Source organism: Bacillus sp. SA1-12, from assembly GCF_000981385.1.
In the GTDB taxonomy this organism is placed as follows: domain Bacteria; phylum Bacillota; class Bacilli; order Bacillales; family Bacillaceae; genus Metabacillus.
Window position 1 is genome coordinate 54,659 of record NZ_LATZ01000134.1, and the last position, 56,675, is coordinate 111,333.

Consider the following 56,675-nt stretch of genomic DNA (forward strand, 5'->3'; position numbering starts at 1 on the left):
TTGTAAGCCAATGTACCCTATTTTATCATCGTTTTTCTTTTTATTAAAGCTATGTGATAACTCATTGTTGTGATTTTGCCACTATGGTATACGGCACAAAAGACACAAAACTGCTCGATTCAGCAGGAAAATTTACAGGAGGTTTCAAATTATGATTGAAGTGTATGTAGATGGCGCAAGTGCAGGCGACCCTGGCATTTCAGGTGCAGGAATCTTTATTAAAGGCCACGGGAAAGCAGAGCACTATTCCTTTCCTCTTGGAACAATGACAAATCATGAAGCGGAATACCACGCTTTGATTAAAGGCTTGGAAATTTGCCTTGAAAAAGGCTATCAGGTGGTATCTTTTCGTACAGATTCACAGCTTGTTGACCGTGCTATTGAAAAACAATTTGTTAAAAACTCCTCCTTTTCGCCACTATTGGAACGTGTTTTGGAATTAACGAAGCAATTTGATCTGTTCTTCATTAAATGGATTCCAAGCAAAGAAAATAAAGTTGCAGATCAGCTGGCAAAAAACGCAATTTTAAACAGTAAATGATATAGAAAGAGAAGAAAAAATATGCAGAAAAACACTTTAGCGGATATTAGTTTATTATTTGTAGCATTTATTTGGGGTTCAACTTTTGTTATTGTCCAGAATGCGATCCAATTCCTTCCCCCCCATCTATTTAATGGTATTCGATTTCTAATTGCGGCATGCGTTTTAACCCTTTTTATTAATAAGCGTGGAACAAAAAAATGGTCGAAAGATTTGTTAAAATCCGGAATTTTTTTAGGATTCTTTTTATTTTTAGGCTATGCTTTTCAAACAATTGGCCTGATGTATACAACATCTTCAAAGACCGGTTTTATTACAGGTTTGAGTGTTATGATTGTACCTCTGTTGTCCATTTGGATTTTAAAAGAAAAACCGAGAACCATCGTTTTCTTTAGTGCTTTGATTGGGACAATTGGACTTTCCCTTCTGACTTTAGGAGACATGGGAGGGATCAATATTGGTGATCTCCTTGTTTTATTTTGTGCAATTGCTTTTGCGCTTCATATAGTATTAACAGGTAAATTTTCTAACCAATATGAGGCATTGAATTTAACGATTGTTCAATTAATAACTGTTTCCCTATTAAGTTTTGTTAGTTCTATTCTTTTTGAAAGACCTTCATTATCGTTTACTGATTTTATCAATAAAGAGGTAATTACCGCCTTATTTATTACCTCTATTTTTGCAACAGCCATTGCCTTTTTGATCCAGACTAAATTTCAACAGTTTACAACTGCTGCCAGGGTTGCCCTTATTTTTGCAATGGAGCCTGTATTCGCAGCACTTACCGCCTTTATTGTCCTTAACGAACGGTTAAGCGGGGCTGCATTAATAGGTTGTATGCTTATCTTCGTTGCTATGATTTTAACAGAAATGCCAAGTTTTAACGAGTTCAAAAGGGCAAACACAGCGCAAAAGCGTGACTTATAATGCTCGGTATTTTCCGAGCTTTTTTAGATTAAGTTTAATGCTTCAACATGACTGATTGCTTGTTTCCGATTTATTATAGCTTCTTTCTTAAAACTTTCTAATAAGGAAATGTAAAAAGCACCATCAAACTCCTTTTGAATTTTCAGTGTTAGCTCAATTGCAATAATTGCAATTTCATCTGCTGTATCTGTATAATGCTGGCCAAATTGAATAAACCCTGTTGCATCCTCTCCAAATACAAAGCCTTTGTGTGTTAGGTACTCAAGATAATCTGTGACTGTTTTCACCGTTTTTGCCAAGTTGATACCCATCCTTACTTATCAATATATAAAATATGATAGCGAAAAATGTCGATAAATTCCATTGTTTTTTTAACAGAGATTCAAAATTCTAATGATACATAATGTTCAAGCGAAAATGGTCATAATACAAGTGGAGGTGATCATGATCATGAGCAGTAAAAAAAGAGGGAATAATCGCGGTCAAATCGCACCAAGTGTCAATCCTCAAGGACATGGTGAAGATGTAGAATTTTCAACTGAACCTAAAAGCAAGCTGGAAAATGCAGCTAAAAAGAAAAATACAAAATAAAATCAGAGGGGCTGTCTAAAAACAAAGGGTCAGCCCCCAACTAATACAATATATGAAAACCTTGATTTAGCAGGAAAATTCATACTTGAACGTTATTTGGAGCAGACCCTTATTAGACATTCCTTTTCAGTTTTTATTTAGTTAATGGTAACGGATCAATGCTTTGATCATTTGCTGTTAAATCAATTCCATAATCCTTAGCAAAAACCATATGGGTTTCAGCTAATACCCCTTCTTTATTTTCATCCAGATTGAATACTCTGGCCCCACGCAGCCTATTTCGATCAGCACCAGGAAGGCCGTATGTTCCGAAGCCAGTGTTTCCTGCATATCCTAGCAAAATGCCATAATAATTACCACAATAAGTATTTATATGATCGTGCCCACAGAATACACCTTTAACGTCACCACGATCTAACATTGCAGAAAACATTCCGCCGTTTACAGGTCCTGGACATTCATCTTCATTTCTTTCTCCAACAATATTATGTTTTACCGCAGCAAGTTCATGGTTTTCCTGTGTTCTGCTGTCTACGCTGCCATACCACATAAAACGATGCTCCCACAATGGGATATGAATGAATACGAGTGAAGGTACTTTATACCCAAACTGCTTTTCGATTTTTTTAGACTTTTCATAATACCAATTAACTTGATTAAAACGCAGCCAATCCCATGTTGGATACCCTTTAAAATCCTGCCCGGCAATTTGTTGAGGGGCATATCTGCCACTATCAAGCAGCCAGAGATTGAATGCTGCTTGATTGCCCTTAGATTTCTTTATTAAAAGGTTCATGTTCCCAGTACCAGTAAGGTCCTTTTCTCCAGGCGCATTCAAATTATATTTATACTTCATATAAAAGGAAAGCATATCATTTTCATCCAGCCCGCTTTTAGGGGTAGAATCCTCATCATGATTTCCGAATGTTACCGCCCATTTAATCCCTCTCTTTTCCATTGGTTGGACAACATTGTTCATCGCCTGTTTCATTTCAAGCTCTGTATCACAGCCGCCAGCAATATTGTCACCATTTAGAACAACAAAATCAGGCTTCTCAGAGTCGAGCACCTTCTCCATCAATTCGATTGTTCTGCGGTCGATTCTTTCATCATCCTGAGTATCATTAAATTGAACAATTTTAAATTTACCGTTTTTGTTAAATTGAAGCTTTGCCTCTTCACGATTCTCAGCATGTACCTTATTCGTAAGCAAATCTCCTGGAAGCCCAGTTGACGCAAGTGTTAATGCAAGCGTGCTCATTCCTCCTATTTTGATAAAGCTTCTTCTGTCTAATCCTTTGTTATGACCCTCGTTATTCATAACTTTGACCTCCATCTTTTCGATTAATAGGGGGAAAACTACCAATAATTATAAAATGATTATTTCTGCCAATGTCCCCTTATCTACTTCTACATCTTAGAATAAAAACATTGATAGATTATTAATCATACGCGAAATATTCGTTAAGAAAACAAATAAAAATCAAAATGCAAAATTATCAGAGGAGGCATATCGATGCAATACCAAAGGTGAATATACCTATCCTTTTGTATGTCTAAAGTTAGATATAATAATTGTTTTTTAGTTTTGTTTTATCTATCTAATTTTGTTAAATTTACAAAACTTAATATATTCGTAGTCTTTTTTTTATATTCGTTATTTATAATAAGTTATTGCAAAACAACTCAGGAAACAGGTTTTCGTTGGAGGGGCATAATGGATAAGTCTTTACATTCAGAAAGATATAGAGCCATCATGAGAGAACTTGAAATGAAAAATAAGGTTCGAGTCGTTGACCTAGCAGAAAAATTAAATGTAACACCAGAAACAATAAGAAAAGATTTAACTGCACTTGAGGAAAAAAAGAAATTACGACGAATACATGGTGGGGCAGTTCAATATTTTGGATTAATAAAGGAACCACATTTTAACAAAAAAATCGGAATCTTCCATTATCAAAAGAAATTAATTGGAGAAGCTGCTGCAAGATACATATTGGATGGGGAAACGATTGCTCTTGATGTAGGATCAACAACTTTTCATATTGCAAGCTCGATTAAGAATGTGGAAAATATCACGATTGTAACGAATTCATTAGCAGCAGCAGAATTATTAAATAACCGGTTAGAAAACCAGCTGTTCGATGGAAAAGTGATCGTTCTTGGAGGGACATCAAATCCCCTGCAGCGTTCATTAAGCGGATCAATTACTAATCAATTACTAGAACACTTTTATTTTGATAAGGCATTTATTTCATGCGGCGGAATGACCAAAGACGGAATTTTTGATTTCAATATTGATGAAGCCACAGCATCTTCCATAATGATAAGAAGATCAAAGCAAAATTTTGTTGTAGCAGATTCTTCAAAAATAAATCAGCGTGCCCTTTTTCATATCGGGTCAATTTCAGCAATAGATAATCTTATTTCTGATGAGGAAATGCCTTATGATTGGAAATTGGATCAAATCTTTAAAACCGTTAATTGGATTAATGCGGATGGTATAAGTGTCAAGTAATTAGTCTTTCTTTAGTTTGTATAATATCTGTGGGGGATTTGTTCCCCCACTAAACCAAGTTAAATAGCTTCTTTGACAACTGTGATGTTCTTTAGCAGAGTATGAACACCTCTTAACTCCAATTCCTTTACCATTGAAAATGCTCGTTCTTCATTCACGTTAAAAAGCGCATCCTCAATGATACATTCCAACGGTGCTTGACAGTTAATTGCAGCCAGCTTTCTTGACAGGTGAAGCATTTCTAAATCATTCTCTATTTTTGTTTTTTGTCCTTTCGTTAATTCATTTAAATGATCTAAGAGCACATCAATCGTTTTGTATTGAACAATAAGTTTATAAGCCGTTTTTTCTCCGATCCCCTTAACACCTGGGTAATTATCGCTTGAATCTCCCATTAATGCTTTTACATCGATAAGCATTTGCGGATCTATTGCATATTCTTCGATAAATAATTCCTTTGTATAATGCTTGTAATTACCAATTCCCTTTTGAAAGATCAACACATTAACATGATCATTAAGTAATTGAAGGATATCCCTATCACCAGTTAAAATGGTAATCTCCATTTCATGTTCATATGTTTTTGTTAATGTTCCAATACAATCATCTGCTTCAAACCCTTCAATACCCAGGTTTGGAATATCTAATGCGGCCACGACCTCTTTTGCCAGCTCGAATTGTGGAATTAATTCAACCGGTGCTTCAGGCCGATTGGCCTTATAATCAGTAAATAGCTCATTTCGATACGTTTTTGCCCCCATATCCCAACAACATACAACATGGGAAGGCTTTACATAGTCAATAGCTGAAATAAGATGTTTTAAAAGTCCTGTTACTGCATTAGTAGGAATTCCTTTACTATTGATCATAAATTGACCATATACCGATGTAGCATAAAAAGCACGGAATAACAGCGCCATACCATCTACAATTAATAAATGATTATCCCTTTTCATCTCATTCTCCTTTTTGAAAAAATACTACTTGTATCATACCATACAATGTGTTTATATGGTTTGGTACTTCAAACCATTGCCTTTTTTGTTTTGATTAGTCATATGTTCTTTATCTTACCATAACAAAAAAGGCTGAATCAAAAGGTTATACCTCTTTGATTCAGCCAAAAGTTTAATCTTTCTTTTTATCGCTCAGTTTCAATGCTTCATGTTGTGCGTATGAAGCAAATTCATTGTTAAAATCATTCTTTTTCTTTTTGTTATTGTTTCGCTGTGCATTTGCGTTTCCAAGCTTTGTACGCCCCATTTTATTCACACCTTTCAAAAATATAATTCAAGCTTAGCTTTCCACGATCTACTTAAATTAAATCTTCGCAAAGGGAAAAGATGATAGGAAAAAAACGTCAAAATTCTTATACAAAAAAAATGCACAGGAAACCCCACTCATGGAAGTCATACTTTATCCATCATAACGAGCTGTCTACCTCTTCTTTTATGGAAAGTCAAGGTTATTGCCCGTATAGACCCAGTAAGTCTCACTAACCATCTCAGTGGGAATTGCAGTAACGCTTTATTTGTGATATTTTCTCTTTACGAATTCTAGTACCATATCCGTCGTAACTAATTTACGAGTTGGTACAATTCCTTCAGTTGCCAGGTGATTCATTTGTTTTGTAACTTGATTAATTTTATCAACATCAAACGGAAGAGAGTTCACACATAATTGGATGGCTTCTTCAATAAATGATTCGCGCTTTGCTTCGAGCCTTAAAAATGATTGAATGTGATTATGCTGCTTTTTGCTATGCTGTGAAATTGCTTCATGTACATTACTCATCTATATTTCCTCTTTTCTTCATTAACCTTATAACATGTTCCTTAGGATCCCAACATTGAAACGAATAATTTGGTTTCGTTTCATATTTTAGGCGTCTGCACAGATACTTCATTTTTCCTCCGATTTTTATCGCTTCAAAATGAATACAGGTAGCACATACCTGATACGATTTCGAATCCATGCAAGTCCTCCTTTGCCCATGCTACTTCTCATTTCATTTGATTTTACCATATGGTCATTTGATTCATTATATCTTTAACAAATTTATTGTTGCTTGCAGTTTATCCTGCTCCTGTTTTAACTTTTCAGAATCGATAGCATCTATATCCAACAGAACTTCAAAGCCTTCTGATGTCTGTCCTGAGATCTCTTCAACCAGGCTTGAATGGGTCCTATTTATTACTTCATTATAATAAAGGATGAATTCTTTTATAAATTTCTCCAATATAGAGGTAATAGGATCTTCAAACCGTTTTAATAAGTCCTCACTCATTGCTTTCTTTTCATTTTTTTCAAAGAAGGACTTTGCATTTTTAAACAGCTTCAAAGAAGGTTTTAAATTAGAAACCATTTCATTTGAAAATTCAATCGCAATGTCAGGGGTCGAAATTTCTTTCATATCTGGCTTCGATAACGTTATTGATTGTGATTTCTTCTTAATTAGCTGAGAGATCCTGCTGAATTCATCATCATAGCCCTTTTGAATAAACTTTTCCACTCTTAAAGTAGTTGCCTGCAGCTCCTGAACTAATTCAAATTCGACTGTTCTTATTAGCTCATTTAAGCATGCTTGTAACGCTTGCTGAGTATTCGATTGCGTAAATACCCCAGGATGAAACGCTTCTTTAAAGAAATCATTGAAACGGAATAACAATCTTTGCTTCACATAAAAGATTAACTCCTCTATTTCCTGATTAGTATGAGCTGTTAAATGAGTATTGGTCAGCTTGGAGAGTTCCTGCTCTACTTTCTGTTTTTCATCTAAAAGATTCTGCTTGATTTTTTCTTTCTCTATTGCATCATTTTCAGCAGCAACAATAAGGGCGGTCATACGTTCATTTGAACGCCTTAAGTCCTCTTTTATAGAAATAATAGTTGTATTTGTTAACTCCTGTTTGATAAAATATTCAAATTGTTTTTTAAACGTAAAGTAATCCTGTTCATGTTCCAAGTTGTTTGAGAGGATATTTAAACTTGAAACGCCAAATAATCGAACATTCCTAATTTCCTGCTGGAGCAGCTGATCTTTTATATACTGTTTGACAAGCTCTACTTCCTGGTCATCCTTTGCTAAATCAATCGCATTGATCAAGAAAAACATTTTATCCAACGTAAACGAATCCTTTACACGTCCTAATTGACGAAGGAATTCTCTATCACCTTTGGAAAAAGGATGATTGTAATACGTTACATAAAGAATAGCATCTGCCTTTTTTATATATTGAAAGGCGAAAGCTGTATGTCTTTTATGAAGAGAATCAGCACCAGGTGTATCAACTAAAGTGATCCCAGCTCTTGTAATTGGACAATCATAATAAAGAGTGACCTCTTCAACCAAACAAGCTTTTTCTTCTTTAGCAACAAAATCCTTAAACGTTTCTTTTGTGGAGGTGATAAGCAAACCGTTGCTTGTTAAGTGTTGGTAATCGCTTAATGCTTTTTTGTATTTTTTTATCGCATCAATTTCAGACTGTTCTTTTACTTCAAGCTCATGAAGTTGAGAAATCAGCCCCTCTATGCTGTATTGCTTATTATTTAATGATGGAACACTTTCTTTTACTTCATTTTCAATCATTTCTGCTGATTTTAATTTAACTTCAACTAATCCATGCTGTTTTTCTGAAGAAGTTGGAGCAATTTTATTAATCGTTGCAGTTGTAGGTGTTGGTGAAGAAGGCAATAATCGGTCACCAATTAAAGCATTAACAAAAGAGGATTTTCCTGCACTAAATGCACCAAACAATGCAACTGTAAATGAGCGGTTATTGTAGCTGTTTACCTTGCTTTCAAGTGAATCCGTAAACTGCCTAAAGCCGCGAAATTTCTTTAAGCGCTCTATCATCACTTGTGTTTCTTTTATAAATTGTTCTTTGTTTGATAATTGAACAATTGGTTTTTTTGCATCAGACCTGTTTTCTTCATTTGCAATACTTATTTGATTTAATTCTTTTATGTTCAATGATTTCTGAACACGATGGCGATATAATGGGTTTTCCAAAAGCCATTGCTTACTATTTTCGTACTTCTTCACTTCTTCAGCAAGAATGGCTTGTAATGAAGCCTCATAGGTGTTTAATTGATCATATTTTAATAAGATCGCTTCATGATTTGTAATTTCATGAGAGAATTTATTGATTTCCTGTGACAGTCTTTCAAATTCTTCTTGATGAGCTAATTTTAAATGATCGATCATTTTATCAAAAATCTTTATCGCTTTATGTTTACTATGCTTTTTTATTAATTCACTTACATCTGAAGAATAGGTTAAAATATATTGATTATTCATGGATGCACCAGGTTTTAAGGCATCAGCTATGTCCTGTTCCGTGACTTCGATTGAAAATGACTGAACCTCTTGAAGCAATGACTCATCATGGATATCAAATTTTTTAAGATAATCCTTAAATAAAGGGGTAAAATGCCAGGTGATTTGTGTCTCAACATTCTTCTTCAGCTCGTTAACTAACTCTTTTTTTCTTTTATCTCTTTCCTGTTCGGTTTTAGCCTTTGAAAAGAGGAACCCAACTTTAAATGCCGGATCTACCCCTTCAATAAATGATGCCGCCTTTTCCCTTGTTTCATATGGAATAATATTAGCGCTTTTTAATAATGTTGAAACCCTGTCATTTATTTCGGAGGTAAGCTCCTTAATCTTATTTTCCTCTTTTTCAAGTTGATTACTCTTTTGCTCTTTCTTAGTTTGGCACTCCATTAATTCAGCAATAACCTGTGATTGATCAACATCTGACAATTCTAAAAAGTCTTTATATTTTTCCAAATGTTCTTTAAGTAAAGAAGCTACAGCAAATTCCACATTTTTTTCCATGTACTCTTCTTTTTGGTCCACAATCGCTTGAATAATTTCTTTTATTTCATGTAATTGATTATGCTGATGATCATCATTCATTAATGTTGTAAAAAAAATGTCCTGATGATGAAGTCCGATATCAGAGAAAGATGTTTCAATTTGATATTTAAACTCCGAAAATGGGACTTCTTTTTCCACATGTTTGTCAATTTGGTTGACAATGAGAAAGATCATTTTTTCTTTCTGTTTCATCTCTTTTACGAAAGAAAGATTTTCTTCAGATTGAACATGATTATAATCCGTAACATAAAAAATGACATCGGCAATATGAAGCATTGATTCTGTAGATAGCTTATGAGCAGCATCTGTAGAATCAATACCCGGAGTATCCATAATCACAATATTTTCATAAAGATTGTGATATGGCTTTTTAATAGATACCCGTTCGATCTCATCTCCTTGTTTGCAATATTCCTTAATTTGTTCTATTGAATAGTCTCCTTCAAGTTCGATACTTTCTTTTGCCTTAGAATATAAGGTTACTTGGTGATCACCCTTCTCTAGTAATACCAGGTTTGCACTAGTCGGAATTGGACTTGTCGGCAGAATTTGTTCATCTAATAACTTATTGATCATGGATGATTTACCGGCAGAAAAGTGTCCGGCAAAAGCAACATAAAGCTTGTCATTGGACAGTTTATTTACCAATTCAACCAGCTTATTTGCATTTTCTACATCATATGCCTTTATCTTTTGATGCAGTTTTATTAATTTTTGCAACAAATGATCTGTTTTAACAGCAGCTGTCATTGTAATCCCCTTTAATTCTTTATCATTTATTTAGTATCATTTTACAGAATCTTTTTGATTTTTGCTATCTAAAGATATGAATATAGGTTTGATTTTAACTAAGATCCTTTTTAAAATAATGATACTTGCTCATTAGACTCCCACTCCAGTCTTCACGTTTAAGAGGGCTGCTGATAAGGTTCAGCACCGTGCACCTGATGAAGATCCTCTTACACCGCTTTATAAAGCCAAAATAAAAAGCCCACCTAAAGTGAGCTAAACTAAATTATGCCTTTGGGGCATCTATATTCTTTAATATGTAGCCAACCAATAAACTATATGCAACAACGGTACAACCGACAAATAGCATTGTCATATTCTCAGAATACCTCCATGTTTGAAAATGAGAATCCTTTTCAACTTAAACTTATTTTATCATTAATGATAATCATTTTCAACACAGTTTTTTCATTAAAAAGAGTTGATCATTTTTTGGGAATAAATCTTGTTTTTAATTGGAAAGCTTTTTCATAATTTGTATACTTCTCTAATGCTTTTTCCTCTGTTGGGATTCGGATCGACATCATTGCCAGATTTAATAAGGTAAATAAGGTAGCTGTCATGTATGCTTGAAATAGTAAAGGAATAATAAGAATCTCAACAGCAACCACAACATAATTCGGATGCTTCATATACTTATAAGGTCCTTTTGAAACAACATGTACCTTTGGAAGGATGATAATTTTAGTATTCCAAAAGCTCCCTAATGAATAGATGGCCCAATAGCGAATTAGTTGTGACAAAGCTATAATTGGCAAAAGAATGTACCAGATATTTGATACTACCTTCTTAAGAATGATTACTTCAAGCAATAATGAAATGAAAAAGAGGATATGGAGGGTAACGATATATGGATAATGTTCGCTTCCATGTTCAATCCCTCCCTGTTTTAACATCCATTTTTCATTTCGCTTTGCAATAACCATTTCAGTAATTCTTTGCAATATCAGCAGTGAAAATAAAAAAGTAAACATCTTATTATACACTCTCCCATTGAACAAGAAGCAATTCGGAGCTAAAGCCTGGCCCTAGTGCACCTATTAATCCATATTCACTTTCCCGTCCAAGCTCTTTCTCTAAATAGTCTTGAATAACATACATAACTGTTACAGATGACATATTACCGTGATGAATCAGCACATCTTTGGATATTTGCAAGTGCCTGTCCGTCAAGCCCAACCCATCTTGATACGCTTCAAGAACCTTTTTCCCTCCCGGATGTGCGGCAAAGTGGCTGATCGCATCCAAAGTTAAGTCATGCTCTTTTAAGAATTTGATGACTTGAGGCCTCAGCCAGTTACGAACAATCGTTGGGATATCTCGTGAAAACACGACATAAAAACCATTATTCTTAATCTCCCATCCCATTACATCCTCTGAATCTTTCATAAAGCTTGACCTTGTATCTTGGATATGAGGGAGTGCTTTTAATTTAGAAATTGACTTCCTGTTAAACGCGTTACCTGCAAGACATACGCACGCAACTCCATCTGCAAACAAGGATGTCCCAATTAAATTACTTTTTGTCAGATCATCATGCTGAAACGTTAAACTGCATAGTTCTACTGCAACGACTAATACAAGTGAATCAGGATATGCCAGACAGTATTCGAAAGCACGAGAAAGGCCGGCAGCACCGCCTGCACAGCCTAATCCCCAAATTGGGATGCGTTTGGTCGATTCTTTAAAAGTAATATGATTCATGATTTTTGCATCAATACTTGGAGTAGCTATCCCCGTACTGCTTATAAAAATAATCGCATCAATTTCCTTACAATCAATACCTTTATCTAATAGATTTTTGTTTTGTAAGCAGTTGTTAATTGCTTTTACACTTAGCTGAACTGCTTTCTCAATATATGTATTGTTTTTTTCTTCAAATGTATGGGCCTCTTTATACCAATCAAGCTTCTCCGCAAATTGTCTCGTCTCAATCTCTCCATTTTTAAAAACAGTTAATAACCGTTCAATATCTTTGAAGGAATCTTGAAACATTTCCTTAGCAAATTCGTTTGTAGTCTCTTGACTTAATTCATTTTCCGGAATTGCTCTCCCAACTGATAAAATATAAGCCAATTTCCCATTCACCTCAACTTTATTAAGGATACTATTTCCAATTGAAGGTGAGTTTATCCATAAAGTGCCCAAACCGAGTGAAGGAGATAAAAATATCCATAAAAAAAGCCTTTCCCGTATGGGGAAAAGCTAGACGTTTTAAAGGAGTTGTTGTTGTGCAATTTCATTATAACGTAATTAGACCCTTTCTTCATTAATAAATTTTGGTAATCCATTATTCCTTAAAAAAATAAGCCATATAAATTTCATCATCAAACTGCCCATTTATTTTAATTTGCTCCTTTTGAATGCCTTCCTGAATAAAACCGTATCTCTCATAAAGCTTTTGTGCTAAACCGTTAGAAGCAAAGACAGTTAAACATAATTTATGTAAATGATGAAGTCTGCACCATTCAAGGGTATAGCTCATAATTTGACTCCCAATTCCATTCCCTTGGGCTGTATCTATAAGCCAGGTTCTAAATAACCCTGTGTGCCTTTTCATCTCTAGTTCACCTCTTATGACCCGTGCAATCCCGACAACTTTATTTTCTAGTTCAACTGCAACATACATATTATCAAGCTGGTTCATTTCTATTATAAATTCTTTTTCTTCCTCAATTGTATGTGGACTCTCTTTTTGAATATACGTTCCAGCTTCTAAGATGTTTTCAACTGCGTTCACAATATTTGCTGCATCTGTGATTTTGACAGGTCGCAGAAGAACCTCTTTTCCATTTTTAGCTTTAAAGATTTTTACAAGCTCAGTACCTTTCATCTTGGCCCTCTCCTTGAAAATCCGGTTGTTCATATAAATACAGGCTGACATTTAAGGTCAGCCCATTTTATGATTCATTTATGCAACACGTATCGCTTTTCCAAATGGTACCTTTGGAATAAACTCATCTGGAACTAACCAAAAAACCTCTTTTTTAAAAATAATATCTTCATAAAAATAACCAGTTACATCCGTTATATAAAAAAGTGTGTCAATTTCTTCTTTTTCTGCCCATTCTAGTACCTCGGTATAGGATGATTTTCCATGTGTATAATACTTAATTTGCTCTTCTTTTATCGAGGTAATACTTCTTATTTTAAAGTCTGCCTGCACCAAGAGGCTATCAGGACACACTTCACCAAACAGTTTTACAATATTTTGAATTAGAATGGTTCTCGTTTGGTTTGTCGAAGTGTCGATAGCAAGGGCAATTTTCTTATCTTTACGCTCTTGCAGCTTTGCAAGTAAGATTCTTTGCCATTTCATTTTCACAACTCCCCTCACATTTACCCATCTTAACAGGCTGTAATCCCTTATCCTTGTTTGTATTGCTTTTTTCTTTCCATAGCTTGGTGGATACAGCCCCTAAAGATCCGATAAGTCTCGCTATATTCCATCTTAACGGGCTGTAATCCATTATACTGTTTGTATTGCTTTTACTTTCCATAGCTTGGTGGATACAGCCCCTAAAGATCCGATAAGTCTCGCTATATAAAACAACATAACTATTTTGTGCAAATTAAAAATCAATTATGAGGACTTCAGTGAAGTTGTTGTTCAGAGGAGTTCCAATCTGAAAACTGACCGGTGCCATTGCAGCCGGGGCAATCAAAAATACTGTCATACGTTGGTGTGTGTAAACTGGTTAATGTCGTGATAAATCCTTTCCCTCTACAATCAGGACACTTACCTAGAGCCTCCATTTCTGCACGTATTTTTTGATTTCTTCCTACATTCCAATCCGAAAATGCTTTTATAAGATTCACAAATCTCACCTCTTTTTCCTTAATATGTATCCTGAGGAGAAATTTTAAACCATATATTCCTAAAGAATTGTCAAAGCTAATTATAGGTGATTTCTGCATTTATTTAAGTAACTTAAATGAAAATTGATTTATATATTTTTTTCATTTCTTACCTTAACTTTTTACGTGTTATTATGTAAAATAATAAATAGTTTCATATACTCGGAATACAAGAAAAGGAGCTTATTAATGGCTGAGTTAGCATTTAAAGAATATAGTTTCAAAAAAGGCAGTAAAACAACCGTATATTTATATCAAAGCAGCATTGAAATCATTCATCATGGATTTTTAGGAAAATTTAATAGAGTCAAGCTTATGCAATTTAAGAATATCACTGAGGTGATTATAAAGAATCCTGGTTTTGCATCCAATGGAAGCATAATATTGGATTGCGGAAATAATAAAAATAAAAATGAAAGACATGAAAATACAATTGAATTTGCAAAAATTGAAAAAGAGCTTGCAATTGACTTAAAGGAAATGATTGAAACCAAAATTGAAGAAATAAAAGGGCAGCGAGCGGATTCTGCAATCGACAATTTTGATAAACTGAAAAAATTAAAAGAGCTTGCAGATCTTGACATTTTATCTGAGGAAGAATATCAAGAACAAAAGGAAAGAATTTTAGAAAGTTAATTTAGAAAATTAGCAAAGTATAAGATGCTAAGCATTCGCCGACAAACTTGTTCCTAACTTTTAATTCCTATTTGATTAGACTCTAGATATAATAATAATGCGACGTAATTCGCTATAATTGCACTTAGAGATTTTTGTGCTTCGGGAAAATAAGTATGAGATGCTCATCCACTTGCAAAAGTATTGTAATTCAAAGCAAAAGGTCAAACCCACATCATGTTGTGTTGGGGTTCGTCCTTTTGCTTTTTTATGGTTCAGGAATTTATAAAATTACTTGTACTGTGGATTAGCAATTCGACATTTAGCTAAAGCGTCAAGCCCATTTAGAATTGCAGGCAAAAGATCGCGCCTTTATATTCAAAATGAGCTTATTTGCACTAGGCTGAGAAAGGCCGCTTGCGCTTTTGTTCTTATACCCATGAGAATTGCTAAGCAGTTATTCTCCGCATATAGATTTTAAAGCAGCAATTTAATAAATTCTTTGATCGCTTCTTCTTCATCTTCTCCTTTTGTCATGATTGTAACATCTGTTTCCTGCCTAAGTGTTGCCAAAAGTCCCATTAAACTTTTTGCATCTACTCTAAAACTATTACCGACTATATAAATATCAGATTCAAATTTATTTGCAGTTTCTGCAATTTTAATCAATTTTTCTACTGTTAAATGCCGTGTGATTTTCATATCCTTGACTCTCATTTTGATTTACTCCTATTGTAAGAATTGTAAAGTGAGACTTCCATCTGTGGGGGTTTACTTCATCCTTTTGATGGTTGTGCTAACACTTATCAGATTTTTACGGGCAGTTATCCATTAATTGAATCTAAAAAAACGGTTATATTGCAGTTACGATTGAGAAAAAATCCTATTTTATATATACATATGCCGTGATACACTTTTTGTTTCTTTTTAGAGTTCTTTAAACACCTATATAATGAACGCTTACAAAGTATATAAAAAAAGTAAACGAAAAAACGAAGAAAAACAAGATTAAGATTGATCAAATTTCAAATACCATCGTGGAAATATATAGGGAAAATTCCAATATATTTAATAAAGAAGAAAAAAGCATTGGATATGCCCTAATGCTATTCAACCTAACTATGGAAATTTTGTTCATTTTTTTGATTTCGCTTTTAATAAAAATATGGTTCGTGACTCCTTTACTAACATTTATTGTAATGATTGTTTGATGTACAGTTATCAAACCAGCACTTTTTATATTGGGAGTTTTCCCCACTATTCTTGGATCTGTTGTACGAAAAAAGGTAGTAAATCTTATGTACCATATGTGCCTTTAACGTTCTTAATTTTTATTAATCTAGTTTTAATTACCTCTGTTTCGATAACGGATTCTTTATTAGTATACCTGCCTTTCGTATCTCTAGGTTGAGATTCATTGTTTGTTCGTTTTATATCCCTCATTATGTTACCTCTATTAATTTAATTTCCTCCAAGTTGTCTCCATAAGTTCGACACTTTATACCAGTTTCCCTAATAAATTAATAAATAAATATTTTACAAGTAAATTTAATATAAATTGATATTTTTATAAGAAAATTTAATATGCAAATCACGAAGTTTGTTATCCATTTGCTTTTCCAAAAATTATCTGCTATCCTTAAGAAGAATTATTTTTGTTCGGTATGTAAGGAAAGAATAAGTATTTAAACTTTTCGCCTTTGATATCTAATTGAGCAAGGATAGTATTAAACAGTGGATATCCACACAGGAGGCAACAAATATGCAACAAGGTACAGTAAAATGGTTTAACGCAGATAAAGGTTTCGGGTTCATCGAAGTTGAAGGCGGCAGCGATGTATTCGTTCATTTCTCAGCTATCCAAGGCGATGGGTTTAAATCTTTAGACGAAGGTCAAAAAGTGACTTTTGAAGTTGAACAAGGTCAACGCGGACCACAAGCAGTTAACGTAAACAAAGCTTAATTAATGAAGGAAGGACTCTAATTAATTTTAGAGTCCTTTTTTATTTTCAGACAATAAAAATCCCCACTCAATAATGAATGGGGGAGGTAAACATGTAAAAAGGTATTAAAATGGTTAGGTAAAGCATAACATACTATTTGTAGAATACCTAATTTAAAAAAAATAAAGTGTAAAATAGCTTTCTTAACTAAGAAACCTTCTAATCCTAACCTCATCTTCCATGAACTCAGCAAAACTTAATTGCTTCAATATAAATTCCTCATCATTAGATTTCTAAATACTAAAATATATGTCGGCCATCACCAACCAAAGTTGATTCAAGTTTAATAAAGGTCATTTACTCATGTTGTAATTCATGTTGAACACTCCTTTATAAATCCTTCTTAGTAAATACGTGATAATGCAATCAAGCTATCACACCATTCATCAATCTTCTTTTTACGATTTTCTGATGATGTATAGAAGATAATTGTAGGAGTATGTTTGAATTTCTGTTTTATCGATAAAGATAAATCTTTATATTGATCAATCTAGTAAGTAAAGAAAATGATTAAATTATAGGCCTCAGATTTAGAGTCTTTTTTATTCTAATTAAAATTGATATTTTATTTGTTTAATTTCAATTCACTTAACTGTATGCTATAATTTTATTTAGAAGCGAGGTGTCGATTTTGACTGAATATAAAGCCAAAAAAAGTAATCTTAAAGAACTTTTAACCAAAAACAACACTAAGCTTGATGTTCTTGCGGCTAATACAAACATTCCAATAGAACAACTTAATGAATATTTAGATAAGAAGGTTATGAATCTAAATAATGCAATGACCATATCAAAGGAATTAAACTGTACTATAGAAGATCTTTATAAATGGAAAGTTTCTGGAGAGTGATTAAGTTCACTCTTTTTTAATTTTAACCTTGAAAGAAATTGTAAATTAATTACTATTTAACCCCTTCGTATTTGGACATATTAAAATATGGAGGGATGATCTGTGGGACAAAAATTTGAAAAAACTGTATTAAGGGTATTAACTGTGATAGGCACTATTGGTTGTATTATACTAATGAAAAAACCCCCAGTTAAAGATTGGTTATTGATATTTTTATTCAAAGGTTATTTATCATCTATTCTAGACAAGCTGCTTGTAAGAACAGGATATATTAAGTATCCAGTTAATTTGTTCGGAAAATACTTTGATATTAGTTTTATCTACGATTACCTGCTCTTCCCTATATCATGTGTTTACTATAATCAAATCCAAGAAAATCTAAACTTATTGGAATAATATTAAAGGTCTTTTTATTTAGTGTTCCAATGACACTTATAGAGCATTGGTTTGAGAAAAATACTCGATTAATTAGCTTCAGGAAGGGTTGGAATACAACTAAAAGTTTTATCACAATGACATCAACCTTTTTGATTGTCCGTGGTTTCATTGCAATAGTTAGAAAAGCTAATAACACGCCTGTTGAGGAGAATAACAAATAAATTCCAAACAATTGTACATAATAACCTCAAGACACTTGGGAGAGATTTCACACTCACTTTGACCATTTGATCAACTTACTATGTGTCTTATTGATTTTTCCTGTTAATGACTAGCACAAGGATTTGCTTAACTACCCACATGCAATCCTTGTGCCCTCCTTATTAAAGATCAACCGCTGCTCACTCCGAGACTACATTCCCAACTCGTTCGATGAGGCTGAAACTCCTATAAACAATAAAACCCAGAAAAAGTGTTTCTGAGTTTCTCATTTATAATATTGTCTGAAATACGTAATTACTTCTAAACGTCCATCTTTATTAATTCTAATCATAAGTTTTTTCTCATTTGAAAAAATCATTGTTATCACATTATCTTTAGAGCTCCATGAAATTATTTCATTTCCCCACATTTCCATTATGTTGTTTTCATTGATTAGATCTAATTCATCTTTCCCCTTATTAGTTTCATCTTCTAAGTTATTCCAAAATTTATCTGTATCGACTTTTTTCGTTTTCCACACTCTCATATCAACTGGTTCATGTTTGTTTTTCATTCCCATCCACTCCCTTTTTATCTATTTACCATTATTAAACAAAAAGGAAACCTCAACTAACTTTTTTATTTTTGTCTTGCTTCTTGGTTTGATTTTTGGCTGAATGGCAGGCTAAGATTGAAACGGGTTGAAATTCCTCAAGCCATAAAATAAAGAAGTTATAATGCTCTTCGTAGCTGATTATGGTTTCTTCCTTCATACCTTATGACTTTTTAGCAATAAAGAATGCTTTTTCAAAACTAATATTGTCTTCTTCGAATTGATTTTCTTTTCTTTCTCGTTTAGTGATTCTTTTTCTCTTCAAAAAAATGCCTCCAATCACTCTAACTAGAGTAAATGAAGGCATTATATTTCCAACATATCACGATTATTTATCCAACCTTTTATTGAAAATTAATACACAATAGGTTGGATAATTTCAATAAAAAACCCGTAAACAAAATCCCCTTTAAGAAACTTTCCTTTCAACTCCAATACGATTGTTTCCTTCTTTTTTAGCAGTTTGAATGACATTAAAGATAATGTTTAAAATAATAGCTGTTAAACTTCCTGCCACAATTCCGCTATTTGTTATAATTTTTACTGATTCAGGTAAACCTGCAAAAATATCAGGTACAACTGTTACTCCAAGTCCAAGACCAACTGAACATGCAATAATTAATAGATTTTCCTGTGAAGAAAAGTCTACTTGACTAAGCATTTTCACACCGTAAGCAACAACCATTCCAAACATGGCAATCATTGCTCCTCCTAATACAGATGATGGAATAACTGTTGCAAGAGCAGCAATTTTCGGTACCAAGCCTAAGCCGATTAGCATAAGGGCTGTTGTGTAAATAACACGGTTTGTTTTAATGCCTGACATTTGAACAAGACCAACATTTTGTGAAAAGGTTGTATAAGGAAAAGCATTAAATATTGCGCCAAGCACATATGCTAAACCTTCAGCCCGATACCCTCTAGCTAAATCTTTATCATTTATTTTTTTATTACATATATCGCCTAGTGCAAAATAGACACCTGTTGATTCAACCATACTTACAACTGCCACTATCGTCATCGTTAGAATTGGTGCAAGTTCAAAACTTGGTGTGCCAAAATAGAACGGCTTGCCGATATTAAACCATGATGCTTCATATACAGGCTGGAGATTTACCTTCCCCATGAATCCTGCGATAACGGTCCCCGCAATGATTCCTATTAAAATTGAAATAGCACGGACAAAACCTGTAAAAAAACGATTAATCAATATGATTAAGAAAAGGACACTAAATGCTAATATAAGATTTTCTTTTGATCCGAAATCTGGACTGCCTTGACCGCCAGCCATATTATTCATCGCAACAGGAATCAACGTGATTCCAATTATTGTGACAACAGAACCTGTGACAACTGGCGGGAAGAATTTTACTAATTTACCGAAAACAGAAGAAATAAGAATGACGATCAACCCTGATGTTAGGACTGCACCATAAATCGATGACACACCGTACTCATTGCCGATTGCAATCATTGGTCCAACAGCAGTAAATGTACATCCTAATACGACAGGTAACCCTATCCCAAAAAAACGATTTTTCCAAACTTGTAAAAACGTTGCAACACCGCACATAAAAATATCAATTGCAACTAAATACGTTAATTGTGCACCAGTTAAACCAATTGCACTCCCTACAATTAAAGGAACTACAACTGCCCCTGCATACATAGCTAAAACATGCTGGATTCCTAAAGAAAGATTTTTCAATGATTGATTCACGATTTAACCACCTCAAGTTCTTCAACAAAGGTTACCTTACCATCTTTTAATGAATGAATTCTTGCTAAAGATTCGACCTGATAGCCTAATTCCTTTAAATCCTTTGCACCCTTTTGGAACGATTTTTCAATAACGATCCCAATACCTGCTACAGTTGCACCAGATTTTTCAACAATTTCAATAAGTCCTTTCGCAGCTTCACCATTAGCTAAAAAATCATCTATAATTAAAACCCGATCTGTTTCATTTAGAAATTGCGAGGATACAGCAACCGTGTTTTCTTCTTGTTTAGTGAATGAATAAACAGATGATACAAGCAGTTGATCTGTTAAGGTTAAAGATTTTCTTTTTCTTGCAAAAATCACCTTCACATCAAGCTCGAGACCGGTCATAACAGCAGGAGCAATACCAGATGATTCAATCGTCACAATTTTAGTAATCCCTGCGTTCTTAAAACGATTGGCAAACTCCAAGCCTATTTCTTTCATAAGTGGTGGATCAATTTGATGATTTAAGAATGAATCAACCTTTAATACACCATCTGAAAGAACGATGCCTTCATCTTGTATTTTTTTTCTAAGCAACTTCATTTATTTCTTCCCCCTCATGAATGAATATATCGTAACAAATAAAAAAGCGGCATTGCTTCCTAATATAAGTGAAGCAATGCCGCATAAAAATCAAAATGGAGAAAACCATTTTCATTTGCTACATATAAACTCCACCCATAGTCGAGTAATTTACGGTTACTCGGTAGAAACTTGTGAGCCATATCCCCACGATTATATGAGTGCTTATCCAATTAAGAAAAATTATATCAATAAATGGTTTATTTGCAAATGTTTTTTATCAAAAACACGAACTTTTTTAATGTAAACCATTGAGAATTTTCGTAAAATTAAAAAAGAAGCAGCTTTCACTGCTTCTCATTGTATACGTTCTTTAGAGATGATAAATGCTCCGATACTTTTCCTCGAGATAGTCAACCAAATATTGGGCATTCAATCCTTCACCAGTTACATCCTTTATAATTTCTAGAGGTTGTTTGGTTTTTCCATATTGGTGAATATGCTCTGTTAACCATGCTTTTATTTTCGTAAATTGACCTGCTTCAACTAGTTGATCAAAATCTGGCATGTCTTTAAGCAAGGCATGTTTGATTTGAGCAGCATACATATACCCTAATGCATAGGATGGAAAATAACCAAAGCTTCCTCCCGCCCAATGTACATCCTGGAGTACACCCACAGCATCATTTGCAGGGGTAATTCCTAAATATTCCTGATACTTTTCATTCCACACTTCCGGAAGCTGCTCTACTGTAATTTCATCATTAAAGAGGGCTTTTTCAATCTCATAACGAACCATAACATGCAGAGAATAAGTTAATTCATCTGCTTCAATTCGGATAAGGGAAGGCTTTGATTCATTAATCGCCTCATAAAATTCCTCTAGGCTGACACCTTCAAATTGTCCTGAAGAAAATTCCTTCAGATGCTGGTAATACCGCTGCCAAAAGCCTTTATTTCTACCAATAAAATTTTCATAAAACAAAGATTGAGACTCGTGGATTCCCATGGATGTTCCACTGCATAAAAACGTCCCTTCCAGCTTTTCTGAGATATTTTGCTCATAAATGGCATGACCGCATTCATGTATAGTGCCAAATACGGCCGTTCTGAAATCACTTTCATCATATTTCGTTGTGACCCTGACATCATTGCGGTTGAGAGTAATTTCAAATGGATGAACGGTTTCGTCAAGTCGTCCAGCTTCAAAATCATAGCCAATTTCTTTTAAAAGAAATTCACTAAGCTCTTTTTGTTTAGCTTTTGGAAAATTTTTATATAAAAAATCAGTATTTGGCTTAAAACTTGAATGAGATATTTCTTTCACAAGAGGAACAATTTTTTCACGGACTTGTGCAAAAACTTTATCTAAAAGATCCACTGTGATCCCTGGTTCATATTCATTTAATAATGTATTATATTTATTTCCTTTATAGCCCCAATATGTAATCAGTTTTTTATTATAGTCGACAAGCTTTTGTAAATAAGGCGCAAATAGGCTAAAATCTGATTTTTCTTTCGCTTCCTCCCATTTAGCTTCCGCTTTAGAACATAGAATCACATATTCTTGATATTCTTTTGGAGGGATAACCTTATTTTTCTTATATTCCTTTTTCATGAGCTCAACTGCCTTTTGCGTGATTGGATTGAGCGATGCAAAAACGGCTTCCTCTGACAAAGCTGTCAAGTAATCATTCATTTGCTCTGACACAAGCATTTGAAACGCTTCTGTAGAGAGCATGCCAATAACCTCTGAGCGCTGTTCTATCCCTTTTTTAGGTGCACCAGTTCGCATATCCCAATACATCACATTAATAGCCTCTTCATAAGCTTGCATCTTCTTTAGATATTCAATAAAATCATGTTCAATTTGACTCATTTTCCACACTCCCCTTCTCCCTATACCCAATGGCTAATAAAACACTTATTAAGACACTTTCTATTAAAGCGTAATTATCAAAAGAGAGATTGTCAATCAATGATTACCATTTTTATCATTGATTGACAATAAAGGTAACTGCCCCTGCTTATTGCATAATTGGTTCTACAGGTAAGACCGCTGCAATTTTATCTTCAATGAAACGATCACTTTCATGAAGGAAAATGGTGATCGATCCTTTATCTTCATTTGTCCTGATTAATCTCCCAATTCCTTGTCGTAGCCTTAGTAACATATAAGGGAGCTCCACTTCATTAAACGGATCCTGCTTGTCTGATTTTTTCGCTTCAAATACTGGGTCATCTGGTGGATATGGGAGCGACCACATAATAACATTTGAAAGCGAGGGACCTGGTATATCGAGCCCCTCCCATAAGTGAACGGCGCAAAGAACAGATTCCTCGTTTTGCTGAAAATCCTTTACAAGTGAGCTGATTTCTTGATCACCTTCAAATAATATAGGGAAACTCAGGGACTCCGTCTCCAACATGTCTTTAAAAGATTTTAACTCTTGCTGGGATGAAAATAATACAAGACCTCTTCCGCCGGTTCGTTCTAATTCGATAAGCGTTTTTTGGAATTTTCCTCTTTGATTATTTTCAACCATAAGCTTCACTTCCATTTGCTCCTCATAGTCAAAAGGTGATTCGACTGAAAGTGATAAATAATTATTGACTCCTAAGCTATTCGCAATAAAATCAAAAGACTTATCATCTGATAGTGTGGCAGATGAGAAAATAAAAGGTATTTTTTTAGAGAAAACTTTTTCGCGTAAAACTTCTTCTACTTTTCGCGGCATAATAACAAGGCTGTAATCATTTTCCTTTTCTTCTACCCAACTTACAGCATTATTTTTTTGATTAAATAATGATAAGGAGTATTCCATTTGATCGATGTACTCTTCAACAATTTTTAATTCATACTCATCAATTGTAAAGAGCTCTCCCTCAAATACAAGCGCCTCACTTATTTCAGCTAACTTTTGCTGCAATTTTTTAGCTGTTGATTGAAGTTGGTCCTTTTGATTAATTTTCAAACGATTAGATCCTTCAATAACAGTTGTACAAGCTTGTAAATCATCAAAAAATTCATCATTGATCGCAAGTCCGTCCTCAACCAAATAAGCAAGCTCTTCGCGAATCTCATTTTGAAGCAGCCTTTCTAAAAAGATCTGCAATGAACTTTGTTTCACACGGTAAGTTAGTGCCTTTTGTGCTGCAAACTCTAATAAATGTCCTTCATCAAAAACCACGCTGCTATATTCCGGAAGAAGCGGCATTTGCCCTTCTCGCTTTCTAGATTCATATGTCCAAACATGTTCCATAAAGTAATCATGTGAACAAACAATAAGATCAGATGCTTTTCGATAATGATTACGTGACAGCGTTAAACCGCAGCGATGGCGCTGTTCACAGGTAAAACAATCTTGAAACGAATCCCAACCAATCTTGTCCCATTCATCATCAGATAAATGGCTGAATTCCTTTCGGTCACCATATGGTGAAAATTGCTGCATACCAGCTTTTTCATGGACAAAATCCGGGAGAGATTGATAAACATCTAAATATTTTTCATTTCCGTTTTTTTGAATCACATCATCCAGCTTATTTAAACATAAATATTGACTGTGGGTTTTACTTAACCGTACATCCATTTGTAAATGTAAAGATGCTGATAGCTTAGCAATATCTCCCTCTTGTTTAACAAGCTGTTCTATTAATGTTTCGTCAGCACAAGCGATAATTGCTGGTTTTCCTGTGTATCTTGCATAGGCTAAGGCATAGAGTAAGTAAACAATTGTTTTTCCGGTGCCTACTCCTGCTTCAGCAAACATAACCTTTTTTTCTTGAAAGGCTCTTTCAAGTTGAAAAGCCATGAATATTTGTTCATCTCTTAACTCAAAGCCCTTTTCAGGAAGGATATCGTAAAAAACATCTCCAATCCAATTATTTAAGGCTTGATAAAAACTCTCATCCTTTGAAATGGAAAAAGGCAAACGCGACGTTACCATGTACGTTCCTCCAATATACTCGAATTCCTATTTATTCACAAAATATAATTATCTTATTTCAAAATGGAGTTGTCAACTTTTATGCGGAAGCGGTTCACTATAGTAAAGGGGATTTGATAACAATTAAAAGGAGTCAGCGAGGAATGCTACTCCTTTTTTGCAGAAGTTATTTATCAAATAACGTCTCGATGATTAACTGATGATCAATCGATGTTGCATGTGCCAAGGCTTTCATCATATCTTCTCTCGCAGTGCCGAGCTGAAGAACAGCAGGAGAATCTATACCGATTTGTTCCTCTAATGATTTTTGAGTCGAATGAAGCGCCTTTGAAATTAGCTGGAATTGCTGATCTTCGTACATAACTTATACCACCCTTTTTTTATGAAAATCAACTGAATAAAAAACAGACAATTAATGAATCTGATAATTCATCATATGTTCATCTGCTTTCAATTTATTCCTTCTATAATGTTGATTTTTTAGTAATCAGAATGGTTTTATAATGAACAGAAAACAATTATTTTATTCCTATAGGATTTATTTAGAAAGGAAGCTTGTTATTTCCTCTCGTTGTTTTGCTTTCCAATAACGTTCAGGGAACCTCATGAGCCTCTCTTAGACTCTTTTTGATAAAAATAATATACTCAAGTCATAAAACAAAGTTAAAATGAAAAAACGAAGAGAAATTTACTCTTCGCCTTCCACCTTTTTATATCCTAGTTGTAATAGTTCTTCCGTTACCACATCAGGTGTAACAATATAGTATGTATTTCCCTCATCATTTGTAATTATGACTTCAGTTGGGCTTGCATCGACACGAGCAGCATCTAAAGAAAAATACTTTGGGCCAAGCTGGTCAAGTATTGTAGACATACGTTCCACCTCCTTACCGTTTATTATAGCAAGCTTTATCTTGATTTACATAGCTTATTTCCAAGCAAGTGAAAGTTTCCTTTATTCAGAATCAGCCTTTTTTCTAGGCGGACGGACAGATGACCAATATTGATAAAAATCAGTTTTAATAAATCCATTAAATAGCTTACGCTTTTTCGTTGCTGGTTTTCCGTAGAAATCCTCAAAGCCTTCATGTGAAGTCAGCATATAAATGCTCCATGTGTCTAAAGGTGCAAATGCTTGCCCCATTTCCCGATACATTTGTTCAACAGCCTTTTTCTCTCCAAGGCGCTCACCATATGGAGGATTCCCTACAATAACACCGAATTCCTTTGTAGTTGTAAAATCCTTGACCTGCATTTGCTTAAAATTTATTAGTTCGCGCAGACCTGCTTCATCAGCATTTGCTTCTGCAATCCGAACCATTCGATGGTCAATATCAGATGCTTGAATATCAAGGGGTTGATCATAGTTAGCCTTATCTTCAACCTCTTGTCGGGCAAGATCCCACTTGTCCTCTCCGATCCAATGCCAATCCTCTGAAACAAATTCACGATTAAAGCCAGGTGCAATATTTTGTCCGATAAGGGCCGCCTCAATTGGAATCGTACCAGAGCCGCAAAATGGATCGACAAGAGGCTTGTCAGGTGTCCAATTTGTTAATAATACTAACGCAGCAGCAAGTGTTTCTTTTATAGGTGCCCCTCCTTGATCTACACGGAAACCGCGCTTATGGAGGCCTGCTCCGCTTGCATCAATTGTTATTGTTGCCACGTCTTTTAAAAGCGCAACTTCTATACGGTATAACGGTCCGTCTTCAGTCAACCAGCCTGTTGTTTTATAATGAGATTTTAATTTTTCAACCACAGCTTTTTTAACAATCGCTTGACAATCAGGGACACTAGCTAAGGTGGATTTTACTGATTTTCCTATCACTGGAAATTCTGCATTCAAAGGTAAAAATTGCCCCCAGTTTAATGCCTTTGTTCCTTCAAAAAGCTCATCAAACGTTTTTGCCTTAAATTCTCCTACCTTAATTTTGATTCGGTCTGCTGTTCGCAACCAAAGGTTCGTCCGGCAAACAGCTAATTCATCTGCTTCAAAGCTCACCTTACCGTTTTCGACTTTACATTCATAACCCAAATCCCTTACTTCTTTACCGACAATCGCCTCTAGCCCCATCGCAGATGTTGCAATTAGTGATAATTTCTTCATTTTTCACCCTACCTTGGCATCTATTTCTTCATTGATTAATTTATCATAAAAAACATCATCATATGTAAATGAAAAGGGGCTGAATAAGTCAGCCCCCTAATAGTTTATGTTTTCATAATACTGATTAATAACGTTCGATAAGCCATGTTTTGTTCCATTGTACTCCAAACGGCATTGCCTCGTACTCAGGTGGTAATCATCTATCTACAGGAACATGATGCCCCTGTCCTTCTCTTCGTTCATTTCCTTCAAGAAGGTGCCCCTACCATTATTTGGGTTTCTCGCTCGTGGGGTTTACCCCGTTCCACTCTTACAATTTCTTGTAAGACTTCGTCACTGTGGCACTTTCAAGGTAGTCAAGCCATATCCATAGGACTTAGGCTTTTTCCCTGCCGTCAACTCAGGGTTAAACCTAAGCTGCCCTAGCTTATGAATTCGCTAGGCACGATCACTACGGGCATCTCAGCACCGTGCGAGCATGGACTTTCCTCTACAGTCCTATACGACTGCAGCGATTACCTGAACGTTATTAATGAAACAGCAAGAATTATTATACATAATTCTGCTATATAAAACAAGTGTTAAAATCAGGATAATAAAGAGAGGCACCCATCAGGCTGGGTTTTATTGCCCGCTTAAATGGGATCAATCATAAAGCTTGCTGCCAAAAACATGCTTTTCTAAATTTGATAACCGTTTCAAAATATCAAAATTCGTTGTGTTTGTTTGAACAGGCGGCTGTTTTTTATATGTATCATCTAATTGTTTTTTTAACCGAAGATTTTCCTGTTGTAGGTCCTCAATTTCTTGATGAAAGGTTTCATAATCTTTTATGACCATATCAAGAAACTTGTCAACTTCCTCTTGTTTATATCCTCTAACACCAGTTTTAAATTCTCTTTCCAGGATTTCTTTAGCCGTTAATTTTATTTTATCTGAAAGCATATCTTTCACCTCTTATAGCGAAGTCATCAACCTATATTTTTTCAGAAATCTTGGCAATTGTCAATTTCAATTAAACTGCATTTTTCTTTCTCATTTTACACCAATTACCAATAATCAACATTTTTCATCATTTCTTCCTCTACAATCATTTGCAGGTCAGAAAAAGTGATGAGTCCGATAAAATAACTGCTCGATTCTTCCTTTTTCCTAGCGGTCTCTAATAAATATTTTGGTGAACCTTGCTTTTCTTCATCATATACGAGTAAAAGCCCTTCACTTTTCCTAATAAGAAACTCATTTTTTAGTTTAAGCTGTTCAGGATTATCATACTCTCTTTTTGTAATGCTATCTACTAGATCAGCCTGCGACAAGATAAATTCATAGTATTCGCGATTCGCTTCATTCCAGCCGCTTTCTTGATTAAGATAAGGAGTAAGAACAGCTAGCTTTGCGTCCGGGTATTCTAACTGTAAATCCAATACCACTTCTGCAGCCCATAACTCAACACCTAATTGTCCGCTAATAATTACCCATTCAAGACCTTCTTCAAAAAATCCAATTAGCAATTTTTCTATCGCTTTTTTTATATATAGTACCGCTGGATCATCATTTTTAAAGACCCCTAACTCAAACGATTTATATCCAGAGATTGTTAATACTTTCATCGTTTATCACCTAATTATGTCTTATCACTTATAAATTTTCCTTATATAAAAGATAGAAGGAGCTGATTCATCAGCTCCTAACCAATCTGTTATTTATCGACCAAATGGACCAGGACCGAAACCAGGACCAAAGCCAGGACCAAAGCCAGGACCAAAGCCAGGACCAAAGCCAGGGCGTGGACCTCCAAAACCTGGAGTTGGACCATATACGTTAAAGTGTTGGTGTGATGCTACGTTTTCAACAGATTGAGTTTGAGGGAAATAATGTTGATGCTTATAAAAGTCATGATTTACAATTGTTGTGTGTTGTGGATGGATATGTGGTACGATTGTTTCTGAATAATTGTTTTGCACACAGCATTTAGTCGGGTGTACAATTGGTGCTAATACTTTCGGTTTGCAATACATATTTTATTCTCCTTTCAATCATTTGTCTTACACTTCTAGCCTATGATGAAAGGAGTATACATGTACTAATGCAAGTACCTAATTTTATAGAAACGCGTAGAAGCTTTCTTTAAAGTTTGAAAAAATAAAAATAGTCAAAACGACAACGATAAAAAACAAGTATAAAATGCTTTTGTACACGTTATTCTTCTCCCTTTTATAGTCTGTACAGTCCCTTATTTTACATCGTTCAACAGAAATCTACAATTGTTTATTTATGAATATATATAAATTCATCAATTCGTCATTCTTTTTGGCGAAATCACTCATTTTTTGCGCTTGCCCGGGCAATATTTTCGGAATATTTCCTCTTCAGTCTCATCTTTCTCTTTTGAAGTTCATCCAATTCTGATGTAAGTGATGGTTGCTCTTGAATAAGTTTTTTTATTGTCTTTTCTGCATGCTCACTATAGTAGAGAGCTTTCTCCACATTTTTTTCCTTGTGCTCATAATACTTTGCCAATTCTATAGATGCTTTTTTTACAATTCCCTGATTAGTTGATGTTGAAACAATATCTATCCACTTTTCCTTTGCCTTTTCCCAATCTTGTTGTCTTTTATGATGTAAGGCAAGATTAAAGGTCGCTTCATCTCTATGGTCTTCCCCTTTATCAGCCAGTGATTGAAAAGCAGAAAACGCAGAGGCTTTATCACCTACATAATCTAACCACCTTGCAATTTCATAGTGTTCAATCGTACTAGCCGTTTGCTCTGTGTTTAGAAGCTTAATAGATAAATGGGTATATAGTGTTATGAGGGATAAAACATCTATCTCATTATGCTTAAGTACACCCATAATAATCTCTGGGTGCTGCTCTTTTACAAATTGAAAATACAGCATGGGAGCTAGAAAGCCTGGAATATCATTTTCTCTAACAATTTGCAGAATCTTTTCTTCTACATTAGCTAGTCTTACAGAATCAAGTTCATTTTTCCAAAGTCTTCTTGCAGCATGAAACAGATCAAAATGACCAAATGCAGGAAGACTTGGGACGGACTCCCGAATTAATGTATGTCTTGTTTTAACCTGCGGCCAGTCAAACGCCTTGCCATTATAGGTGACAAGTGTCTTGCTATTTATACCTGTTAAAAAGCTTTGGTATAAAGCAACTTCATTACCCGGTTTAGGTAATAAATGCTGCTTAATCACAACACGATCTGACAAAACCTGTGCCTGCCCTAACAAAAAGATCGTATTTCCCGTTCCACCGCCGAGACCAGTAGTTTCTGTATCAAAGAAAAACAATTCACTCGCCTTGTGACCTTTGCATGATAACGGATGTGAAGAGTCACTTTCATTCCACATGGATACGATGTTGTGGAACTTCCCGAGCTGATAAAGTCCATGCTGATAATCTAAAGGGTAAGTCACTTCCCTTATTAAACAAGATTGGCCGTCATAGGAATATATCTGAGCTTGGTGCTCTTTCCATCGTTCAGCAACAGGATTAGATTCTTCCTTTTTTGTTTCAGGGGAATCTTCGTTTCTAATAACATGCTTTTTCATGCGATTTAACTTATTTTTTAACGACATTTTCCTCATCCTTTAATATCGTAAGAAGCTTATGTGAACTTTCTTAATTGAATGTGAAAATCTAAAATTGATCTAACAGCTGTACACTTTTTCGCTTAGCGTTTATACCTTCTATTTCTGTACCTATGCACGAAGGGCAGCCGTCATTACAAGGGCATTTCTGAATAAGGTTTTTTGCAGCTGATCTCACTTGTTCGAAACGCTTATAAACATCTTCAGCTAGACCAATTCCGCCTGGATAGTGGTCGTATAAGAATATAGTAGGTAGTCCTGTATGCGCTGCTTTTATTTGTGTAACCACGTGAATATCATTTCTATCGCACATAACATGTACAGGTACTACATGCTTTAATACGTTAGATATTCCTAATAAAAGCTGTTCTAAAGTCTTTTCCCCTATTTTTGGGTCTGTTTCTTTTAGTTCTAACCATGCTGCGCTAGTGTGTAGTTCTTCTTCGGGTAAGTGGATAGGTCCAGAGCCTATGTTTTCGAAAGTAGACAACTTAATTTTTTTAAAGATCGTCGGTAAAGCATTTACTGTTACGTCACCGTAATTTAAAGATGTAGTCGATCTTTTTACTGTTTTGTCTATTTCTAATACTTTTAAGTTTACAGCTAGGTTAGCATCTGTAAAGTATTCTACGTCAACTTCCCTTACGTATGCTTTTTTATGGTCCCAGTCCAGCTTTTCTACTTGATACTGTACACCTTCATGTAAATAGATTGCTTCGTCATGTAAAAGTGTCATAGCGCTAAAACGGTCCATTTCCCCGATAATTTTTACGTTAGCTGTTTCTGATTGATCGACAATAACAACGTTTTCCTGGGATGCCGACCGTAAGCTTATATTTCCAGCTGGAAAAGATTGATTAGCCCAGTAAAACTTATCGCCATTTTTATGTAAGACACTTTCTTCCACCAGGTATTCTAAAATGTCTGTAATGTCTAATGGTCCGAATTCGTCCCCTTCTTTAAACGGAAGTTCATAAGCAGCACATTTTAAATGATCGACTAAAATAATTAGGTTTTCTGGGTTTATTCTTGCTGACTCTGGTGAACGATCGAAAAAGTATTCTGGGTTTTGTACAATATACTGATCTATCGGGGTAGAGCTTGCGACCATTAGTATTAACGCTTCTCCATGTCTTCTACCTGCTCGTCCTGCCTGTTGCCATGTACTAGCCACACTTCCAGGGTAACCTGTCATTACGCAGACCTGCAGCTGTCCAATATCTACCCCTAATTCTAAAGCATTTGTACTTACTACCCCCAGGATTTCTCCTTCCCTTAAGCCTTTTTCTATTTCTCGGCGTTGCTTTGGGAGATAACCACCCCTATAACCTCTAATTGATCTAGGGCCGATCTTCCCCTTAACTAATTCCTGTATATGACTTAAAATTATTTCTACTCTGACCCTGCTTCTAGCGAATACGATCGTTTGAATTTTATTCTTTAAGAATTCTTTTGCTAAATTATTAACTTCTACAGTAGCGCTTTTTCTTATGTTTAACGGCTTATTAACGATTGGGGGATTATAAAAAACAAAATGTTTTCTACCTCTTGGCGCCCCGTTATCATCAATTAATCGAATAGAATTACCTGTTAACTGCTCAGCTAATTCCTTCGGGTTTGCGATAGTTGCAGAAGTACAAATAAAAATAGGGTTACTTCCGTAAAATTTACATATTCTTTTTAGTCTTCTTATTACATTTGCTACATGGCTGCCAAATACCCCACGGTATGTATGAAGTTCATCTATAACCACGTATTTTAGATTTTCGAAAAGACTAACCCATTTTGTATGGTGCGGAAGAATAGCAGAATGTAGCATATCGGGATTAGTAATAACGATATGTCCAGCCTTTCTTACTACCTGCCGAATAGCTGGGGAAGTATCCCCGTCATAAGTATAGCTTTTAATATCTACACCCATTTCGCTTATTATCTCGTTTAATTCGCTTTTCTGATCTTGGGCAAGGGCTTTTGTTGGGAATATGTATAATGCTCGATTAGTTTCATCTTCTGCGATTGATTGAAGTACAGGAAGGTTATAACATAAAGTTTTTCCAGAAGCTGTAGGGGTAACTGCAACTATATTTTCACCTTTTTGTACCGTTTGAAATGCGGTATATTGATGTGTATATAACTGATCTATACCTCTTTTACTAAGCGCAGCTTTTATTCTATCGTCAACGCCTTCTGGTATATTTCGAGTTCTAGCTTCCTGTGGCTCTATTTCCTGCCAATTAACAATATTTTCATTATTTCGAAGTTCGTCAATTAAGTCTGAAAGTGATTTTTTCCTCATGTGCTTTTTTCACCTCTTTATGATGATTAGTTTAGCGAATATTTGTTTGTATTTCTAGTCAAAAAAATTAACAAAAAATACGTCCTTTATAAAAATGTAAAGTCCTTGGGCTTATTAATTAAAAAGCTTTCGCAATTTTAAACGCCTGTAGACATTACAAAATAAAAAAGAATTAATTCAAAAGAACATGTTTTATACGATATGGTTATACAGTACTTAGCTGTAGCAGAACGTTTCGAAGATCTTTTAGAAAAGGACGAACAAATGGACCTTTTAGCTAACCTATTCCCTAGATCTCTAGTTTACGCTGATGTTATTATTATGACTGGAAGCTTACCAGGGAATATTCCATTAGAAATATGGGTACCTGTAGAAAAAGAACTGATCCAGGTTAAAGTAAAGACTACTGGTATTAATTCTAGCTGAAAACTTACCGAAAAAAGATGTTTTTGCGATTCGAAATAACAAAGTAGGAAAGTCATATAGCCAGCTGGCAGAAAAATCTGACGTTTCGGGGTCTACAATTGCAGCTATCGTTAACCGCCAGACCTGGACGCATATTTAAAGGGGGCTCATTAGTTTTGGAGATAATAAGCCATTCCTATAGGCGTCATGGTAGCATAGAATTTATTTTTGACAGGTTCCCGCTTTCGAGGGTCCTTTTTTACCCAATTAAAAACTATTACTTTATTAAACATGTAAAATGGAACCCGCTGGACCCAGAAGTAAAAACTGACGACCTAGAAGAAATGCAGCTGCTCGTCAATGAGTTCTTAGGCTGCATTGAATTTTACAAACAGCGAAAAGCATATAAAGAAAAGCGAACAAAAAATACGTACAACCCTATGTAATTATCAAAGGTTAGTACGTATTTTTATTCTCTTAAAAATTGTTGCCATTGCCTGAACAGTAACATTTCCAGCCTCAGCCTTATCATTTGACTGAAGCAAAACTTCTTTCCTCCACAACAGTGTTGTATAACATCATTTTACCGAATAAACGTTCGTAAATAAATAAAAAGCAGAAAAATTATTCTGCTTTTTAATGAAATCGATGCATTTCTAAGAAACGTGAATTTATTTTACTTTAACTTCAAGAATATTTGATGTACCTCTTGTAACACTTCCAGTTGAAGCTTTTGTTAAATTTTCAATGATATCAGAATTTGTAATAATGATAGGAGTGATCGTGCTCGCTGCTTTTTCTTTAATTAATTCTAAATTTGCTGTAATTAATGGATCTCCAACTTTTACTTTCTGACCTTCTTTTACATGGACTTCAAAGCCTTCTCCATTCATGCTAACTGTTTCAAGTCCAATATGTATAAGTAACTCCATCCCAGTTTGTGAACGCAGACCGATTGCATGCTTTGTGTGGAAAACTTGGATAACTTGTCCTTCAATTGGTGCAACAACAATACCTTCTGTCGGTTCAATCGCCATTCCTTCACCCATTAACTTCTGAGAAAAGACAGGATCTGGTACCTCTTCAATATTGATTAATTTTCCGGTTAATGGTGCGAATATTGTTTCTTTAGTTACTTTTTCTTTTTTTCCAAATAATGATTTTAACATAATCATGCTCCTTTTCTTTAAAAAGTTCTTTCATGAGAAAAGCTTAGGTTCACTTACTTTAACAACTTGTACCCCATTATTACATAAACCATTTTTTCAGGGTCTTCATATAATAATTTTGAAATAAACCGTGTAAGGAGGGGCACAATGAGCAAAAAAGATGATTTGGTTCCTAAAAACAAAGAACAACCAAACAATGAGCTTGATTTCTTCCAAATTGTAGAGCAATTTTTTCGTTCTGAACCAATTAAGCAATTTATGAATGAATTCAACACATTACTAACTGATTCTTTTCCCTTTCACCATATCAATATAAACACCTATGAAACAGACGAATCCTATGTAGTTGATTTACAAATTCCGCCTGTAAAAAAAGAACAGGTGAACCTTGAACTATTTGATCAGTATTTAACAATTACGATCTCAAATCGTGAAGAAATCAACGAATTTAACGAAAATTCATCAACATTTAGATCCTATACCTCACAAGGAAGCATATCAAGGACAATTTTGCTGCCATACCCAGTTAAAGAAAATGAAATTAAAACATCCTTTAAAGAGGGTTCCTTAAAAGTTTCCATTCCAAAGAAGTCCAAACAGATTTTACTTGACGATGAATTCTAAAAAAATAATATATCATAATAATAGAAATATGAAAAGGTAGCTGTCTCAGAAGGATCAGCCCCTCCAAAAAGACCAATATATGGATCTTTCATTACTATAGACCTATATATTATTCGAGGGGGCTGACCCTTTTTGTTTGAGACCTTTCTTAACTATTTTTATGTGATTTGCTTCCATACTTTGGGTTTTCTTCCGGTGTCGGATCTTTGGCTAAATCCTTCGCTGATAATGTTTCTTTATTGTTCCCATTTTGCTGTCTTTCCACTTTGCCCATTTAACATCACCCCTTTTTGTTATCATTTCTCCGCATAAGAAATCTATAACCGTAAAAAAAACCAAATTTTGTCGCGAGAAAAATAATCTATCCTTCAAACAATAAACATGGAGGTGAAATTTATGGACATTCAAAAAAATAACTTGCCTGATTTTAAAGAATTAAATGACCGAGTAATTGCTGAACCATCTCCTTCCCCATCTATTGCCATCAAAACGAATCTAGACAGTGATGATATTACGAAGGAAAACCCTTATTCAACAAGCCACGCTTCATCTGAATTTAAAAACTTTTTTAAGGAATGATTATGTATGGATTTTACATTAGGTTATCTCAGAGAATCGATCTCTAATTATGAGCAAAGCTCTGTAGCCAAAAGAATTAGCGATAAGTTAGAAAAGGGGGATTTCAAATCAGAAAGAGATTTTGTTTTAACACTTGATGAAGATGAAATCCAATTTTTAAATGATGTGTTACCAGATGAAATTAAATATGCATTTAATGAGCAGGATTTTATAAGAGGCAATCAATTAAATGAGGTTTATGAGCTATTACTTTAAAGACATACTAGGAGTTGGAGTCATGAATCGAAACAGTAATCACTATATAAATATTAAGTTCCAGACAGGAGCCATTGACAGAGAAGGGGTTAATGGATGTCAAGTTGAAGATGTTATAAGTGTTTTGATCGAAAAATTAAAATCTCATCAAAACGGAGAATTTGCTTGTCCTGAGAATTCAATAGCCATTTCGAATTTGCAATCTGCAAACTATGCTCTTCGAGTACGAAAGGAACGTTTGGAGGAAGAACCTATTAGCCATGAATACAATGAAACCTTTTAGTACAAAAAAATATTCAAATACAGATGTTGAAGAAGTCAAGCGTTTAAATGCTCAATCAGGGTTATCCTACAATGAAGTCAAACAACTATTAGCAGAACAATATAGAAAAGAGCGAAAATGAGGCCTTCTCGTTTTGCTCTTTTCTTTGTAATCGTTCTTATGATTTAAAAATTGAAGTAACCCCTTTGAAAAGACCGCCCATTTGGTTTACGGCACTCATCATTTGCCCTGCAGTGTCCATCATCTTATTTATATCCAATTGGCCATCGGATTTTTTAAATTGTGATAGGACGGTTTGAAATCCTGAAGGCTGCTTAATATAAGGTGCTGGCTTAGGATATGGAGTTGGATATGGCACATTCATAAACTGACCATTCATTGTACTTGTTTGACTCCCCCCATAAATAGGTGGGAAAGGATTTTGAAATGATTGCTGGTAATGTTGAAGATAGGGCTGTTGATAAGGATTTTGAAATTGTTGGTGAAGCATTGCTGAATTCATTTGTTGACTACTTTGAAAATCAGACGGTTGTTGCTCATAAAAAGACGGATATGATTGAAAATAATGAGTTTGTCTTTTCCATAATCTTCTTCCTTGATAAGGGTGATACTGATACATTTAACTTCCTCCTCCCGCAAATCGTATCCTAGTTGTTATTACTATATGAATAAAATGCCCAGAGGGTGAAGCAAAAAATGCATACATGATTAGCCGGATATTTGCTCATATTAGAAGGGAAACACAATAAGGGGGTTTTTTTATATGGCAAGAGGTAAACATTTTAACCATAAGGAAAGAGGACATGAACCAACCTTTCCAAAGCATGGAAGCGAGGTTCCGGGAAAAAACACCGAACATATGGCATATGAAATTGAACCAGTCGCAAGTGATGAAACAGGTCCGGTAAGTATTAAGGTTGAAAAATAATACGAATAGGGGCTGTTTTAAATAGCATGGAGCCTAAACAAACACATAGATTTAAAATTGTTTACATTTCTATACAATGTGTTTTTTGGGTGATTGACCCTTGGTTTAACACAGCCCCTCTAGTTTTCAACTGATCGTTTGTTCCTCAGAAAGGATACTTTTTAGAATATACTCGATCGAGTTATAAAGATTATGGAATCTTTGATTATTTATATCATTATAAAACGACTGTAATATAATTTGTTCGATATGTTCAATGGCTGATTCAATCTGTGTCAGATGTATATATTTTGGTTTTTGTTCCTTTACCCAAGCCTCGGCTAAAGACTCCCATAGCTTTGCCTTGTTCATTCCAAATTCAAAAGCAGGCTTAACCTTCGTAAAAAAATACTCTTCCGTTTTTTCCGGCTTCTTCTCAAGGCCTTCAAACCTCTCTTTACAGTCATTTATAAGCTGCAGAAGCTCATTTGAAAGCATAAATAAATTCAACACAACTTCACCTCTGCATTTATCATACCAAATCAATCACATATACGAAAATTTTATATATTGGGGGCGGCAATAGAAAAGCAGGAAGCATGAGTTCGATACGTATCATTCTTTCGTTGTGTTTCCTTTTGTATGTCTAAACAGGAAATTATTTCAGTTAAATGCTGATCAATCTGAGAAGCGTCCTCCATTAATTTTCGTTCCATGTTCTCAATGGCTGCCTTCTCCTTAAAAGCTTTCTCAAGTGCAAATAGCTCTTGTTCCAACTCAGCCAATTTCCCTTCAATGACACTCTTTTCAATGATATTTTCCATCGTTCTCCCTCCTCTTACGCTACTAATTCGCTGTAAAAAAACAACTCCCTTCACGCTTGACAAAACTAGTTTTTATTCGTCAAAGAAAGTGAAAAAAGGCATTCTTCGACATCCATGTTCGACCTGCATGGAAACAATTACATTTGTAAAGACTACATAACGGGAGGTGCATAAACAATGGCAAAAAAACCAAAAGGTAAACAACAAGCTGCTGAAGAAAAAACACGCAGTACTGGCGATAAGAAGCTGGATGGACCTAATCGTCCTTCAACTTAAATAATGTTTCAAAACCTATACTTAATCTAAAAAATTAGAGGCTCAAAAAAGGGACAGTCCTTTAGTTATTTGGGACAGTCCCTCTTCGAAATGAAAGCCTCTTTACCCATTTCTCCAATATTCTTGCAGCAATGATAATAAATGCAGTTGATCTTGCTTATGTTTAAACCACTCCGTTAATTCATAGTTTTTTGGTATCTTTGTTGCTTTAAACCACTTTTTTGTTGATTGCCCATGAAACCAATCCTGTCTTAAAACGTCTATATTATGTGAAACCTCTGGATACGCTGTACGTAATAAAGGTGTTTCCCTTTTTCGTTTTTCGGGAAAGAATTGTTCATAATCAAATCTTGTGCCTGTGTGTGGAACAGCTTGTGAAAATGCTACAAAGGAAGAATTTAAACCAGAATCAAAAAGAAGCCATGCCAAGCGTTTTCCAAGTTCAATCCGATTTATCAGCTGGTTAAAATTTTTAACGGTAAAACCAAACAGCTTCCCATTCAGGGTTGGAAAAACGACTGTACTAAAATGGAAAAAATTTTGGATCTGATAAATGGTTGTCTTAAACACCAGACGCTTGTATAGATTATTGTTTATAACTGGTGATTGGATCACATTTTGCTCATTAATAATTAGTGCTGTCATTAATCGCTCGGTATTGTGGTTCACCCAAAACTCTTTCCATTCCTGTATCATAAATTGCGACACATGGAAATGATCAAGCAAATCAAATAGCGGCTCATTTATCTTTTTTGACCATTCATAAAGAAGAAGCTGTGGAAATGCATCGTCAAAAATAGTCCAATTTGCACATTCATATGTCATAAAAAGCAAGGATCTCTGTTCCATGCTTAAAGCTTTTCTAAACCATTTACCATGCAGGTCTGTCATACTCCAGCCCGCATTTCTTGATACCATACTTGCAAGGAACGCCCATTTTATTTCAGGGTGATGATCATAAAAATCTTCATAGGCTTTTGTTCGGGAGATATTGTCGTAATTTTTGATTCTTGTCGTATTATCTATAGATGTGATGATTTCTTGTTTACATAATGTCTTTTGTTTATTCGCTTTGCTTTTAAACATTGGTTCCACCTCATACCAATTATCGTCTCCTAAATGATTGGAATGTACACTTAACAAAATTGAAACTTTTTTATCATTCCTTTCTTAAGATTTTTGGTATGATAAGTAGTAGTTTATTTTAGGAGGTTACCTATGATTTTTCGTTATCCAAACGGAAAGCCTTATGAACCAAAGGAACAAACGAAACAAAAAAAGCATCCAGACATCACCTATAGCAATCGAGGAATGACGCTTGAAGAGGATTTAAATGAGACGAACACTTTTTATCTTGAAAATAAATTAGCTGTTATACATAAAAAGCCGACACCTGTTCAGATTGTTCATGTAGATTACCCTAGAAGAAGTGCAGCTGTTATTAAAGAGGCTTATTTTAAACAGAGTTCTACTACTGATTACAATGGAGTTTACCGGGGGAAATATATTGATTTTGAAGCAAAGGAATCAAAAAACAAGACTTCATTTCCTTTGCAAAATTTTCATGCTCATCAAATTGAACATATGAAAAATGTCGTAGATCAGGGTGGAATATGCTTTGTTATTTTATCAGCATTTCAAGCATGTTATTATTTGGAAGCACAATACCTTTTTACCTTTTGGAATCGTCAAGAATCTGGTGGAAGAAAGTCTATTTCAATTAATGAGCTTAATGAATATGGCCATAAAATAACGTTAGGATACCAACCTAGGATTGACTATCTGAAGATTATAGATAAACTATACTTTTAAGATAGTATCAAAAAAGTGCAAGTGCCTTAGGATAAGACGTTCATGAATATAAGGTATAATTACTTTTTATTCATGAGCGCCTTAACCCTTAAGGTGCTTGGCGCTTGCAGTCAAGAGTCATCGCATTGACTGTATCTCTGCATGTCATATGCCCTTTGCCAGGCTATGCCGCTTAGCTTACACATGCAGACATATAATAACGCTTTTTCATGGAAGCCTATTATGAAAGGTTGGTAGTAAAATGTCAGAACAGTATAAGAGTCGTGAAGAACGCAGGAAACAACAGGCTCAAAAAACGACAAAGAAAAAAAAGAATAAAAATCATAAATCTGCACCACTATGGAAAAAAATATTTTTAAGCTTGCTTGCCATTGGAATTGTAGGAATGGTTGCTGGCGGGATCACATTTGCCGCTATCGTCGCTGGTTCCCCTAAATTAGATGACAAAAAGCTAAAGGATTCATTCTCCTCCACAATTTACGATATGAATGGCAAGGAAATTTCCGAGTTCGGTCAAGTAAAACGGACGTATGTTCCATATGATGATATCCCAAAAGTTCTTGAGGAGGCAGTGCTTGCAACAGAGGATGCCCGTTTTTATGAGCATAACGGAATCGATATCATTCGCTTAGGCGGGGCTCTAGTTGCTAATGTTCAAGAAGGTTTTGGTGCTGAAGGTGCTAGTACAATTACCCAGCAGGTCATTAAAAACTCACTATTAACAACTGATAAAACCGTTACACGAAAGGTACAGGAAATATGGTTAGCCTTTCAACTGGAACAAAAATATTCGAAACAAGAAATATTAGAAATGTATTTAAACAAAATTTACTTTCCCGGAAACGTTTATGGAGTGGCACAAGCTGCAGAATCTTTCTATGGAAAAGAGTTAAAAGAGCTGGAACTTCATGAGGCTGCGATGATTGCAGGGATGCCTCAAAGTCCGAATAATTATAACCCAAGAACAAATCCAGAAAGCGCGGAAAAAAGACGCAATATCGTTTTAACTTTAATGGCAAAACATGGATTCATTACAAAGGCTGAGGCTGAAGAAGCTAAGAAAGTACCGGTTCAATCAACTGTTGTTGAACCAACAGAAAAAGCAAACACATACCATGCATTTGTTGAAGAAGTTATTGAAGAAGTAAAAGAAAAAACAGACATTGATGCCGGTTCAGCAGGTTTGAAAATTTATACAACCTTAGATCCTGAAGCACAAGATACAGTCGAGGAAGTCATAAACGGTGACAGCATGGATTTTCCGGATGATAAGATGCAGGCAGGCATTACCTTACTTGATACAAAAACAGGTGAAATCCGTGCGATTGGCGGCGGACGCAATCAGCCTGCAGGCGGATACAATTATGCAACAGATACTAGACGCCAGCCAGGTTCGACAATTAAACCTGTCCTAGATTACGGTCCGGCAATTGAACATTTGCAATGGTCAACAGCTGAATCAATTGATGACATACCATATACGTATAGTGATGGAACGCCGATTAATAACTGGGATAGAAGCTATAAAGGGCAAATGACGATCCGTGATGCATTAGCTGATTCAAGAAACATCCCTGCTTTAAAAGCATTGCAAGCTGTTGGATTAGAAAAAGCTCAAGAGTTTGCTCAAGGACTAGGAATTCCGCTTCCGGAAATTTACGAGCCTTATGCAATTGGCGGATTTTCAAATGGGGTCTCCCCTCTCCAAATGGCTGGTGCCTTTAGCGCCTTTGGAAATAATGGGGTTTTCAATGAACCGCATGCCGTTAAGAAAATTGTCTTAAGTGATGGAACTGAAATTGATCTTGCTCCAGAACCTAAAGAGGCAATGAGTGATTATACTGCCTTTATGGTCACAGATATGATGAAATCAGTGGTTGAGTATGGTACTGGTAAATCCGTGAAGATACCAGGTGTAAATATTGCTGGAAAAACGGGAACAACAAACTTTTCTGCAGAAGATAAAGAAAAATATGATGTCCCTTCAGGTGCATCCAAAGATGCGTGGTTTGTCGGGTATAATCCGAATTATACGGCAGCTGTCTGGACAGGATATAATATTTCAAAGGATAGTGAAAAGGTCTATTTAACATCTGAAGATCAAAAACTGGCAAGAGCGATGTTTAAAGAAATATTCTCTGAAATCGCTGGTGATGACGATTCTGACTTTGAACAGCCAGACAGTGTTGAGAAAAAATACATTGAAAAAGGGTCAAAGGAACCCGTTTTGGCTAGTGAATATACGCCATCAAGTATGGTATCAGAAGAATACTTTGTAAAAGGTACTGCACCTAAAAAAGAGTCAAAGAAATATGTAAAGGTAAAACCAAATAAACCATCAGGCTTATCAGTCAATTATGATCAAGTAACCAATTCAATCAGTATTAACTGGGGCTATGATGAAGCTGCATTAGAGAATGTTTCATTTGAGGTAAGCCAATCAGTCGATGGCGGACAATACCAAGTTGTCAATACTTCGAAAAATATGGGATACGAAATAGCGGATGTCACTCCTGGATCGACTTATTCCTTCAGGGTTGTCGCTGTAAATGATGAAGACAGTAGCAATCGCAGCGGTACTGCTTCAACAAAAATTCAAGTCCCTAAAGCAGAAAATGACGTTCCAGTGCTTCCTGATGATGAAGAAGAAAATCAAAATGACGAAGGCAACGGAAATGACAACGGGAACGGCAATGAGAATGGAACTGAAAATGGTAATGATAATGAGAATGGTAATAACGGAAATGGCAACGGAAATGGCAATGGAAACGAAAATGGTAATGGCAATACCGATAATAATGACGGCACTCAAACTGATGATGGCCAAAACTCAGGCGATACTGAAACTCAACAGCCTGGAGATGAAGAGATTCCTTTAGACATTAACGGGATAACAAACGAGGAAGAGGAACAACAAAATTAAATAAGAAGATACAAAAAGGATCACTCCGTTGGGATGATCCTTTTTGTTTGATTAAAACGTTGTATTGCTAATGATTTTGAGAACATTTTTTCAAATTCATTAAATAATTGCTTAAGTTGGATAAAAGAATGATATCCTGAAGGTTTATTGATGATAAAGAATAAACGCTCCTCACAATTTACAGGTTTTAGCGGCAGCGCAGAAATCATCATCTCAGCAGGTTTCAAACTGGGCACTGGCATGTGATTTGTCCAATAAAGACTGACTATAAACAATGAGATGGAGTGAACCATGTCCTCCTCTTTGCGTAACCCTGTTTCTTGGTCAGTAAATGCCTTTTGTAAAGAAGGCATGATATTCTTCCATTGCTCCATCACTGCTGGGATAACAAGTTCAGGATTCATCCAGGGAGCCCTGTTTGTTTCTTCGCCTAAAAAATGAAGCATATCAAAATAAAAGGGTTCTTTTTTCAAGATTTCTACAAGTTCTAACTCATTATGGTTATTAAACGTTCCGCCCTTTTTAAATAACGGTGAGCATAGAAATGATGTTGGAACCAAATAGTCATTTCTATTGTTATTTTGCATGTAATGCCTTCTCCTTTTTCATCCTTTTTTGCCCTTCACGGCATAGATGAAGTAGCGGGCAGACTTCACATTTAGGCGATTGTGCCTTGCAATGGTAGCGACCAAAAAAGATCATGCGATGATGCGTATCTGACCACTCTTCCTTCGGTATTTTTCGCATTAAGGTTTTTTCTACCTCAAGAACAGAATCCTTCCAGCGGCAAATACCTAAACGCTTGCTTACCCTCTCTACATGGGTATCAACTGCAATCGCTGGGACACCAAAGGCAACAGATACAACAACATTCGCTGTTTTTCGGCCAACCCCAGCAAGTTTTGTTAATTCCTCATGTTCACGGGGAACTTCCCCATTGTAATTTTCAAGTAAGGTTTCACATAAGCTACGAATATTCTTCGCTTTATTTCGGTACAATCCAATTGATCTAATGTCCTCTTGTAATTCCTCAAGCGTAACAGCTAAATAATCCTCAGGCTTTTTATATTTTTTGAAAAGATTTTTCGTTACTTTATTTACTAAGGCATCTGTACATTGTGCTGATAACGCGACTGCTATCACTAGCTCAAAAGGATTTTCATGTACCAGCTCACAATGTGCGTCTGGGAACATCACTTGAAACGTATCCAAGCATTCGCGAATTTGGACTTTTGTCAGCATTTCTTCACCTTCTTTCACATCAAATTACGAATCGTATAGTTTTATCTTAGGTCTTGTTAAATTGCCTGTAAATTGCATCGAGAGGTGCCCGCTTTAAGCGGACACTCAACTTTCCAGCCAATTATAAAATGGAACCTTTCGTTGATAATCTTCCGTGCTTACTTGTCCATTTGCGGCATTCCCTTGATGCTGACGGAATTTTTTTGCATGGTTCCTAGCTTGATCTATCGTTCGTATTCCATTCTTTTTCCATTCAAATAGGATTCGATCAATATAACGGAAATTTAATTTACCAGACATGACTGCTTCCCGCAGAGCGGCTTTAATAATAACAGGATCATAATCATCTTGATCAATCCAGATTGCTAAAGTTTCACACTCAAATGGTGATAATGGTCGTCCAAACTCATTTTCAAAAATGGTATAAAGACTTTGGTCCTCTTGAAGACTATGTTCCTGCTCTTGCTTACTTTTCTCCTGTTCCATATACGTATATAATTTATCCCAAAGCGGTTTTAAGGAATAATTCTCAAAAAGGATTGTATTTTCTTCACATTCCTCTATCGTTAAAAACCCTCTTTGAATTAAGCTTCTTAATATGGAGGTACAAGCAGAAGTTGGGATTGACATGTGTCCGGAAAGCTCTGTAGGGGTTGGAAAATGATTGCCGATTTGTTTAAATTTCTTTACTTGTAAAATCATCATAAATTCTTCTTCATTTAATCCTAATTTTGCATAATTATCAAATAAAATAACGGGTATAGATACACTCCCCGTTTCTTGTAGAAATATAAACTGTTCCTTATTCATCAAACACACCTCATCTCAAGTATAACATGACGGTTATGAACATTGAATACATTCACACTCGGTTGTTTTTGCCAATCAAATAAATAAGATGGATTGAAAAAAAACGGATTCTCCTTAATTAGCAAAAGGCAGATAATCTCCTTATCAATAACAGGGATTTATATCTTTAATCTATAAGTATCTAAACCGATGAGTGTCCCAGCCGGGTCCGTATCCTCTCTTGGCTGCACCTTGAACGCTTCCTGTGCCTCAGAGCTGGATGAAGTTCATTTAAATAAAAAACGACTCTTGAAAAGCTTTTAAAAGCAGTTAAGAGTCTGTTTTTTACATGTATAGATGATTTCTCTTTTCTTCCTTACGGATAAAGTCGATTTAATAAACGTGGGAATGGAATTGTCTCTCTTACATGCTCCACGCCACTTATCCATGCTACAGTTCGTTCAAGGCCTAGTCCAAACCCGGAGTGAGGAACAGATCCATACTGACGCAGCTCTACGTACCATTTATAGGCTTCATTATCCAGTTTATGTTCATCTAAACGCTGCTTTAATAACGCTGCATCATGTATTCGTTCTGAACCGCCAATGATTTCCCCATAGCCTTCAGGAGCAATTAAGTCAGCACACAATACAACATCTTCACGATTTGGATCTGGCTGCATATAAAACGGCTTTAAGCTTGTAGGATAGTGGGTAATAAATACCGGTTTATCATATGCTTCTGCAATCGCTGTTTCATGAGGCGCTCCAAAATCATCGCCCCATGTAATGTCGGAAAATCCATTATTATGAAGAAATTCAATCGCTTCATCATAAGTAATTCTTGGAAATGGAGCCGTAATTTTTTCTAATTTAGCAGTATCTCTTCCCAGTGTATTTAGTTCTAATGAACAGTTTTTTAATACGCTTTGAACAATATAGGATACATACTCTTCTTGAACCTTTAAATTATCCTCAAACTCATAAAAGGCCATTTCCGGTTCGATCATCCAGAATTCAATTAAATGACGCCGCGTTTTAGATTTTTCTGCTCTAAAAGTAGGTCCAAACGAAAAAACCTTTCCTAACGCCATTGCTGCTGCTTCCATATAAAGCTGTCCGCTTTGTGATAAATACGCATCCTCATCAAAATATTTTGTATGAAATAACTCTGATGTCCCTTCAGGTGCACTTCCTGTTAAGATAGGCGGATCAACTTTAACAAAGCCCTCTTTATTAAAGAATTCATAAGTTGCCCGAATGATCTCATTTCTTATCTTCATCACGGCATGCTGACGTTTTGAACGAAGCCATAAATGACGATGATCCATTAAAAATTCGGTTCCATGCTCTTTAGGAGTGATAGGATAATCAACTGATTCAGCAATTACTCGAATGTTTGTTACACCTAGTTCATAGCCAAATGGTGATCTTTCATCTTCTCTGACAATACCTGTCACAAAGATTGATGTTTCTTGTGTTATGGATTTAGCCAGCTTGAAAAGATCTTCAGCTACATCCGCTTTGACAACAACACCTTGAATAAAACCCGTTCCATCGCGTAATTGTAAAAATGCAATTTTTCCACTTGAACGTTTATTTGCAAGCCAAGCGCCAATTGTCACTTCTTCTCCAACATATTTTCCTACTTCAGCTATCGTTGTTTTCACGAAAATTCCCTCCAAAAAGCTCCGATGACTTATCATTTACTCCAATTTTACGGGAAGTAAACACCCGTGTTGGAAGTCTCGCTTTATGTATTAACAACACTTATTATACTTATTTTTATTAGGAGTAGCAACGGTACGAAAATTACGATTTACCAGTATTCTTTATCGCCATATGCTTTACAATCTCACCATCATAAAAATTTACCAAATCAAAAGTATATCGTTTTGACTCATCTAGGTATTTGACTTCCCATATTGGGATCCCTTCGTCCATACCTAATTTCACATCAATAATTTTGGCGGGGTTATATTCTTCCTGCACGGCAGTAATAGCTTGATTTTTCGAAATTCCGCTTGATTGTTTTTTAATAATTACCTTCTGATTTTTTTCAGACTGCAGGACCCAAGCATATACCTTATCTCCCTTGCTATTTTTCCCTGTCATCACATGGTATTTTTCCTGTCCATAATAAGTTTCGACTGTTCCGACTGCAGACAGCTTTCCTTGCTCTAACGCCAGTGTTTTTGATTGTTCATGATCTCCTGTATACTGGTCCCTTGCATTATTGTATGTTGATGAAAAAACCCAAATTCCTATAATAATCAGGATACTGAATGTTATGATTAATGTCGTGATTGTTTTTTTCTTCATCTATTGCCATCTTCCTTATGTACGATAAATTGTAAAAACACACTTATTTTTGTCTTCTTGCTCAAGTGCTAACCCAAACATTAGATTTTCTCGTTTTAGCGTCCGATTTAACTGGTCAACAATTTTATACAAATCATCAGAATGATTTACTGTCACTGTAGATAAAATTTCAATTTTACTTTCCATGTCATATTCCTCCTTTGTAAAACAAATATTGTAACTTATATGTCCGTTTGCTCTGGACAAAATAAGCTTACAACAACCTTTAACTTGTTGTACCGATTCATTATAACAATGTATACCCATTAGCTGATAATAAATTTTCTCCTAACTCACACCATTTTTTGGACTGATTGTATGCTGAAGGCATAAATCAGTCTCTTTTTCACTTGATCCTACCTTAACAGGCAGTAAAACTAAGCTTTTTAATATGCCAGATAACTGCCCATATAGATTCGATAAGTTTCGCTAACCACTAGTGGACATGAGAGCTTCCCACTGGTAGAAGTCTCATTTGATCCACTCTTCAATTAAATGGGTCAGTAAATGCATTGGTTTTTTTTCTATTTCCAGCTCAGGTATCGACTTCAGAAATTCTTTACCATAATTTGTTGAGACAATCCGGTTATCTAAGACAAATAATATCCCACGATCCCCTTCATTTCGAATAAGACGGCCGAAGCCTTGTTTAAACCGTAAAATAGCCTCAGGAAGTGAGTAATGATAAAAAGGATTTTTGCCCTCTTTCTCTAATTTCAAGCATTTCGCAGCTATAATTGGTTCATCAGGAGATGCAAATGGTAATCGAACAATCATAAGGGCTGTTAGTTCTTCACCAGGAAAATCAACACCCTCCCAAAAACTGTTTGTCCCCAATAGAATCGCTTTTTCAAATTGTCGAAAGTTCTTTGTTAACCTTGAGCGACTCCCGCTTCCAGTTCCTTGTCCTAAAATAATAAACTCATCAAGTGTTTCATCCTCTTTTAATAATTGATATGTTTTTTTCAACATTTCGTAAGAGGTAAACAAGACCAGAATTTTCCCGTCGGTTATTTGTGCGACACTCCCTATATTTGCTGCTAGTGCTTCTGAATATTCATCAACAGAGACATCATTAACAATTGGCATATCACTTGGAATAAACAGCTTTACCTGATCCTTATAACGGAAGGGGGCGCTTAGTTGCAATTGTTTCGGATAAAAATCCGTTAAGCCAACAGCTTCCATCATATAGGAAAGGGATTTATTTATAGTTAGGGTTGCAGATGTCAAAACTACACTTTGCTTGTTGGCAAAAAATTCATCCGCCAAAAACTCTGATACATCGAGTGGCTGCGCATAAATGGCAACCGCGTTTTTTGCACCCTTTGCATCAATTTCAAACCATGTAACAAATCCTTCATCTTTGGTAAAAAACAAAAAACCAAGATATTCTTTATATTCTTTAAATAATGATATCACTCGTTTAAACTCTTCCAAGTTAATTTTATTTTTAATTGAAAGCTCGTCTGCTTTTACTTTATCCAAAACTCTCAAGGGTTTTTCCATCAAGTTTATTAAATCATTCATCAAAAACTTCACTCGGTTTGCAAGCTCTAATATGGAATCCCATTTTCGATTTTTTTCTTTTCCAGCATCATATTTGTATGAGGTACGATTTAAGTGAGAATCCTTTTTGCGTGTTAACACATAGGAATGAATCGCTGAAAAAAGCTGATGACTTTCTTCTTGTAATTGTAAAAGAAACGAATCAATCTCCTGCAATTCCGGATGTGTTTGTTCACCAACTACTTTTAACACTTCCGTAAAGCTTCTAATCAGTCCTTTTGTATGGAAATACCCTAAGCGGGTGATTAAACTATGAACATCCAAATACGAAAATCTAATTCCTAGTTGTTCGGTAGCAACCCGATGAAAATGATGTGCTTCATCTATAATTACTTCATGATATTCTGGCAAGATCTTTGCTTCTCGATTAAGGTCGGATAATAGTAAGGCGTGATTTGTAATAATGATATTTGCTTTTAAGGCTCTCTGCTTTGCCCGCTGATAATAGCAATATGAAAAAAATGGGTTGCTTTTAAAGGATGAGGCATCAACTTGCAGTTGGTTCCATAATACTTTTCCACCTGATGGGATATTTAACTCATCAACATCCCCTGTTTCTGTATCCGTCAACCAGAGAAGAAGCTGTGCTTTTGTTAAAACAAAATCATAGTTGTCTTCTTTTTCCTTTAAGGATTGTTCGAATTTTTGCAAGCATAAATAATGGCGCTGCCCCTTTAAAATAGCAGTAACAAAGCTGAATGGTAACATCTTTTTAAGAAGAGGAATTGTACGCTCCGTTATTTGTGCCTGTAAAGTTGTTGTATATGTACTTATAATTAATGATTTTTGTTCGTTTTTTGAAAAAATAATCGCTGGTACAAGATAGGCAATGGTTTTTCCGCTTCCAGTGGCCGCTTCAAATACACCATGTTGATGAGTCTTTAGGACATCACCTATTTCCTTCATCATAGTTACCTGTTCGTTACGGATCCTATATGCAGGAAAAATGTTGCTTAAGTTGCCTGATTTATCTTCAAATAGTTCAAATACCTTTTCTTCATTCACGTTAGCGTTTGAAGGCTCATCTGTCTGTTCACCATCGTTTGATTGCAGCTTTTTAATAGCCAATGATCGAATGATTTGTAAATCATTCCTTGTTTGTTGCTTTAAACTTACTAAGTTAGCTGCGATAAAATCCTCTAAAATATCTTCAATATCACTGATAAAAGATCTCGAAAGTTTTGACAGTTGCTGGAGCGTTATGACAGGCAAACACTTAAGTTTTTCAAGGATTTTCAATAAGAGTAAAGCTGTCACCTCTGCATCACTGTCAGCCCGATGCGGAGATTCATGAAGCATATTAAATTCTTCACTTAAATCTGTTAACTTATAGCTCTTTTCAGTTGGAAATGCCACTCTTGCCAATTCAACTGTATCGAGAATAGGACCAGTAAACTGGAAGCCGCAGCTTTTGAACTCTTCTTGTAAAAAGGATAAATCGAAGTAAACATTATGTGCAACAAAATAAGCATCATGTATCAAAGATATCAATTCTTCAGCAATTTCGTCAAAAGAAGGTGCATCCTTTACCATTTCATTTGTAATTCCTGTTAATTGCTCGATAAATAAAGGAATTTCTTGTAAGGGATTGACAAAACTCATATATCTATCTACAATTTGCCCGTTCTCAATGACAACCGCGGCAATTTGAATAATCTTATCTCCTTTTTTAGGAGCATTTCCCGTCGTTTCTAGGTCAATTACAACAAAACGTTGCTCTTTCATCTGTTACACCTCTATTATAAAAAACGCAAGCTTGTTTCTCTTAGTGTTTGTAATAAATCGTAAAGCTAGACTTACAAAGAATCAACCATTTCTTAAAGCCAGCTTCTTTCTAGTTGAGTAGTGTTACTGAAATGCTTTCTAAGCGATATATTTACTATACCATAATTTGAAAAGAAAAAAGGACTGACTCATAACAAAAGACTGAATTCATTTCTTAAGATGAATTCAATTCGTTTTAGAGTCAGACCTTATAATTTCATTTATATTTCTTTCCTTATAAAATCGTTGCAGCTGGTTCCTGACCTAAAATCTCCACAATTTTATTATTTTCATCCATTATGGCGACCTTAGGCTTGTGTGCTTGAACCTTATCTTCAGGGATTAGCGTATATGTTAGAATAATGACGACATCTCCTTCTTGAACCAACCTTGCAGCCGCACCATTTAAACAAACAACACCGCTTCCTCTTTCACCTGGAATAATATATGTTTCGAACCTTGCCCCATTATTATTATTGACAATTTGAACCTTTTCGTTTGGAACCATTCCTACCGCATCAATAATATCTTCATCGATCGTAATGCTCCCGATGTAATTAAGATTTGCTTCTGTTACACGAGCACGATGAATTTTGCCGTTTAACATTGTACGATACATTTTCTCTCCTCCAAACAATGAATTCTGTTTATGATTCAACTCTCTAAACTTCAATCATTATATTATCAATTAGCCTTGCTTTTATAAACTTGACAGCAACAGCAATGATAATCTTACCACTAATAATGTTAAGTTCATCTAAGCTTGGATAGGACAGAATTTCCACATAATCAATCATTCCATCCGTTTCTTTTGAAATGGCAAATGAGATAATTTCTTTTATTTTTTCTTTATCCCTTTCACCTTGAGCTATAGCGTTCTGGGCTGTCAATAAACTTCTATAAATTGCTGGCGCTTGCTTTCGTTCCAATTCCGATAAATACACATTTCGCGAGCTTTTTGCCAGTCCATCCGCTTCTCTAACTGTATCAACTGGGACTAAATCAATCGGAAAATGAAATTCATTAATTAATCCATCCACAACGGCAACTTGCTGGGCATCCTTCATTCCAAAATAAGCCCGATCCGGTTTAACAAGATTAAAAAGCTTTGTTAGGACTGTTGCAACCCCATCAAAATGGCCTTCTCTTGACTTGCCGCATAATACATTCACCCTTGACTGGACCGTAACTGAATATGAAGGTTTTTCAGGATACATTTCCGTCACACTAGGCAAAAAAATTAGATCTGCTCCAGCATGTCTGGCAAGTTCCTCATCTCTCATTGGGTTTCTAGGATAAGAATCAAAATCCTCATTTGGTCCAAATTGCAGGGGGTTTACGAAAATACTTAATACAACTATGTCATTCGCTTTTCTAGCTTCCTCTAAAAGCTTGATATGGCCTTCATGCAAATATCCCATTGTTGGCACAAACCCGATTGTTTGCTGCCTCGTTTTATATTCATTTATTTGATTAATTAGATCCTTCTTCGTTGCAACGACATTCATTTTTTTACTCCTCCATATAAGCTTAAAAGCTCCTCTTCCTTCATATTAAATGAATGTTTTTCTTCAGGGAAAGTTCTGTTTTTTACCTCTGCAATATAGCTGCTAATTGCGGCTTCAATGGGTTCAGCTATTTTCACATATTGCTTAACAAATTTTGGGACATGGCTTGAACCATAGCCAATTACATCATGATAGACCAATACTTGACCATCCGTTTGATTGCCAGCACCAATTCCAATAGTCGGAATCGTTAATTGCATTGTGATTTCCTTTGCTAATTGTTGAGGAACACATTCTAACACAAGGGCAATTGCACCTGCATCTTCACACTTCTTAGCATCTTCAATAAGCTTTTTTGCCGCATCTGCATTTTTCCCTTGAACTTTATAGCCCCCTAATACGTTCACAGTTTGTGGAGTTAAGCCTAAATGTGATACAACCGGAATGCCGCCATGAGTTAGAGCTGAAATGATTTCCATAACACCGTCTGCCCCTTCAAGCTTAACAGCATTTGCTCCCCCATCCTGCATTAGGCGCGCAGCATTTTTCAATGATTCATCTTTTGAAAGATGATAAGACATAAACGGCATATCTGTTACAATAAAGGTATCTTTAGCACCACGTTTGACAGCTTTTGTATGGTGAACCATATCTTCAACAGTAACATAAATAGTTGAATCATATCCTAGTACGACCATTCCTAAAGAATCACCAACAAGGATCATATCAACGCCGGCATTCTCCGCATCCTGTGCACTAGGATAGTCATAGGCTGTCAGCATCGTTATGGGCTCACCATTATGCTTCATGTTCATAAAATCTGATCTTGTTTTCATATTTCCCCTCCTAATAAGTGCTATAAGATGTAACCACCACTTTTTATCATGGATAGTATCGTAAGCTACATCAAACTTGTTTCCAAGAACAATAGTGTGTTAGGAAAGGGGAAGAAATAACCGAATTCATTATTCTTTAAAGTAAAAAACCCTTCTTTCGACAAAGAAAGAAGGATTTGTGAGCATACTAATTTAAAATCGGTTTTCATCCCTCTGTCCTAGTCCTTTTTGGATCAAGGCAGAATATTAAGGTATCATTCATATCAATTGATTCTGCATTTACTATTGACAAAAGCAGAAAAGTTCATAAATCTTAGTTTCACTGTTAAGGTGTAGTTCGAATAGATACTACCCATTTGAAAGTATAGCAGAAAATCATGTGCATTGCTATCATGAAAAAATGATTTATTTGATCTCAATATCTGCGGAGTAGATTCGCTCAAGTGATTGATCATTCTTTTCAATTAACAATACACCATCATCATCAATCCCAATTGCTTTACCCTCAATTGTCCCCTTGAGAGTTCTTGCGATGATTGTTTTATTTAAACTAATTGCATAGCTCTCCCATAAAAGTTTAATGGGCTTAAATCCTTGAGCTAAATATAAAGAATAAAGCCCCTCAAATTTCAATAAGATGGTTTGAATAAATTGCGCTCTTTCCCAATCCGAACCTGTCTCGACCTTTATTGAGGTCGCCACATTTTGTAATTCTTCAGGAAAGTCTTCTTTTGTTTGGTTAACATTTATTCCTGTTCCAATGATGACAGAATGAACTTGATCTGCTTCAGCTTGAAGCTCTGTTAAAATTCCTACGATTTTTTTCCCGTTAAGCAATATGTCATTCGGCCATTTTATATCCGGCTTGAGAGGTGTAAGCTCTTCTATTGCTTGTACAATAGCAACAGCGGTTAAAAGTGTAAGCTGCGGTGTTCGGTTAATAGGTATTTTGGGACGTATAATCATACTCATCCAGATGCCTGTACCACTTGGAGAATACCATACTCTGGACATTCTTCCTCTTCCGCTTGTTTGTTGATCAGCAACGACAATTGTCCCCTCCGGCGCTCCTTCATTTGCTAAACTTTGTGCGATTTTTTGTGTCGAGGCAACTGTTTCTTCAAAATAAATATTACGCCCCATTAGCTCGGTTTTCAGCCCTAGCTGAATTTCATTACTGCTTATCTTATCGGGCTTTTTTGTTATTCGGTACCCTAATCTTCGCACCGCTTCAAGTTCATATCCTTCTTTTCTAAGCTCTTCTATATGCTTCCAAACCGCAGTTCTTGAGCATCCGATAACCTCACTAATTTTTTGACCTGATAAAAATTCTCCATCTGCTTTTGAGAAGGCTTCTAATAGTTTTGATCGAAGTCCAGATTGCATGTCATTAGCCACTCCTTTATTGCAGACTTATTATTTTCTAGTTTCTTTGCTACAATTGCTTTTTCAATTTCTAAAATTACTCTTGAAACCCAAGGACCTGGTTGTTTTTTTAGGTAATCTATAATATCATGTCCAGTTACAGCAAGCTGACTTTTGCTTCGAAGCGGCAATTGTTGAATTCTATTGACAATTTTTTTCACATTACAATCTATTTGCATTGGGTCTGTCATCAACGAGTAGATCCTTTCAACAGAGACAGCAGTTACATCTCCTGCTTCGTATAATAAAAAGTCCGACCAAGGCTTTTCTTTTATTATTCGTAAATAATCTATATTTTTCTTAACGGCCTTTATTAGTTTACCAGGAAGTTTCCACTTTCTTAAAAAATCTTCAACCGATTTTGGATGTATACAATAGGTAAATAAAGTCCAGTGCTCTATGTTTGTTTTCAAGATCCTCAAATCATACGTAGAAAGCTGCATTAATTCCTTATGTTTCCTTTCTAATCCAGGTAAATAGGAATACATGTTTGTTTCTACAATCATTTTCAATGCTTGTTTTTGATTGACTCCCATTAGCAGCTTTTCAATTTCAGCTGTTTTTCTTTCGACCGAAATCTCCCTTAAAAGATGCGCATGATCACTTATGGCCATTCTCGTTTTAGGACAGAGAGTAAAATGCAATTGACTAACAAAGCGAACAGCACGCAGCATTCGCAATGCATCCTCACTAAATCGTTCTTTAGGAGAGCCAACAGTTTGAATAAGCTTCTCTGATAAGTGGGCTTTACCATTAAAATAATCGAGGATCTTACCGTTTATATCCATTGCCATCGCATTGATGGTAAAGTCTCTTCTTCTTAAATCTTCCTTTAATGATGAAATATATATTACATGACTTGGGCGTCGGTTATCTACATATTCACCTTCCGCACGAAAAGTTGTCACTTCATATGGCGACCCGTTGTGCAGCACGATTATCGTGCCATGCTCTGCCCCGACATCAATCGTATGCTTAAATAGGTTTTGCACCTCAACCGGTTTTGCAGAAGTTGCAATATCAATATCACCAATTTGACGATTTAATAAAAAGTCCCGCACAGCACCGCCGACATAATAAGCCTCATACCCTGCTTGATGTAATTTTTCCAAAATTGGTTTTGCTTCAACAAAAGTGGTGTTCATTTTTTAGCTCCTTATTAATAAGGGAAATAGAATCTATAAGGTTCAATTTTTAGAGGCCCAACAGGTTATAATAGATCGATTCATATTGAGAGACAATTTTATCTGAGTTGAAAAGACTTCGTGCCGTTAAAATCGCATGATCTGACATTCTCTGGTATAGCTTTTCATTGGTCAAAAGCTGTATTGCTCGGTGTGAGACTGTTTCAATATCTCCAACCTCACATATGTAACCAGTCTCACCTTCGTTAATAACCTCAGGTATTCCCCCTGTATTTGAACCAATACACGGAACACCACAGGCCATTGCCTCTAATAAAACTAAGCCAAAGCTCTCTTTTTCGGAAAGCAGCAGCATGAGATCACTCAAAGAATATAATTCCTCTAAGTTATCCTTCTTTCCTAGAAAAAGAACCTTATCATTAAGACCTAATTCCCGGACAAGTCTGCTAACGAACGTCATCTCCGGGCCATCACCTACCAATAATAGCTTTGCCTTAATTTTTCGTTGTATTAATTGAAAGGAATAAATAACATCCTGAACCCGCTTAACCTTTCGAAAATTAGAAACATGAATAATGACCTTTTCATCATCATCAATTCCGTATTCTCTCTTAAGATGTGATGCATCTTTTTTATGATAAACACGGTCATCGATGAAATTATACACGGTTTCGATCGTTTTTTTCGGCTGAATTAAGTCATATGTCTGATTTACTAAGGCATTGGATACTGCCGTAACCTTATCTGATGCTTCAATACCAAATCGAATTAAATCGGAAAGCGATTGATCATAGCCGAGAACAGTAATATCTGTTCCATGAAGTGTTGTCACAATTTTCAGTCCATTATCGACCATTTGTTTCGCCAAATAAGCGCAGATAGCATGTGGGATCGCATAATGAACATGCAATAAATCCAATTCCTCCCTTTTTGCTACTTCAGCCATTTTGCTTGCCAATGCTA

General features: G+C 35.4%; 64 protein-coding genes, 1 other RNA gene, 1 pseudogene and 1 riboswitch (1 of these 67 cut by a window edge). Of the genes and pseudogenes, 19 read left to right on the forward strand and 47 right to left on the reverse strand.

The window, feature by feature from the left end:
* The first annotated feature begins 151 nt into the window (after positions 1 to 151).
* Positions 152 to 541 (forward strand): reverse transcriptase-like protein, encoded by a 390-nt coding sequence (locus WQ54_RS29810; protein ID WP_046590251.1) that lies wholly within the window; start codon positions 152 to 154, stop codon positions 539 to 541.
* A 21-nt stretch (positions 542 to 562) separates the two neighbouring features.
* Positions 563 to 1,471: a DMT family transporter gene (locus tag WQ54_RS29815; RefSeq protein WP_046590252.1), complete on the forward strand. Its 909-nt coding sequence runs from the start codon at positions 563 to 565 to the stop codon at positions 1,469 to 1,471.
* A gap of 23 nt (positions 1,472 to 1,494) precedes the next feature.
* On the opposite strand, the gene WQ54_RS29820 is transcribed toward WQ54_RS29815, so the two are convergent.
* Positions 1,495 to 1,770, reverse strand: a complete 276-nt coding sequence (locus WQ54_RS29820) for a DUF6123 family protein (RefSeq protein ID WP_197089698.1) — start codon at positions 1,768 to 1,770, stop codon at positions 1,495 to 1,497.
* Between the two features lie 151 nt (positions 1,771 to 1,921).
* Between WQ54_RS29820 and sspL the strand changes: the two genes are divergently transcribed.
* Entirely contained in the window at positions 1,922 to 2,062 is a 141-nt protein-coding gene (gene sspL, locus WQ54_RS29825) for a small, acid-soluble spore protein L (protein WP_046590505.1), read from the forward strand.
* A gap of 133 nt (positions 2,063 to 2,195) precedes the next feature.
* On the opposite strand, the gene WQ54_RS29830 is transcribed toward sspL, so the two are convergent.
* Positions 2,196 to 3,383 carry a metallophosphoesterase family protein gene (locus tag WQ54_RS29830; protein WP_046590254.1) on the reverse strand — a complete coding sequence of 396 codons (1,188 nt, stop codon included), beginning with the start codon at positions 3,381 to 3,383 and terminating at the stop codon, positions 2,196 to 2,198.
* Between the two features lie 396 nt (positions 3,384 to 3,779).
* Here WQ54_RS29830 and WQ54_RS29835 point away from each other — a divergent pair, with 396 nt between their 5' ends.
* Positions 3,780 to 4,580 carry a DeoR/GlpR family DNA-binding transcription regulator gene (locus WQ54_RS29835; protein WP_046590256.1) on the forward strand — a complete coding sequence of 267 codons (801 nt, stop codon included), beginning with the start codon at positions 3,780 to 3,782 and terminating at the stop codon, positions 4,578 to 4,580.
* Between the two features lie 59 nt (positions 4,581 to 4,639).
* On the opposite strand, the gene WQ54_RS29840 is transcribed toward WQ54_RS29835, so the two are convergent.
* From WQ54_RS29840 to WQ54_RS29880, 10 genes are all read right to left on the reverse strand, one after another.
* Positions 4,640 to 5,536, reverse strand: a complete 897-nt coding sequence (locus tag WQ54_RS29840; RefSeq protein ID WP_046590258.1) for a 5'-3' exonuclease — start codon at positions 5,534 to 5,536, stop codon at positions 4,640 to 4,642.
* Between the two features lie 172 nt (positions 5,537 to 5,708).
* Positions 5,709 to 5,843, reverse strand: coding sequence for a hypothetical protein (locus WQ54_RS35390; protein ID WP_269431602.1), 135 nt, complete (start codon positions 5,841 to 5,843; stop codon positions 5,709 to 5,711).
* A gap of 264 nt (positions 5,844 to 6,107) precedes the next feature.
* Positions 6,108 to 6,374, reverse strand: coding sequence for a YpbS family protein (locus tag WQ54_RS29845; RefSeq protein ID WP_046590260.1), 267 nt, complete (start codon positions 6,372 to 6,374; stop codon positions 6,108 to 6,110).
* Positions 6,367 to 6,555 carry a hypothetical protein gene (locus WQ54_RS29850; RefSeq protein WP_046590262.1) on the reverse strand — a complete coding sequence of 63 codons (189 nt, stop codon included), beginning with the start codon at positions 6,553 to 6,555 and terminating at the stop codon, positions 6,367 to 6,369. Before WQ54_RS29850 ends, WQ54_RS29845 begins: the two co-directional genes overlap by 8 nt.
* A 66-nt stretch (positions 6,556 to 6,621) precedes the next feature.
* Complete coding sequence (locus WQ54_RS29855; protein ID WP_046590265.1) at positions 6,622 to 10,212, reverse strand: dynamin family protein; 3,591 nt, start codon at positions 10,210 to 10,212, stop codon at positions 6,622 to 6,624.
* A 464-nt stretch (positions 10,213 to 10,676) separates the two neighbouring features.
* The gene (locus WQ54_RS29860) at positions 10,677 to 11,225 is read right to left on the reverse strand and encodes an isoprenylcysteine carboxyl methyltransferase family protein (RefSeq protein ID WP_046590268.1); all 549 of its coding nucleotides are present in this window, start codon (positions 11,223 to 11,225) and stop codon (positions 10,677 to 10,679) included.
* Positions 11,226 to 11,229: 4 nt separating this feature from the next.
* A complete protein-coding gene (locus WQ54_RS29865) occupies positions 11,230 to 12,327 on the reverse strand; it encodes a type III polyketide synthase (RefSeq protein ID WP_046590270.1) in 1,098 nt (365 codons plus the stop codon).
* Between the two features lie 214 nt (positions 12,328 to 12,541).
* Positions 12,542 to 13,084, reverse strand: coding sequence for a GNAT family N-acetyltransferase (locus WQ54_RS29870; protein ID WP_046590273.1), 543 nt, complete (start codon positions 13,082 to 13,084; stop codon positions 12,542 to 12,544).
* 78 nt (positions 13,085 to 13,162) lie between these two features.
* Positions 13,163 to 13,570 (reverse strand): VWA-like domain-containing protein, encoded by a 408-nt coding sequence (locus WQ54_RS29875; RefSeq protein ID WP_046590276.1) that lies wholly within the window; start codon positions 13,568 to 13,570, stop codon positions 13,163 to 13,165.
* Between the two features lie 275 nt (positions 13,571 to 13,845).
* Positions 13,846 to 14,079 carry a methionine aminopeptidase gene (locus WQ54_RS29880; RefSeq protein WP_156178260.1) on the reverse strand — a complete coding sequence of 78 codons (234 nt, stop codon included), beginning with the start codon at positions 14,077 to 14,079 and terminating at the stop codon, positions 13,846 to 13,848.
* Positions 14,080 to 14,298: 219 nt separating this feature from the next.
* On the opposite strand from WQ54_RS29880, the gene WQ54_RS29885 reads away from it, so the two are divergent.
* The gene (locus WQ54_RS29885; RefSeq protein ID WP_046590280.1) at positions 14,299 to 14,745 is read left to right on the forward strand and encodes an SHOCT domain-containing protein; all 447 of its coding nucleotides are present in this window, start codon (positions 14,299 to 14,301) and stop codon (positions 14,743 to 14,745) included.
* 456 nt (positions 14,746 to 15,201) lie between these two features.
* Here the strand turns inward: WQ54_RS29885 and WQ54_RS29890 are convergent, their stop codons facing one another.
* Positions 15,202 to 15,441, reverse strand: coding sequence for an HPr family phosphocarrier protein (locus tag WQ54_RS29890; RefSeq protein ID WP_052738044.1), 240 nt, complete (start codon positions 15,439 to 15,441; stop codon positions 15,202 to 15,204).
* Positions 15,442 to 16,486: 1,045 nt separating this feature from the next.
* Here WQ54_RS29890 and WQ54_RS29895 point away from each other — a divergent pair.
* From WQ54_RS29895 to WQ54_RS35785, 3 genes and pseudogenes are all read left to right on the forward strand, one after another.
* Entirely contained in the window at positions 16,487 to 16,687 is a 201-nt protein-coding gene (locus WQ54_RS29895; protein ID WP_046590282.1) for a cold-shock protein, read from the forward strand.
* A 671-nt stretch (positions 16,688 to 17,358) separates the two neighbouring features.
* Positions 17,359 to 17,577, forward strand: coding sequence for a helix-turn-helix transcriptional regulator (locus tag WQ54_RS29900; protein ID WP_046590283.1), 219 nt, complete (start codon positions 17,359 to 17,361; stop codon positions 17,575 to 17,577).
* A gap of 174 nt (positions 17,578 to 17,751) precedes the next feature.
* Positions 17,752 to 18,176: pseudogene (locus WQ54_RS35785) on the forward strand (CBO0543 family protein).
* A 266-nt stretch (positions 18,177 to 18,442) separates the two neighbouring features.
* On the opposite strand, the gene WQ54_RS29910 reads toward WQ54_RS35785, so the two are convergent.
* The 15 genes from WQ54_RS29910 to WQ54_RS29970 all read right to left on the reverse strand — a co-directional run bounded on the left by WQ54_RS29910 (position 18,443) and on the right by WQ54_RS29970 (position 33,017).
* Positions 18,443 to 18,730: a hypothetical protein gene (locus WQ54_RS29910; RefSeq protein WP_046590285.1), complete on the reverse strand. Its 288-nt coding sequence runs from the start codon at positions 18,728 to 18,730 to the stop codon at positions 18,443 to 18,445.
* 448 nt (positions 18,731 to 19,178) lie between these two features.
* A complete protein-coding gene (locus tag WQ54_RS29915) occupies positions 19,179 to 20,489 on the reverse strand; it encodes a nucleobase:cation symporter-2 family protein (RefSeq protein WP_046590287.1) in 1,311 nt (436 codons plus the stop codon).
* Complete coding sequence (locus tag WQ54_RS29920) at positions 20,486 to 21,079, reverse strand: xanthine phosphoribosyltransferase (protein WP_046590289.1); 594 nt, start codon at positions 21,077 to 21,079, stop codon at positions 20,486 to 20,488. Before WQ54_RS29920 ends, WQ54_RS29915 begins: the two co-directional genes overlap by 4 nt.
* A 118-nt stretch (positions 21,080 to 21,197) precedes the next feature.
* Positions 21,198 to 21,299: riboswitch (purine riboswitch) on the reverse strand.
* Positions 21,300 to 21,431: 132 nt separating this feature from the next.
* The gene (locus WQ54_RS29925; RefSeq protein ID WP_046590291.1) at positions 21,432 to 22,937 is read right to left on the reverse strand and encodes a carboxypeptidase M32; all 1,506 of its coding nucleotides are present in this window, start codon (positions 22,935 to 22,937) and stop codon (positions 21,432 to 21,434) included.
* A 148-nt stretch (positions 22,938 to 23,085) separates the two neighbouring features.
* Positions 23,086 to 25,008 carry an ATP-dependent DNA helicase gene (locus WQ54_RS29930; protein ID WP_046590292.1) on the reverse strand — a complete coding sequence of 641 codons (1,923 nt, stop codon included), beginning with the start codon at positions 25,006 to 25,008 and terminating at the stop codon, positions 23,086 to 23,088.
* A 166-nt stretch (positions 25,009 to 25,174) separates the two neighbouring features.
* Positions 25,175 to 25,369 carry a hypothetical protein gene (locus tag WQ54_RS29935; protein ID WP_046590294.1) on the reverse strand — a complete coding sequence of 65 codons (195 nt, stop codon included), beginning with the start codon at positions 25,367 to 25,369 and terminating at the stop codon, positions 25,175 to 25,177.
* A 327-nt stretch (positions 25,370 to 25,696) separates the two neighbouring features.
* Positions 25,697 to 25,882 carry a hypothetical protein gene (locus WQ54_RS29940; protein ID WP_046590296.1) on the reverse strand — a complete coding sequence of 62 codons (186 nt, stop codon included), beginning with the start codon at positions 25,880 to 25,882 and terminating at the stop codon, positions 25,697 to 25,699.
* A gap of 81 nt (positions 25,883 to 25,963) precedes the next feature.
* Complete coding sequence (locus WQ54_RS29945) at positions 25,964 to 27,118, reverse strand: class I SAM-dependent RNA methyltransferase (RefSeq protein ID WP_046590297.1); 1,155 nt, start codon at positions 27,116 to 27,118, stop codon at positions 25,964 to 25,966.
* A gap of 133 nt (positions 27,119 to 27,251) precedes the next feature.
* Positions 27,252 to 27,645, reverse strand: an RNA gene (rnpB, locus tag WQ54_RS33190) — RNase P RNA component class B.
* 118 nt (positions 27,646 to 27,763) lie between these two features.
* Positions 27,764 to 28,063 (reverse strand): cell division regulator GpsB, encoded by a 300-nt coding sequence (gpsB, locus tag WQ54_RS29950; protein ID WP_046590298.1) that lies wholly within the window; start codon positions 28,061 to 28,063, stop codon positions 27,764 to 27,766.
* A 104-nt stretch (positions 28,064 to 28,167) separates the two neighbouring features.
* Positions 28,168 to 28,728 carry a DUF1273 domain-containing protein gene (locus WQ54_RS29955; protein ID WP_046590299.1) on the reverse strand — a complete coding sequence of 187 codons (561 nt, stop codon included), beginning with the start codon at positions 28,726 to 28,728 and terminating at the stop codon, positions 28,168 to 28,170.
* Positions 28,729 to 28,821: 93 nt separating this feature from the next.
* A complete protein-coding gene (locus WQ54_RS29960) occupies positions 28,822 to 29,136 on the reverse strand; it encodes a CotD family spore coat protein (RefSeq protein ID WP_046590300.1) in 315 nt (104 codons plus the stop codon).
* An 84-nt stretch (positions 29,137 to 29,220) separates the two neighbouring features.
* Positions 29,221 to 29,316, reverse strand: a complete 96-nt coding sequence (locus WQ54_RS35075; RefSeq protein WP_231597705.1) for a hypothetical protein — start codon at positions 29,314 to 29,316, stop codon at positions 29,221 to 29,223.
* A 121-nt stretch (positions 29,317 to 29,437) separates the two neighbouring features.
* The gene (locus WQ54_RS29965; RefSeq protein WP_046590302.1) at positions 29,438 to 30,709 is read right to left on the reverse strand and encodes a ribonuclease H-like domain-containing protein; all 1,272 of its coding nucleotides are present in this window, start codon (positions 30,707 to 30,709) and stop codon (positions 29,438 to 29,440) included.
* 61 nt (positions 30,710 to 30,770) lie between these two features.
* Positions 30,771 to 33,017 carry a DEAD/DEAH box helicase gene (locus tag WQ54_RS29970; protein ID WP_046590303.1) on the reverse strand — a complete coding sequence of 749 codons (2,247 nt, stop codon included), beginning with the start codon at positions 33,015 to 33,017 and terminating at the stop codon, positions 30,771 to 30,773.
* A gap of 201 nt (positions 33,018 to 33,218) precedes the next feature.
* Here WQ54_RS29970 and WQ54_RS29975 point away from each other — a divergent pair, with 201 nt between their 5' ends.
* Entirely contained in the window at positions 33,219 to 33,443 is a 225-nt protein-coding gene (locus WQ54_RS29975) for a hypothetical protein (protein WP_046590306.1), read from the forward strand.
* A gap of 155 nt (positions 33,444 to 33,598) precedes the next feature.
* Positions 33,599 to 33,868: a hypothetical protein gene (locus WQ54_RS29980; protein ID WP_046590308.1), complete on the forward strand. Its 270-nt coding sequence runs from the start codon at positions 33,599 to 33,601 to the stop codon at positions 33,866 to 33,868.
* Positions 33,869 to 34,093: 225 nt separating this feature from the next.
* Here the strand turns inward: WQ54_RS29980 and WQ54_RS29985 are convergent, their stop codons facing one another.
* Entirely contained in the window at positions 34,094 to 34,591 is a 498-nt protein-coding gene (locus WQ54_RS29985) for a PTS glucose transporter subunit IIA (RefSeq protein WP_046590310.1), read from the reverse strand.
* Positions 34,592 to 34,738: 147 nt separating this feature from the next.
* Between WQ54_RS29985 and WQ54_RS29990 the strand changes: the two genes are divergently transcribed.
* The gene (locus WQ54_RS29990) at positions 34,739 to 35,215 is read left to right on the forward strand and encodes an Hsp20/alpha crystallin family protein (protein WP_046590312.1); all 477 of its coding nucleotides are present in this window, start codon (positions 34,739 to 34,741) and stop codon (positions 35,213 to 35,215) included.
* Positions 35,216 to 35,363: 148 nt separating this feature from the next.
* Here the strand turns inward: WQ54_RS29990 and WQ54_RS35395 are convergent, their stop codons facing one another.
* On the reverse strand, positions 35,364 to 35,489 hold the full coding sequence (locus tag WQ54_RS35395) for a hypothetical protein (RefSeq protein ID WP_269431603.1): 126 nt from the start codon (positions 35,487 to 35,489) through the stop codon (positions 35,364 to 35,366).
* 122 nt (positions 35,490 to 35,611) lie between these two features.
* Here WQ54_RS35395 and WQ54_RS29995 point away from each other — a divergent pair, with 122 nt between their 5' ends.
* The 4 genes from WQ54_RS29995 to WQ54_RS34085 are packed head-to-tail and all read left to right on the forward strand — an operon-like array spanning position 35,612 to position 36,453.
* Positions 35,612 to 35,794, forward strand: a complete 183-nt coding sequence (locus WQ54_RS29995) for a hypothetical protein (protein WP_046590313.1) — start codon at positions 35,612 to 35,614, stop codon at positions 35,792 to 35,794.
* A gap of 6 nt (positions 35,795 to 35,800) precedes the next feature.
* The gene (locus tag WQ54_RS30000) at positions 35,801 to 36,049 is read left to right on the forward strand and encodes a sigma-G-dependent sporulation-specific acid-soluble spore protein CsgA (protein ID WP_046590315.1); all 249 of its coding nucleotides are present in this window, start codon (positions 35,801 to 35,803) and stop codon (positions 36,047 to 36,049) included.
* A 22-nt stretch (positions 36,050 to 36,071) separates the two neighbouring features.
* A complete protein-coding gene (locus WQ54_RS30005; protein WP_046590317.1) occupies positions 36,072 to 36,332 on the forward strand; it encodes a hypothetical protein in 261 nt (86 codons plus the stop codon).
* Positions 36,310 to 36,453 carry a hypothetical protein gene (locus WQ54_RS34085; RefSeq protein ID WP_156178262.1) on the forward strand — a complete coding sequence of 48 codons (144 nt, stop codon included), beginning with the start codon at positions 36,310 to 36,312 and terminating at the stop codon, positions 36,451 to 36,453. Before WQ54_RS30005 ends, WQ54_RS34085 begins: the two co-directional genes overlap by 23 nt.
* A gap of 36 nt (positions 36,454 to 36,489) precedes the next feature.
* On the opposite strand, the gene WQ54_RS30010 is transcribed toward WQ54_RS34085, so the two are convergent.
* A complete protein-coding gene (locus tag WQ54_RS30010) occupies positions 36,490 to 36,951 on the reverse strand; it encodes a YppG family protein (protein ID WP_084822387.1) in 462 nt (153 codons plus the stop codon).
* A 144-nt stretch (positions 36,952 to 37,095) separates the two neighbouring features.
* Between WQ54_RS30010 and WQ54_RS34480 the strand changes: the two genes are divergently transcribed.
* Entirely contained in the window at positions 37,096 to 37,260 is a 165-nt protein-coding gene (locus WQ54_RS34480; protein WP_197089699.1) for a hypothetical protein, read from the forward strand.
* A gap of 126 nt (positions 37,261 to 37,386) precedes the next feature.
* Here the strand turns inward: WQ54_RS34480 and WQ54_RS30015 are convergent, their stop codons facing one another.
* Together WQ54_RS30015 and WQ54_RS30020 are read right to left on the reverse strand one after the other, a co-directional pair.
* A complete protein-coding gene (locus tag WQ54_RS30015) occupies positions 37,387 to 37,749 on the reverse strand; it encodes a DUF1798 family protein (RefSeq protein WP_046590320.1) in 363 nt (120 codons plus the stop codon).
* 53 nt (positions 37,750 to 37,802) lie between these two features.
* Positions 37,803 to 38,063, reverse strand: coding sequence for a hypothetical protein (locus WQ54_RS30020; protein ID WP_046590323.1), 261 nt, complete (start codon positions 38,061 to 38,063; stop codon positions 37,803 to 37,805).
* A gap of 177 nt (positions 38,064 to 38,240) precedes the next feature.
* Here WQ54_RS30020 and WQ54_RS30025 point away from each other — a divergent pair, with 177 nt between their 5' ends.
* Positions 38,241 to 38,339 (forward strand): hypothetical protein, encoded by a 99-nt coding sequence (locus WQ54_RS30025; protein ID WP_046590326.1) that lies wholly within the window; start codon positions 38,241 to 38,243, stop codon positions 38,337 to 38,339.
* A 102-nt stretch (positions 38,340 to 38,441) separates the two neighbouring features.
* Here the strand turns inward: WQ54_RS30025 and WQ54_RS30030 are convergent, their stop codons facing one another.
* Positions 38,442 to 39,425 (reverse strand): DUF2515 family protein, encoded by a 984-nt coding sequence (locus WQ54_RS30030; protein WP_046590329.1) that lies wholly within the window; start codon positions 39,423 to 39,425, stop codon positions 38,442 to 38,444.
* Between the two features lie 135 nt (positions 39,426 to 39,560).
* Between WQ54_RS30030 and recU the strand changes: the two genes are divergently transcribed.
* Positions 39,561 to 40,151 (forward strand): Holliday junction resolvase RecU, encoded by a 591-nt coding sequence (gene recU / locus WQ54_RS30035; RefSeq protein ID WP_046590512.1) that lies wholly within the window; start codon positions 39,561 to 39,563, stop codon positions 40,149 to 40,151.
* A 241-nt stretch (positions 40,152 to 40,392) separates the two neighbouring features.
* The gene (locus WQ54_RS30040) at positions 40,393 to 43,074 is read left to right on the forward strand and encodes a PBP1A family penicillin-binding protein (protein WP_046590331.1); all 2,682 of its coding nucleotides are present in this window, start codon (positions 40,393 to 40,395) and stop codon (positions 43,072 to 43,074) included.
* Between the two features lie 20 nt (positions 43,075 to 43,094).
* Here WQ54_RS30040 and WQ54_RS30045 read toward each other — a convergent pair whose 3' ends face one another.
* From WQ54_RS30045 to bshA, 13 genes are all read right to left on the reverse strand, one after another.
* Positions 43,095 to 43,661, reverse strand: a complete 567-nt coding sequence (locus WQ54_RS30045) for a YpoC family protein (protein WP_052738046.1) — start codon at positions 43,659 to 43,661, stop codon at positions 43,095 to 43,097.
* On the reverse strand, positions 43,651 to 44,316 hold the full coding sequence (gene nth / locus WQ54_RS30050; RefSeq protein ID WP_046590337.1) for an endonuclease III: 666 nt from the start codon (positions 44,314 to 44,316) through the stop codon (positions 43,651 to 43,653). Before nth ends, WQ54_RS30045 begins: the two co-directional genes overlap by 11 nt.
* Positions 44,317 to 44,421: 105 nt before the next feature.
* Positions 44,422 to 45,126: a DnaD domain-containing protein gene (locus WQ54_RS30055; protein ID WP_046590338.1), complete on the reverse strand. Its 705-nt coding sequence runs from the start codon at positions 45,124 to 45,126 to the stop codon at positions 44,422 to 44,424.
* 355 nt (positions 45,127 to 45,481) lie between these two features.
* On the reverse strand, positions 45,482 to 46,774 hold the full coding sequence (asnS, locus tag WQ54_RS30060) for an asparagine--tRNA ligase (RefSeq protein ID WP_046590339.1): 1,293 nt from the start codon (positions 46,772 to 46,774) through the stop codon (positions 45,482 to 45,484).
* A gap of 142 nt (positions 46,775 to 46,916) precedes the next feature.
* Positions 46,917 to 47,426: a DUF5590 domain-containing protein gene (locus WQ54_RS30065; RefSeq protein ID WP_046590341.1), complete on the reverse strand. Its 510-nt coding sequence runs from the start codon at positions 47,424 to 47,426 to the stop codon at positions 46,917 to 46,919.
* 15 nt (positions 47,427 to 47,441) lie between these two features.
* On the reverse strand, positions 47,442 to 47,612 hold the full coding sequence (locus WQ54_RS33195; RefSeq protein ID WP_084822388.1) for a YpmA family protein: 171 nt from the start codon (positions 47,610 to 47,612) through the stop codon (positions 47,442 to 47,444).
* 324 nt (positions 47,613 to 47,936) lie between these two features.
* On the reverse strand, positions 47,937 to 50,759 hold the full coding sequence (dinG, locus tag WQ54_RS30070; RefSeq protein ID WP_046590342.1) for an ATP-dependent DNA helicase DinG: 2,823 nt from the start codon (positions 50,757 to 50,759) through the stop codon (positions 47,937 to 47,939).
* Positions 50,760 to 51,033: 274 nt separating this feature from the next.
* A complete protein-coding gene (gene panD, locus WQ54_RS30075) occupies positions 51,034 to 51,417 on the reverse strand; it encodes an aspartate 1-decarboxylase (protein ID WP_046590344.1) in 384 nt (127 codons plus the stop codon).
* Positions 51,418 to 51,460: 43 nt separating this feature from the next.
* The gene (gene panC, locus WQ54_RS30080; protein ID WP_046590346.1) at positions 51,461 to 52,306 is read right to left on the reverse strand and encodes a pantoate--beta-alanine ligase; all 846 of its coding nucleotides are present in this window, start codon (positions 52,304 to 52,306) and stop codon (positions 51,461 to 51,463) included.
* Positions 52,303 to 53,142 (reverse strand): 3-methyl-2-oxobutanoate hydroxymethyltransferase, encoded by an 840-nt coding sequence (gene panB, locus WQ54_RS30085; protein ID WP_046590348.1) that lies wholly within the window; start codon positions 53,140 to 53,142, stop codon positions 52,303 to 52,305. The genes panC and panB overlap by 4 nt, the downstream gene beginning before the upstream one ends.
* Before the next feature lie 405 nt (positions 53,143 to 53,547).
* The gene (locus tag WQ54_RS30090) at positions 53,548 to 54,528 is read right to left on the reverse strand and encodes a biotin--[acetyl-CoA-carboxylase] ligase (protein ID WP_046590349.1); all 981 of its coding nucleotides are present in this window, start codon (positions 54,526 to 54,528) and stop codon (positions 53,548 to 53,550) included.
* Positions 54,498 to 55,712: a CCA tRNA nucleotidyltransferase gene (locus WQ54_RS30095; protein ID WP_046590351.1), complete on the reverse strand. Its 1,215-nt coding sequence runs from the start codon at positions 55,710 to 55,712 to the stop codon at positions 54,498 to 54,500. The genes WQ54_RS30090 and WQ54_RS30095 overlap by 31 nt, the downstream gene beginning before the upstream one ends.
* 49 nt (positions 55,713 to 55,761) lie before the next feature.
* A protein-coding gene (gene bshA, locus WQ54_RS30100; protein WP_046590353.1) for an N-acetyl-alpha-D-glucosaminyl L-malate synthase BshA crosses the window boundary here: on the reverse strand, positions 55,762 to 56,675 show its 3' portion. The gene runs 220 nt beyond the window's last position; the window shows 914 of its 1,134 coding nt (coding positions 221-1,134); its start codon lies off the right edge, out of view — the gene reads right to left on this strand; its stop codon occupies positions 55,762 to 55,764.

Bases quoted from the DNA above. Each gene is read 5' to 3' on its own strand.
- WQ54_RS29810 (WP_046590251.1), top strand. From the start codon at position 152: ATGATTGAAGTGTATGTAGATGGCGCAAGTGCAGGCGACCCTGGCATT.
- WQ54_RS29815 (WP_046590252.1), top strand. From the start codon at position 563: ATGCAGAAAAACACTTTAGCGGATATTAGTTTATTATTTGTAGCATTT.
- sspL (WP_046590505.1), top strand. From the start codon at position 1,922: ATGAGCAGTAAAAAAAGAGGGAATAATCGCGGTCAAATCGCACCAAGT.
- WQ54_RS29830 (WP_046590254.1), bottom strand. From the start codon at position 3,383: ATGAATAACGAGGGTCATAACAAAGGATTAGACAGAAGAAGCTTTATC.
- WQ54_RS29835 (WP_046590256.1), top strand. From the start codon at position 3,780: ATGGATAAGTCTTTACATTCAGAAAGATATAGAGCCATCATGAGAGAA.
- WQ54_RS29840 (WP_046590258.1), bottom strand. From the start codon at position 5,536: ATGAAAAGGGATAATCATTTATTAATTGTAGATGGTATGGCGCTGTTA.
- WQ54_RS35390 (WP_269431602.1), bottom strand. From the start codon at position 5,843: ATGGGGCGTACAAAGCTTGGAAACGCAAATGCACAGCGAAACAATAAC.
- WQ54_RS29845 (WP_046590260.1), bottom strand. From the start codon at position 6,374: ATGAGTAATGTACATGAAGCAATTTCACAGCATAGCAAAAAGCAGCAT.
- WQ54_RS29850 (WP_046590262.1), bottom strand. From the start codon at position 6,555: ATGGATTCGAAATCGTATCAGGTATGTGCTACCTGTATTCATTTTGAA.
- WQ54_RS29855 (WP_046590265.1), bottom strand. From the start codon at position 10,212: ATGACAGCTGCTGTTAAAACAGATCATTTGTTGCAAAAATTAATAAAA.
- WQ54_RS29860 (WP_046590268.1), bottom strand. From the start codon at position 11,225: ATGTTTACTTTTTTATTTTCACTGCTGATATTGCAAAGAATTACTGAA.
- WQ54_RS29870 (WP_046590273.1), bottom strand. From the start codon at position 13,084: ATGAAAGGTACTGAGCTTGTAAAAATCTTTAAAGCTAAAAATGGAAAA.
- WQ54_RS29875 (WP_046590276.1), bottom strand. From the start codon at position 13,570: ATGAAATGGCAAAGAATCTTACTTGCAAAGCTGCAAGAGCGTAAAGAT.
- WQ54_RS29885 (WP_046590280.1), top strand. From the start codon at position 14,299: ATGGCTGAGTTAGCATTTAAAGAATATAGTTTCAAAAAAGGCAGTAAA.
- WQ54_RS29890 (WP_052738044.1), bottom strand. From the start codon at position 15,441: ATGAGAGTCAAGGATATGAAAATCACACGGCATTTAACAGTAGAAAAA.
- WQ54_RS29895 (WP_046590282.1), top strand. From the start codon at position 16,487: ATGCAACAAGGTACAGTAAAATGGTTTAACGCAGATAAAGGTTTCGGG.
- WQ54_RS29910 (WP_046590285.1), bottom strand. From the start codon at position 18,730: ATGAAAAACAAACATGAACCAGTTGATATGAGAGTGTGGAAAACGAAA.
- WQ54_RS29920 (WP_046590289.1), bottom strand. From the start codon at position 21,079: ATGAAGTTGCTTAGAAAAAAAATACAAGATGAAGGCATCGTTCTTTCA.
- WQ54_RS29925 (WP_046590291.1), bottom strand. From the start codon at position 22,937: ATGAGTCAAATTGAACATGATTTTATTGAATATCTAAAGAAGATGCAA.
- WQ54_RS29930 (WP_046590292.1), bottom strand. From the start codon at position 25,008: ATGGTAACGTCGCGTTTGCCTTTTTCCATTTCAAAGGATGAGAGTTTT.
- WQ54_RS29935 (WP_046590294.1), bottom strand. From the start codon at position 25,369: ATGTACGAAGATCAGCAATTCCAGCTAATTTCAAAGGCGCTTCATTCG.
- WQ54_RS29940 (WP_046590296.1), bottom strand. From the start codon at position 25,882: ATGTCTACAATACTTGACCAGCTTGGCCCAAAGTATTTTTCTTTAGAT.
- WQ54_RS29945 (WP_046590297.1), bottom strand. From the start codon at position 27,118: ATGAAGAAATTATCACTAATTGCAACATCTGCGATGGGGCTAGAGGCG.
- gpsB (WP_046590298.1), bottom strand. From the start codon at position 28,063: ATGCTTTCAGATAAAATAAAATTAACGGCTAAAGAAATCCTGGAAAGA.
- WQ54_RS29955 (WP_046590299.1), bottom strand. From the start codon at position 28,728: ATGAAAGTATTAACAATCTCTGGATATAAATCGTTTGAGTTAGGGGTC.
- WQ54_RS29960 (WP_046590300.1), bottom strand. From the start codon at position 29,136: ATGTATTGCAAACCGAAAGTATTAGCACCAATTGTACACCCGACTAAA.
- WQ54_RS29965 (WP_046590302.1), bottom strand. From the start codon at position 30,709: ATGTCGTTAAAAAATAAGTTAAATCGCATGAAAAAGCATGTTATTAGA.
- WQ54_RS29970 (WP_046590303.1), bottom strand. From the start codon at position 33,017: ATGAGGAAAAAATCACTTTCAGACTTAATTGACGAACTTCGAAATAAT.
- WQ54_RS29975 (WP_046590306.1), top strand. From the start codon at position 33,219: ATGGTTATACAGTACTTAGCTGTAGCAGAACGTTTCGAAGATCTTTTA.
- WQ54_RS29985 (WP_046590310.1), bottom strand. From the start codon at position 34,591: ATGTTAAAATCATTATTTGGAAAAAAAGAAAAAGTAACTAAAGAAACA.
- WQ54_RS29990 (WP_046590312.1), top strand. From the start codon at position 34,739: ATGAGCAAAAAAGATGATTTGGTTCCTAAAAACAAAGAACAACCAAAC.
- WQ54_RS35395 (WP_269431603.1), bottom strand. From the start codon at position 35,489: ATGGGCAAAGTGGAAAGACAGCAAAATGGGAACAATAAAGAAACATTA.
- WQ54_RS29995 (WP_046590313.1), top strand. From the start codon at position 35,612: ATGGACATTCAAAAAAATAACTTGCCTGATTTTAAAGAATTAAATGAC.
- WQ54_RS30000 (WP_046590315.1), top strand. From the start codon at position 35,801: ATGGATTTTACATTAGGTTATCTCAGAGAATCGATCTCTAATTATGAG.
- WQ54_RS30005 (WP_046590317.1), top strand. From the start codon at position 36,072: ATGAATCGAAACAGTAATCACTATATAAATATTAAGTTCCAGACAGGA.
- WQ54_RS34085 (WP_156178262.1), top strand. From the start codon at position 36,310: ATGAATACAATGAAACCTTTTAGTACAAAAAAATATTCAAATACAGAT.
- WQ54_RS30010 (WP_084822387.1), bottom strand. From the start codon at position 36,951: ATGTATCAGTATCACCCTTATCAAGGAAGAAGATTATGGAAAAGACAA.
- WQ54_RS34480 (WP_197089699.1), top strand. From the start codon at position 37,096: ATGGCAAGAGGTAAACATTTTAACCATAAGGAAAGAGGACATGAACCA.
- WQ54_RS30020 (WP_046590323.1), bottom strand. From the start codon at position 38,063: ATGGAAAATATCATTGAAAAGAGTGTCATTGAAGGGAAATTGGCTGAG.
- WQ54_RS30025 (WP_046590326.1), top strand. From the start codon at position 38,241: ATGGCAAAAAAACCAAAAGGTAAACAACAAGCTGCTGAAGAAAAAACA.
- WQ54_RS30030 (WP_046590329.1), bottom strand. From the start codon at position 39,425: ATGTTTAAAAGCAAAGCGAATAAACAAAAGACATTATGTAAACAAGAA.
- WQ54_RS30040 (WP_046590331.1), top strand. From the start codon at position 40,393: ATGTCAGAACAGTATAAGAGTCGTGAAGAACGCAGGAAACAACAGGCT.
- WQ54_RS30045 (WP_052738046.1), bottom strand. From the start codon at position 43,661: ATGCAAAATAACAATAGAAATGACTATTTGGTTCCAACATCATTTCTA.
- nth (WP_046590337.1), bottom strand. From the start codon at position 44,316: ATGCTGACAAAAGTCCAAATTCGCGAATGCTTGGATACGTTTCAAGTG.
- WQ54_RS30055 (WP_046590338.1), bottom strand. From the start codon at position 45,126: ATGAATAAGGAACAGTTTATATTTCTACAAGAAACGGGGAGTGTATCT.
- WQ54_RS30065 (WP_046590341.1), bottom strand. From the start codon at position 47,426: ATGAAGAAAAAAACAATCACGACATTAATCATAACATTCAGTATCCTG.
- WQ54_RS33195 (WP_084822388.1), bottom strand. From the start codon at position 47,612: ATGGAAAGTAAAATTGAAATTTTATCTACAGTGACAGTAAATCATTCT.
- dinG (WP_046590342.1), bottom strand. From the start codon at position 50,759: ATGAAAGAGCAACGTTTTGTTGTAATTGACCTAGAAACGACGGGAAAT.
- panD (WP_046590344.1), bottom strand. From the start codon at position 51,417: ATGTATCGTACAATGTTAAACGGCAAAATTCATCGTGCTCGTGTAACA.
- panC (WP_046590346.1), bottom strand. From the start codon at position 52,306: ATGAATGTCGTTGCAACGAAGAAGGATCTAATTAATCAAATAAATGAA.
- panB (WP_046590348.1), bottom strand. From the start codon at position 53,142: ATGAAAACAAGATCAGATTTTATGAACATGAAGCATAATGGTGAGCCC.
- WQ54_RS30090 (WP_046590349.1), bottom strand. From the start codon at position 54,528: ATGCAATCTGGACTTCGATCAAAACTATTAGAAGCCTTCTCAAAAGCA.
- WQ54_RS30095 (WP_046590351.1), bottom strand. From the start codon at position 55,712: ATGAACACCACTTTTGTTGAAGCAAAACCAATTTTGGAAAAATTACAT.